General features: G+C 71.8%; 49 protein-coding genes and 1 tRNA gene (1 of these 50 running past the window's edge). 24 read left to right on the top strand and 26 right to left on the bottom strand.

The window, feature by feature from the left end; all coding sequences use genetic code 11:
* From RZ50_RS11705 to RZ50_RS11690, 4 genes are all read right to left on the bottom strand, one after another.
* Positions 1-1,366: the 5' portion of a bifunctional UDP-sugar hydrolase/5'-nucleotidase gene (locus RZ50_RS11705; RefSeq protein ID WP_217680507.1), read on the bottom strand. It extends 479 nt beyond the left edge of the window; the window shows 1,366 of its 1,845 coding nt (coding positions 1-1,366); the start codon lies at positions 1,364-1,366; the stop codon falls past the left edge of the window.
* A 220-nt stretch (positions 1,367-1,586) separates the two neighbouring features.
* A complete protein-coding gene (locus RZ50_RS11700; protein ID WP_196951537.1) occupies positions 1,587-2,198 on the bottom strand; it encodes a hypothetical protein in 612 nt (203 codons plus the stop codon).
* Positions 2,185-3,828 carry a VWA domain-containing protein gene (locus tag RZ50_RS11695; RefSeq protein ID WP_196951536.1) on the bottom strand — a complete coding sequence of 548 codons (1,644 nt, stop codon included), beginning with the start codon at positions 3,826-3,828 and terminating at the stop codon, positions 2,185-2,187. Before RZ50_RS11695 ends, RZ50_RS11700 begins: the two co-directional genes overlap by 14 nt.
* Positions 3,829-3,836: 8 nt before the next feature.
* Positions 3,837-4,934 (bottom strand): substrate-binding domain-containing protein, encoded by a 1,098-nt coding sequence (locus RZ50_RS11690; protein WP_196951535.1) that lies wholly within the window; start codon positions 4,932-4,934, stop codon positions 3,837-3,839.
* 269 nt (positions 4,935-5,203) lie between these two features.
* On the opposite strand from RZ50_RS11690, the gene pyk reads away from it, so the two are divergent.
* Positions 5,204-6,634, top strand: coding sequence for a pyruvate kinase (gene pyk / locus RZ50_RS11685; RefSeq protein ID WP_196951534.1), 1,431 nt, complete (start codon positions 5,204-5,206; stop codon positions 6,632-6,634).
* A 48-nt stretch (positions 6,635-6,682) separates the two neighbouring features.
* Here the strand turns inward: pyk and RZ50_RS30115 are convergent, their stop codons facing one another.
* Both RZ50_RS30115 and RZ50_RS11675 read right to left on the bottom strand, forming a co-directional pair.
* Positions 6,683-7,141 carry a hypothetical protein gene (locus RZ50_RS30115; protein ID WP_308271593.1) on the bottom strand — a complete coding sequence of 153 codons (459 nt, stop codon included), beginning with the start codon at positions 7,139-7,141 and terminating at the stop codon, positions 6,683-6,685.
* Between the two features lie 434 nt (positions 7,142-7,575).
* A tRNA-Leu gene (locus tag RZ50_RS11675) sits at positions 7,576-7,648 on the bottom strand.
* A gap of 98 nt (positions 7,649-7,746) precedes the next feature.
* Here RZ50_RS11675 and RZ50_RS11670 point away from each other — a divergent pair.
* Complete coding sequence (locus tag RZ50_RS11670; RefSeq protein WP_196951532.1) at positions 7,747-8,403, top strand: ANTAR domain-containing response regulator; 657 nt, start codon at positions 7,747-7,749, stop codon at positions 8,401-8,403.
* A gap of 54 nt (positions 8,404-8,457) precedes the next feature.
* Here RZ50_RS11670 and RZ50_RS11665 read toward each other — a convergent pair whose 3' ends face one another.
* The 6 genes from RZ50_RS11665 to RZ50_RS11640 form a co-directional block, all read right to left on the bottom strand.
* Positions 8,458-9,174 (bottom strand): ABC transporter ATP-binding protein, encoded by a 717-nt coding sequence (locus RZ50_RS11665; RefSeq protein WP_196951531.1) that lies wholly within the window; start codon positions 9,172-9,174, stop codon positions 8,458-8,460.
* Complete coding sequence (locus RZ50_RS11660; RefSeq protein ID WP_196951545.1) at positions 9,171-9,980, bottom strand: ABC transporter ATP-binding protein; 810 nt, start codon at positions 9,978-9,980, stop codon at positions 9,171-9,173. The genes RZ50_RS11665 and RZ50_RS11660 overlap by 4 nt, the downstream gene beginning before the upstream one ends.
* 8 nt (positions 9,981-9,988) lie before the next feature.
* On the bottom strand, positions 9,989-11,914 hold the full coding sequence (locus RZ50_RS11655; RefSeq protein WP_196951544.1) for a branched-chain amino acid ABC transporter permease: 1,926 nt from the start codon (positions 11,912-11,914) through the stop codon (positions 9,989-9,991).
* Between the two features lie 5 nt (positions 11,915-11,919).
* Positions 11,920-12,849 (bottom strand): branched-chain amino acid ABC transporter permease, encoded by a 930-nt coding sequence (locus RZ50_RS11650; protein WP_196951530.1) that lies wholly within the window; start codon positions 12,847-12,849, stop codon positions 11,920-11,922.
* 164 nt (positions 12,850-13,013) lie between these two features.
* Positions 13,014-14,252, bottom strand: a complete 1,239-nt coding sequence (locus RZ50_RS11645; protein ID WP_196951529.1) for a branched-chain amino acid ABC transporter substrate-binding protein — start codon at positions 14,250-14,252, stop codon at positions 13,014-13,016.
* Positions 14,253-14,863: 611 nt separating this feature from the next.
* Positions 14,864-15,328, bottom strand: a complete 465-nt coding sequence (locus tag RZ50_RS11640; protein ID WP_196951528.1) for a PaaI family thioesterase — start codon at positions 15,326-15,328, stop codon at positions 14,864-14,866.
* Between the two features lie 233 nt (positions 15,329-15,561).
* Here RZ50_RS11640 and polA point away from each other — a divergent pair, with 233 nt between their 5' ends.
* Positions 15,562-18,246: a DNA polymerase I gene (gene polA, locus RZ50_RS11635; RefSeq protein ID WP_196951543.1), complete on the top strand. Its 2,685-nt coding sequence runs from the start codon at positions 15,562-15,564 to the stop codon at positions 18,244-18,246.
* A 167-nt stretch (positions 18,247-18,413) separates the two neighbouring features.
* Here the strand turns inward: polA and hrpB are convergent, their stop codons facing one another.
* Together hrpB and RZ50_RS11625 are read right to left on the bottom strand one after the other, a co-directional pair.
* On the bottom strand, positions 18,414-20,927 hold the full coding sequence (hrpB, locus tag RZ50_RS11630) for an ATP-dependent helicase HrpB (protein WP_254802453.1): 2,514 nt from the start codon (positions 20,925-20,927) through the stop codon (positions 18,414-18,416).
* Positions 20,928-20,932: 5 nt separating this feature from the next.
* Positions 20,933-21,799, bottom strand: coding sequence for a class I SAM-dependent methyltransferase (locus RZ50_RS11625; protein WP_196951526.1), 867 nt, complete (start codon positions 21,797-21,799; stop codon positions 20,933-20,935).
* Between the two features lie 412 nt (positions 21,800-22,211).
* Here RZ50_RS11625 and rpsA point away from each other — a divergent pair, with 412 nt between their 5' ends.
* Positions 22,212-23,705, top strand: coding sequence for a 30S ribosomal protein S1 (gene rpsA / locus RZ50_RS11620; RefSeq protein ID WP_196951525.1), 1,494 nt, complete (start codon positions 22,212-22,214; stop codon positions 23,703-23,705).
* 298 nt (positions 23,706-24,003) lie between these two features.
* Positions 24,004-26,223, top strand: a complete 2,220-nt coding sequence (locus RZ50_RS11615; RefSeq protein ID WP_217680505.1) for an MMPL family transporter — start codon at positions 24,004-24,006, stop codon at positions 26,221-26,223.
* Here the strand turns inward: RZ50_RS11615 and RZ50_RS11610 are convergent.
* Together RZ50_RS11610 and RZ50_RS11605 are read right to left on the bottom strand one after the other, a co-directional pair.
* Complete coding sequence (locus RZ50_RS11610; RefSeq protein ID WP_196951523.1) at positions 26,220-26,726, bottom strand: AAA family ATPase; 507 nt, start codon at positions 26,724-26,726, stop codon at positions 26,220-26,222. The two genes, RZ50_RS11615 and RZ50_RS11610, sit on opposite strands and share 4 nt — an antisense overlap.
* A gap of 28 nt (positions 26,727-26,754) precedes the next feature.
* Complete coding sequence (locus RZ50_RS11605; protein WP_196951522.1) at positions 26,755-27,231, bottom strand: MarR family winged helix-turn-helix transcriptional regulator; 477 nt, start codon at positions 27,229-27,231, stop codon at positions 26,755-26,757.
* A gap of 62 nt (positions 27,232-27,293) precedes the next feature.
* Between RZ50_RS11605 and RZ50_RS11600 the strand changes: the two genes are divergently transcribed.
* On the top strand, positions 27,294-27,935 hold the full coding sequence (locus tag RZ50_RS11600; RefSeq protein WP_196951521.1) for an MBL fold metallo-hydrolase: 642 nt from the start codon (positions 27,294-27,296) through the stop codon (positions 27,933-27,935).
* Positions 27,936-28,027: 92 nt separating this feature from the next.
* Positions 28,028-28,627, top strand: a complete 600-nt coding sequence (gene coaE / locus RZ50_RS11595; RefSeq protein WP_196951520.1) for a dephospho-CoA kinase — start codon at positions 28,028-28,030, stop codon at positions 28,625-28,627.
* Between the two features lie 201 nt (positions 28,628-28,828).
* On the opposite strand, the gene RZ50_RS11590 is transcribed toward coaE, so the two are convergent.
* Complete coding sequence (locus RZ50_RS11590; RefSeq protein ID WP_196951519.1) at positions 28,829-30,046, bottom strand: sensor histidine kinase; 1,218 nt, start codon at positions 30,044-30,046, stop codon at positions 28,829-28,831.
* Between the two features lie 112 nt (positions 30,047-30,158).
* Between RZ50_RS11590 and RZ50_RS11585 the strand changes: the two genes are divergently transcribed.
* A complete protein-coding gene (locus RZ50_RS11585) occupies positions 30,159-30,743 on the top strand; it encodes a GNAT family N-acetyltransferase (RefSeq protein WP_196951518.1) in 585 nt (194 codons plus the stop codon).
* Between the two features lie 61 nt (positions 30,744-30,804).
* Here RZ50_RS11585 and RZ50_RS11580 read toward each other — a convergent pair whose 3' ends face one another.
* A complete protein-coding gene (locus RZ50_RS11580) occupies positions 30,805-31,443 on the bottom strand; it encodes an HD domain-containing protein (RefSeq protein WP_196951517.1) in 639 nt (212 codons plus the stop codon).
* Positions 31,440-32,183 carry a hypothetical protein gene (locus RZ50_RS11575; RefSeq protein WP_196951516.1) on the bottom strand — a complete coding sequence of 248 codons (744 nt, stop codon included), beginning with the start codon at positions 32,181-32,183 and terminating at the stop codon, positions 31,440-31,442. The genes RZ50_RS11580 and RZ50_RS11575 overlap by 4 nt, the downstream gene beginning before the upstream one ends.
* A 70-nt stretch (positions 32,184-32,253) precedes the next feature.
* Here RZ50_RS11575 and RZ50_RS11570 point away from each other — a divergent pair, with 70 nt between their 5' ends.
* The 6 genes from RZ50_RS11570 to RZ50_RS11545 all read left to right on the top strand — a co-directional run bounded on the left by RZ50_RS11570 (position 32,254) and on the right by RZ50_RS11545 (position 37,978).
* Positions 32,254-33,144 carry a LysR family transcriptional regulator gene (locus tag RZ50_RS11570; RefSeq protein WP_196951515.1) on the top strand — a complete coding sequence of 297 codons (891 nt, stop codon included), beginning with the start codon at positions 32,254-32,256 and terminating at the stop codon, positions 33,142-33,144.
* Positions 33,145-33,222: 78 nt separating this feature from the next.
* Positions 33,223-33,831, top strand: a complete 609-nt coding sequence (locus RZ50_RS11565) for a hypothetical protein (protein WP_254802452.1) — start codon at positions 33,223-33,225, stop codon at positions 33,829-33,831.
* Between the two features lie 777 nt (positions 33,832-34,608).
* Complete coding sequence (locus RZ50_RS11560; protein WP_196951514.1) at positions 34,609-35,058, top strand: WXG100 family type VII secretion target; 450 nt, start codon at positions 34,609-34,611, stop codon at positions 35,056-35,058.
* Between the two features lie 7 nt (positions 35,059-35,065).
* Positions 35,066-35,641, top strand: coding sequence for a hypothetical protein (locus RZ50_RS11555; RefSeq protein ID WP_196951513.1), 576 nt, complete (start codon positions 35,066-35,068; stop codon positions 35,639-35,641).
* Complete coding sequence (locus RZ50_RS11550; RefSeq protein ID WP_196951512.1) at positions 35,578-37,287, top strand: hypothetical protein; 1,710 nt, start codon at positions 35,578-35,580, stop codon at positions 37,285-37,287. Before RZ50_RS11555 ends, RZ50_RS11550 begins: the two co-directional genes overlap by 64 nt.
* 76 nt (positions 37,288-37,363) lie before the next feature.
* On the top strand, positions 37,364-37,978 hold the full coding sequence (locus RZ50_RS11545) for a hypothetical protein (RefSeq protein WP_196951511.1): 615 nt from the start codon (positions 37,364-37,366) through the stop codon (positions 37,976-37,978).
* Here RZ50_RS11545 and RZ50_RS11540 read toward each other — a convergent pair.
* From RZ50_RS11540 to RZ50_RS11530, 3 genes are all read right to left on the bottom strand, one after another.
* The gene (locus tag RZ50_RS11540) at positions 37,975-39,234 is read right to left on the bottom strand and encodes an alpha/beta hydrolase family protein (protein ID WP_196951510.1); all 1,260 of its coding nucleotides are present in this window, start codon (positions 39,232-39,234) and stop codon (positions 37,975-37,977) included. The genes RZ50_RS11545 and RZ50_RS11540 overlap by 4 nt on opposite strands.
* A gap of 167 nt (positions 39,235-39,401) precedes the next feature.
* A complete protein-coding gene (locus RZ50_RS11535; RefSeq protein ID WP_308271592.1) occupies positions 39,402-39,623 on the bottom strand; it encodes a DUF397 domain-containing protein in 222 nt (73 codons plus the stop codon).
* Positions 39,620-40,465 (bottom strand): helix-turn-helix transcriptional regulator, encoded by an 846-nt coding sequence (locus RZ50_RS11530; protein ID WP_196951509.1) that lies wholly within the window; start codon positions 40,463-40,465, stop codon positions 39,620-39,622. Before RZ50_RS11530 ends, RZ50_RS11535 begins: the two co-directional genes overlap by 4 nt.
* 307 nt (positions 40,466-40,772) lie before the next feature.
* On the opposite strand from RZ50_RS11530, the gene RZ50_RS11525 reads away from it, so the two are divergent.
* The 4 genes from RZ50_RS11525 (at position 40,773) to RZ50_RS11510 (ending at position 42,615) form a co-directional block, all read left to right on the top strand.
* On the top strand, positions 40,773-41,165 hold the full coding sequence (locus tag RZ50_RS11525) for an ATP-binding protein (protein ID WP_196951508.1): 393 nt from the start codon (positions 40,773-40,775) through the stop codon (positions 41,163-41,165).
* Positions 41,162-41,437, top strand: a complete 276-nt coding sequence (locus tag RZ50_RS11520) for a hypothetical protein (protein WP_196951507.1) — start codon at positions 41,162-41,164, stop codon at positions 41,435-41,437. The genes RZ50_RS11525 and RZ50_RS11520 overlap by 4 nt, the downstream gene beginning before the upstream one ends.
* Before the next feature lie 85 nt (positions 41,438-41,522).
* On the top strand, positions 41,523-42,002 hold the full coding sequence (locus tag RZ50_RS11515) for a hypothetical protein (protein WP_196951506.1): 480 nt from the start codon (positions 41,523-41,525) through the stop codon (positions 42,000-42,002).
* Between the two features lie 82 nt (positions 42,003-42,084).
* The gene (locus RZ50_RS11510) at positions 42,085-42,615 is read left to right on the top strand and encodes a GNAT family N-acetyltransferase (protein ID WP_196951505.1); all 531 of its coding nucleotides are present in this window, start codon (positions 42,085-42,087) and stop codon (positions 42,613-42,615) included.
* A 38-nt stretch (positions 42,616-42,653) separates the two neighbouring features.
* Here the strand turns inward: RZ50_RS11510 and soxR are convergent, their stop codons facing one another.
* The gene (gene soxR / locus RZ50_RS11505) at positions 42,654-43,205 is read right to left on the bottom strand and encodes a redox-sensitive transcriptional activator SoxR (RefSeq protein ID WP_196951504.1); all 552 of its coding nucleotides are present in this window, start codon (positions 43,203-43,205) and stop codon (positions 42,654-42,656) included.
* A 56-nt stretch (positions 43,206-43,261) separates the two neighbouring features.
* Here soxR and RZ50_RS11500 point away from each other — a divergent pair, with 56 nt between their 5' ends.
* Positions 43,262-43,984: a transketolase gene (locus RZ50_RS11500; RefSeq protein WP_196951503.1), complete on the top strand. Its 723-nt coding sequence runs from the start codon at positions 43,262-43,264 to the stop codon at positions 43,982-43,984.
* 48 nt (positions 43,985-44,032) lie between these two features.
* The gene (locus RZ50_RS11495) at positions 44,033-44,926 is read left to right on the top strand and encodes a transketolase family protein (protein ID WP_196951502.1); all 894 of its coding nucleotides are present in this window, start codon (positions 44,033-44,035) and stop codon (positions 44,924-44,926) included.
* 37 nt (positions 44,927-44,963) lie between these two features.
* Here the strand turns inward: RZ50_RS11495 and treZ are convergent, their stop codons facing one another.
* The 3 genes from treZ to glgX form a co-directional block, all read right to left on the bottom strand.
* The gene (treZ, locus tag RZ50_RS11490) at positions 44,964-46,697 is read right to left on the bottom strand and encodes a malto-oligosyltrehalose trehalohydrolase (protein ID WP_196951501.1); all 1,734 of its coding nucleotides are present in this window, start codon (positions 46,695-46,697) and stop codon (positions 44,964-44,966) included.
* A gap of 2 nt (positions 46,698-46,699) precedes the next feature.
* Positions 46,700-49,123 (bottom strand): malto-oligosyltrehalose synthase, encoded by a 2,424-nt coding sequence (gene treY, locus RZ50_RS11485; RefSeq protein ID WP_196951500.1) that lies wholly within the window; start codon positions 49,121-49,123, stop codon positions 46,700-46,702.
* Positions 49,124-49,207: 84 nt separating this feature from the next.
* The gene (gene glgX, locus RZ50_RS11480; protein WP_196951499.1) at positions 49,208-51,331 is read right to left on the bottom strand and encodes a glycogen debranching protein GlgX; all 2,124 of its coding nucleotides are present in this window, start codon (positions 51,329-51,331) and stop codon (positions 49,208-49,210) included.
* A gap of 397 nt (positions 51,332-51,728) precedes the next feature.
* On the opposite strand from glgX, the gene RZ50_RS11475 reads away from it, so the two are divergent.
* From RZ50_RS11475 to RZ50_RS29870, 4 genes are all read left to right on the top strand, one after another.
* Positions 51,729-53,003: an SAV2148 family HEPN domain-containing protein gene (locus tag RZ50_RS11475; protein ID WP_374199910.1), complete on the top strand. Its 1,275-nt coding sequence runs from the start codon at positions 51,729-51,731 to the stop codon at positions 53,001-53,003.
* Positions 53,004-53,102: 99 nt separating this feature from the next.
* Positions 53,103-53,567 (top strand): GNAT family N-acetyltransferase, encoded by a 465-nt coding sequence (locus RZ50_RS11470; RefSeq protein WP_374199909.1) that lies wholly within the window; start codon positions 53,103-53,105, stop codon positions 53,565-53,567.
* Between the two features lie 64 nt (positions 53,568-53,631).
* Positions 53,632-54,381: an ABC transporter ATP-binding protein gene (locus tag RZ50_RS11465; RefSeq protein WP_308271591.1), complete on the top strand. Its 750-nt coding sequence runs from the start codon at positions 53,632-53,634 to the stop codon at positions 54,379-54,381.
* A complete protein-coding gene (locus RZ50_RS29870; protein ID WP_196951498.1) occupies positions 54,378-56,366 on the top strand; it encodes an FtsX-like permease family protein in 1,989 nt (662 codons plus the stop codon). The genes RZ50_RS11465 and RZ50_RS29870 overlap by 4 nt, the downstream gene beginning before the upstream one ends.
* Positions 56,367-56,597 lie beyond the last annotated feature (231 nt).

Raw genomic sequence — 56,597 nt, 5'->3', positions numbered from 1 at the left:
CGCGCAGCTTGACCTGGCCGGACGGGATCAGCGCGGTGCGGTTGAAGGGCGCGGCCTGGGCCAGCACCGGCAGGTTGGCGTACTGCCCGCCCGCCAGCGCGTCCTTGACGGCGTCGGCCTGCACCTTGCCGATGAGGTCGATGATCGGGGTGGCCTTGAAGCGGGCGTCGGCGATCGACAGCTCGATCTTGCTGGTGCCGATGTTCTGGTTGACGTACGCCACGACCTTCTTGTGCTGCTCGGTGATGGCGTTGGCGATCTCCGGGTTCTCCGGCACGGTGTTGGAGTTCAGCACCCGGGAGGAGACCGAGACGACCTTCCAGGCGCCGTCGGCGAACTCGACCTCGAAGTCGAAGCAGCTCAGCCGCTGGCCCCAGCACAGCGGCTCGGAGAGCACGACCGTCCTGCCGGTCTTCTTGTTGACGATGAGGCGCTGCGGCACCTCCTTGTGGGTGTGGCCGACCAGCACCGCGTCGATGTCCGGCACGGTCGCGGCCATCTCGCCGGAGGCGTCCTCGGGCCAGGGCAGCTGGTCGCCGTAGGTGGTGGGCTCGTCGATGCCGGAGTGGGCGGAGACGAAGATGACGTCCGCGCCGGCCGCCTTCATCCGGGGCACGTACTTGGCGGCGGTCTCCACGATGCCCGGGAAGACCATCTTGCCGCTGACGTTGGCCTTGTCCCAGATCGCGATGCCGGGGTTGGTGAGGCCGAGGATGCCGACCTTCAGCGGCTTGCCCTCGCCCAGGTGCAGCTCCTTGATCACGAAGGGCGGGAAGGCCGGCTTCTCGTTCTTCGCGTGCAGCGCGTTGGCGCCCAGCAGCGGGAACTCCAGCTGGTCCTCGAAGGCCTTCGTGGTGGGGATGCCGTAGTTGAACTCGTGGTTGCCGAGCGCGGCGGCGTCGTACTCCATGAGGTTCATGGCGACGGCCATCGGGTGGTCGGGCACGTTGTCGCCGTCGGTGGCGATCGGCTCGATCCGGGCGAAGTAGTAGCTCAGCTGGGTGCCCTGGATGATGTCGCCCGAGTCGACGAGCAGGCAGCGGTCCCAGCCCTTCTCCTCGCGGACCTGGTTGGCCAGGGTGGAGATCTTGGCGAGGCCGACCGCGTTGTGCGCCTTGTCGACGTACTCGGCGTCGGTGAAGTAGTCCCAGTTGAGCACCCGGCCGTGCAGGTCGGTGGTGCCCATCACGGTGAAGGACTGGCGGCGGGGCTTGCCCTTGTTGCCCTTGTCACCCTTGGCGGCCGCCGTGTTCGGCTCGGCGGCCGCGGCGGCGGGGGCGGCGGCGACGACGGCCCCGCCGGCCAGGGCGGCGCCGGCGGCGGTGGCTGCGGACCGGGCGACGAAGTCACGGCGGTTCAGGGACATGGACGACTCTCCCGAGTGGGAACGACGGCGGATGGACCGTCAACTGGTGTGCGTACGAGGTGCGTCGGCGCGTGCGCCATGCGTTGACGCGCGTAGAAGGACGCGAGTGGAAGTGTGCCGTGCGGGCCGGGCCGATGGGTAGCCCTTCGACGTTGCCAACAGGTGAGATCTTGGCGACTCGTTCGTGACGAGGATGGGCGGGCCGGGAGGTGGTAGGGGATCAGGCCAGCTCGGAGCAGAGCTGCTTCACCTCGCGGCCCAGCTCCGCCGCCGGGTCCGGCGCGTCCGGGCCCGCCCACGGCAGCCAGGTCCGCGCCCGCAGGTAGCCGTCCACCGCGACCGGCAGCCGGTGGCGGACGATCCCGTCCGCCACCGGGCCGGGGCCGCACTCGCGCAGCGCGGCCAGCAGGGCGTCCACCCCGGCGGAGGCGGGCAGCGGGACGGTGCCCAGGTAGCCGGCGAGGACCTCCAGCTCCGGATCGCGCGGCGGCTCCGGGCGTACGGGCTCCGGCTCCGGCTGCGGGCGTACAGGCTCCGGCTCCGGCTCCGGGCGTACGGGGCCCGGCTCCGGCCGGGGTTCCGGCCGGGATTCGGAGGCCGGTTTCGGGTCCTGCTCCGGCTCCTCGGGCCCCTCGGGCCCCTCGGCCGCCCGGCCGGGCGTCAGCAGCGCGCCGACCCCGTACAGCCCGGCCACCACCCCCGGCCACCACGCCCCGCCCAGCCCGGCGAAGTGGAGCCCCAGCCCGACCGCGCCGCCCGCGCAGCCGACCAGGTTCCTGGTCGACTCCAGGTACCGCAGCGCCCACCGGCCCAACCCGTCACTGGTAGCCACGGATCTCCTCGAACACGCCGTCCAGCGAACCCGTGCCGTCGAACAGCTTGCCGCCGCTCAGGTCCGCGACCCCCTGCAACTGGCTCACCGCGGCCTCGCCGAACCTGATCGGGAACACCGGGATCGCCTTCTCCCCGGCCGGCAGCCCGTCGTGGAACCGCTTGAAGTCGGCGTCGGTGGCGCCCTCGTTGCTCTCCCCGTCCGTCATCAGCACGATCGAGGTGAAGCGGTCGTCCCCCGCGGCCGCCTGCTGCCGCTCGATCACCCGGTATGCCTCCTCCAGCGAGTCGTACAGCGCGGTGCCGCCCGAGGCCGACAGCGACTGCACGTCCGCGTTGATCGACGCCAGCTCCGCCTGCGGATCCGGCTGGCTGCCGGACGCCGGAACGGCGTGCGTCTTCGTCCACTTCACCTTCGACGCGAAGGAGAGCAGCGTCACCTCCTCGCGGTCCCGGAAGCGGCGCACCCCGCGGGTGTCGTCCGCGCCCGTCAGCCGGCCCAGCGCCGCCTTCAGCGCGTTCAGCCGCGAGCCCTCCATCGAACCGGAGGTGTCCAGCACGTACACCGTCCTCGACGGGCGGCGCAGCTCGTTCTGGTACGCGGCCAGCAGCCCGTCCGCGACCGCCCGCGTCCCCGGGAACGGCAGCTCGCGGCGCCGGTCCGCCGGCAGCTCCGACGCCGGGGCCGCGCCCGCCGTCACCGGGCGGCGCAGCGTCACCTCGGAGATGCGCTTCTGCACGTCCTCCTTCAGCAGGTACGAGGTCAGCCGCTGGAACGACTCGCGCTCGCTCTGCGCCGCCGAGGACAGCAGGGACAGCGGGTAGTCCGCCGACACCACCCCGTCCACCGGACGCACCACCGTCAGCCGCTGCTCCGGCGGCAGCGTCCGGTTCAGCGACAGCAGCACCGACTCGTAGTTCACCAGGGCGCCCACCTTGCCCGGCTCGGCCCGGGTGTACGCCTGCGCCAGCCAGCCCGAGGAGCCCGAGGTCAGCTTCTGGTCGGTGAAGAACTGCTTCAGCCGCGGCGCGGCCTTCTGCACGTCCGCCTCGGTCAGCGCCGCCTGCGCGCCGGAGAAGGCCGAGGCCACCGCGACCAGGCCGGAGAAGCCGGAGTTGGAGCGCGACGGGTCGGACATCCCGTACGGCAGCTTCCCGGCCGCGGCCGCGTCGCCGATCTGCGCCCAGGTGACCTTCGAGCCGTCCCCCCAGCCCAGTTCCCCCAGCACCGAGGTGCGCACCCCGACGGCCACCGGGGAGACCATCACCGGGGTCTCCGACAGCACCTTCGACTTCCCGGCCGGGTCGAGCCGCAGGTACTGGTTGGACGGGAACCAGACGGCGTCGTACTTGCCGTCCGCCCGGCCCGAGGAGACCGCGTCCGCGCCGTCCAGGGTGCCCGTCCAGGAGAACTGCACCGTCACCCCGGTCGCCTTCCGGGCGTCCTCCAGGACCGGTGCCAGGTCCTGGAGTTCACTGCCGGCCAGGATCCGCAGCACCCCGGGGCGGGCGGTCTCGGCGGGCGGGTCGGTGGGATTGGGGCGCGGGGCGGGGGTGCCGGAGGAGGTGCAGGCGGTGGCCGCCGCGAGCACCGCCGCCAGGACGGCGGTGATCCAACCGCGGCGCTTCATCGGGACGTTCACTTCTGGCCCCCCTTGGCCGCGGCGGTCAGTTTCTGCAGGATGTCCAGCGACGGGACCTGCCACTGCTTCACCTTCGCCGCCGCCAGGTTCTGGGCGAAGACCGGCTGCCTGGTGTTCTTCACCAGGTCGTTGAGGGCGTCGGGGCGGGCCTGCGGGCGGAAGCCGAACTTCGCCTCCAGGGTGCGCAGCGCCTCGTCGTCCTGGAGCAGGGCGGCGAGCTTCCGGCCGTTGTCGGTGCGGGCGATGATGGTGTGGTCGGAGTAGATCGTGGTGTCCGGGTACATCACCACCGTGTCCCCGGTCGACTGGCCCTGCGCCACCAGCGCGGCGACCTGGGACTCGTACCCGAAGACCAGCGGATTGCCGACGCCCGCCTGGAAGTCCCGGAACGGCTCGTCGCTGCTGCTCTTCTGGCCGCCCTGCATCGTGGTCGCCTGGTGCAGGACCGGCCGGGTGGCCTCGACGGCGGCGTCGTCGGACACCACCTGGTGGTTGTTCAGGATGTACGAGAGCAGCGCGACGTACAGCGCGCCCGAGGAGGAGCTCTCCGGATCGGTGGAGGTCACGAAGATCGGGCCGGCCAGCTCGGAGTGCTCCGCCGGCACGTTCAGCTCCTGCCACCTCCGGCCGGCCTTCAGATCGGCCACGTACTGGTCCATCTTGAACGTCCAGACGCCCGAAGCGTCCTGGGCCGCACGGTTGTTGTCCCTGAGGATCTGCGCCACCTCGGCGTGGGTGACGACCACCAGCGGGGAGTAGAACGGCACCAGTGGAGAGTCCTGCTGCCCCCAGTTGCGCTGGATCTCGCGGGCCGGCGCGGTGCTCGCCGGGAAGGCGAAGTCCAGCCCGGGCGTGCTCCTCGCCTGCTCGCTCATCGTCCAGGACCCGGTCGGGTCCGCGTGGACCTCCAGGCCCTGCTTCGCCAACTCGGCCTTCACTTCCGGGCTTTCGAAGAAGGACCGTTTCTCCGAACCGACCAGCCCGGTGACCGTCACCAGCTTCTTCGCCTCCGGCCCGTCGTCCGGGATCAGTGCGTACGTCACCCCGCCCAGCAGGGCCAGGGCCGCGAGCACCCCCAGAGCGCGTCGTCCCATCGCGAGCGTTTCCCCCTCGTCCGCTGCATCGTCCGGGTGGTCACCCGGGGGTGAAGAGCGTCTCGCCGGGCGGGGAGCGGAGGCGGAATCAACGATGAACCACGGGTGAACACCGTTTCACGGAATCGCATCGGCCGGTGGCGTCCGCACGGCCCTCGCACACCGGTCCGAGTCCGTGTCAGATTGTTCAACTCGCCTTACCGCAACGGTCATCCCGCAGTCCGGACCCGCGTCGTGGTTACGCGCCGGTAATGCCTACCCTCAGCAGTATGCGCCGAGCAAAAATCGTCTGCACCCTCGGGCCGGCCACCGACTCGTACGACCAGATCAAGGCCCTGGTCGACGCCGGGATGGACGTCGCCCGATTCAACCTCAGTCACGGCTCGCACGCCGAACACGAGGAACGCTACCGCCGCGTCCGCAAGGCCGCCGACGAGACCGGCCGCAGCGTCGGCGTCCTCGTCGACCTTCAAGGCCCGAAGATCCGGCTCGACACCTTCGCCCACGGGCCCGTACTCCTTGAACGCGGCGACGAGTTCACCATCTCCACCGACAACGGCGTCGTGGGGGACAAGGACATCTGCGGCACCACCTACGCGGGCCTCGCCGGGGACGTCAGCCGCGGCGAACGCATCCTCGTCGACGACGGACGCGTCACCCTGGAGGTCGTCGCCGTCGACGGGCCGCACGTGCGGTGCCTCGTCATCGAGGGCGGACTGGTCTCCGACCACAAGGGCCTCAACCTCCCCGGCGTCGCCGTCTCCGTCCCCGCACTCAGCGACAAGGACGTCGCCGACCTGCGGTGGGGGCTGCGCGCCGGCGCCGACCTCGTCGCGCTCTCCTTCGTCCGCACCGGGCGCGACATCGAGGACGTCCACCGGGTGATGGCGGAGGAGGGGCGGTTCGTCCCGGTCATCGCCAAGATCGAGAAGCCGCAGGCGGTCGAGAACCTGGAGTCCATCGTGGACGCCTTCGACGGCATCATGGTGGCCCGCGGGGACCTGGGCGTGGAGATGCCCCTCGAACAGGTCCCGCTGGTCCAGAAGCGCGCCGTCAAGCTCGCCAAGCGCAACGCCAAGCCGGTCATCGTCGCGACCCAGATGCTCGACTCGATGATCAACGCCTCCCGGCCCACCCGCGCCGAGGCCTCGGACGTCGCCAACGCCGTCCTGGACGGGACGGACGCGGTGATGCTCTCCGGGGAGACCTCGGTCGGCAAGTACCCGGTCGAAACGGTCAAGACCATGGCCCGGATCATCGAGGCCTCCGAGAACGACATCCTGGCCGCCGGACTGCCCCCGCTGACCGTCGGCAGCAAGCCGCGAACCCAGGGCGGCGCCGTCGCCCGCGCGGCCGCCGAGATCGGCGACTTCCTGCACGCCAAGTACCTCATCGCCTTCACCCAGTCCGGCGACACCGCGCGCCGGCTGACCCGCTACCGCTCGCCGATTCCGGTGCTGGCCTTCACCTACGAGCCGGCCGTGCGGAGCCAACTCGCCGTCACCTGGGGCGTGGAGACCTTCCTCGGCCCCTTCGCCCCGACGACGGACCAGATGGTCGAACAGGTCGACGCGGCCCTGCTGTCCCTGGGCCGCTGTCAGAAGGGCGACATCGTCGTCATCACCGCCGGCTCACCCCCCGGCCTCGCCGGCTCCACCAACCTCGTCCGCGTCCACCACGTGGGGACCCTGGACGACTGACGCTCCTCGGGCGGGGCGGCCCTTCCAGGGGGAAGGGCCGCGCCGCTCTCAGTACTTGGGGCCGATGTGGGCGTCCATGAGGGCGACGGAGTCCTTGCGGGCGACGGAGATGTTGAAGCCGCCATTGGACCGGGAGGCGGGCTTCCACTGGACGCCGACGGCGTCGAGGGTGGCGGTGAAGAGGCTGATGATGTCAGCTGAGGTGTTGGTGAAGAAGTAGCGCGGGTACTCGTAGCGCTTCTTGACGCCGTCCACGGTGCGGGTGGCCCAGTTGGTGATGCGGCAGCCGTCGGAGTGGATCAGGCCGCGAAGGAACTCCCACGGGTGTGCATCGACGATCTCCTGCTGCCAGGCGGCGAGGACGATCGGCCGCAGGTGCTTCGGGCCGGGGCCGTGCTGAGGGAAGAGGCACGGCCAGTGTTTGCTAGTGCTGACGATGCTGGTGCAGCCTGGAGCACTGACACGGTTGACCTTGTTGTGCGGCATGACGGCGGAGACGGCGCGCACGCACTCCTCGATGAGGCCGGGCCAACTGTCACAACAGGCGATGCGGAGGGCGTAGACCCTGCGGCGGCCCTCGCTGATGCAGCCGTCGCCGAGGTATAGGCCGAGGAGATAGGCGTAGTCGGTACGTGGGCGTGAGGGGTCGAGCCGGTCGTCGCTGGCCGGGCACTCGGCGGTCGTGCGCGGACTGGGTATGGCACCGGATGCCCAGTCGCGTATCGCGTATCGGGATATTCCGGTCGCACGGCTGACTTGGCTGAAGGTCAGGCCGGATGCGTGAAGGTCGAGCGCTCGCTGCCGCGTGGCCATGTCGTACATGTGGCCGAGGCTGCATGATTGGGTGAACGTTGGCACGCAAACGAAGAGAGCTTCACTCGGGCGAGTGAAGCTCTCTCATGACTGGACCGAATCAGTCTTCCTTCGATTCGAAGGAAAAGTGCCCCGAGTGGGATTCGAACCCACGCTGTATGGTGTTTGAGACCATCGCCTCTCCCGCTGGGCTATCGGGGCATCCGCGGTTTCGAAGGTTGCCTCCGACCCTGCGACACCAAACATACCGTGTCTAGGTACTCTCGTGCATGCAGTACCCCGCCGGAACTAGGAGCCCCGTGAGCACCGCCGACGAGCAGGCGCAGCCGCTTGAGACCGATTCGCCCCAGATCACCCGGATTGTGATCGCCGAGGACGAGGCGCTGATCCGTCTTGACCTCAAGGAGATGCTCGAAGAGGAGGGGTACGTCGTCGTCGGGGAAGCGGGCGACGGGGAGACGGCGGTGCGGCTCGTGGAGGAGCTGAGGCCGGATCTGGCGATCTTCGACGTGAAGATGCCGGTCCTGGACGGGCTCTCCGCCGCCGAGCAGATCCACGAGAAGCACCTGGCGCCGGTGCTGATGCTGACGGCGTTCTCGCAGCGGGAGCTGGTGGACCGGGCCCGTGACGCGGGCGCGATGGCGTACATCGTCAAGCCGTTCTCGAAGTCGGACCTGGTGCCGGCGATCGAGATGGCGGTGTCGCGGTACACCGAGATGCGGGAGCTGGAGAAGGAGATCGGGGATCTCACCCAGCGGCTGGAGACCCGGAAGCTGGTGGACCGGGCGAAGGGTGTGCTGCAGACCAAGTTCGGGCTGAACGAGCCGGCCGCGTTCCGGTGGATCCAGAAGACCTCGATGGACCGGCGGATGACGATGGCCGCGGTGGCCGAGGCGGTCATCGAGGAGGGCGAGGCCCAGGACCGCAAGAAGGCGGAAGAGGGCAAGTCCGAGTAGGACGTGGAGAGGGGCCCGGCGGATTGGATCCGTCGGGCCCCTTCGTCTGTGTGGTCAGTCCTCGCCGAGGTAGGCCTTGCGGACGGACTCGTCGTGCAGCAGGTCGGCGCCGGTGCCGGAGAGGACGATGCTGCCGGTCTCCATGACGTAGCCGCGGTCGGACAGCGACAGGGCGGCCTGGGCGTTCTGCTCGACCAGGAGGATGGTCGTACCGGACGCCTTCAGCTCGACGATGGTGGACATGATCTTCTGCATCATCAGCGGCGAGAGGCCCATCGAGGGCTCGTCCAGCATGAGCAGTTTGGGCTGGGACATCAGCGCCCGCCCCATGGCGAGCATCTGCTGCTCGCCGCCCGAGAGCGTTCCCGCGGCCTGCTTGCGGCGTTCGCCGAGGATGGGGAAGAGGGCGTAGGCGCGTTCGACGTCCGCCGCGATGCCGGCGCTGTCGGTGCGCAGGAAGGCGCCGAGGAGGAGGTTCTCCTCGATGGTCATCCGGGGGAAGATGTGCCGGCCCTCGGGGGAGTGGGCGAGGCCGAGGGCGACGATCTTGTGCGCCGGTACGGAGGCCAGGTCCTGTCCGTCGAAGGTGATGCGGCCGGCGGTGGGCTTGAGCAGGCCAGAGAGGGTGCGCAGGGTGGTGGTCTTGCCGGCGCCGTTGGTGCCGATGAGGGTGGTGACCTCGCCCTGGTTGACGGTGAAGCTGATGCCCTTGACGGCTTCGATCTTGCCGTAGGCGACGCGGAGGTCCTCGACCTCCAGGAGTGCGGTCACTGGTCGGTCTCCGTAACGGCGGGGGTGGTGCCTTCGAGCGGGGCGCCGAGGTAGGCGGTGATGACGCGTTCGTCGGTCTGGACGGTCTCGCGGTCGCCCTCGACGATCTTCTCGCCCTGGACGAGGACGGCGGTGCGGTCGCAGAGGTTGAAGATGAAGCGCATGTCGTGCTCGATGACGAGGATCGAGACGCCCTTGTCGCGGATGGCGAAGACGAGTTCCTCGGCGGCCCTGGTCTCCTGGGGGTTCATGCCGGCGGTGGGTTCGTCGAGCAGGAGCAGTCCGGGCTCGGAGGCGAGGGCGCGGGCGATTTCGAGCTTGCGCTGCTCGCCGTAGGGCAGGTTGCGGGCGAGGTGGTCGGCCTTCTCGGCGAGGCCGGTGAAGGCGAGGAGTTCCATGGCCTTCTCGCGGCCCTCCCTCTCGGCGCGGTGGTAGCCGGGGCCGCGGAGGATGGCGGAGAAGACGCCCTCCCTGGTCCGGGTGTGGCGGCCGACGAGGACGTTCTCCAGGACGGTCATGTTGGCGAAGAGCCGGATGTTCTGGAAGGTGCGGGCGATGCCGGCCTGGGTGACGAGGTGGGGCTTGGGGGGCAGGAGGGTGCCGCGGTAGCGGACGGAGCCCTCGGTGGGGACGTACAGGCCGGTGAGGCAGTTGAAGAAGGTGGTCTTGCCGGCGCCGTTGGGGCCGATGAGGCCGATGATCTCGCCCTCGCCGACGGTGAGGGAGACGTCGTTGACGGCGGTGAGGCCGCCGAAGCGCATGGTGACGCCGGTGACGTCGAGCAGGGGAGCAGCAGCGGTGGTCATCTGGTGGGTCACGCCCCTGCCTTGGTGAGTGCGGTCGGCTCGCCGGTGGGCGGGGCCGGGGTGGCGGCCTCGTGGAATTCGAGCTGTCGGCGCCGGTTGGGGATGAGGCCTTCGGGGCGGACGCGCATCAGGACGATGAGGGCGGCGCCGAAGGCGAGGAGCTGGTAGTCGGAGAGGAATTCGAGCTTCTTCGGGATGAGGAAGAGGAGGGTGGCGCCGACGAGGGGGCCGCTGATGGTGCCCATGCCGCCGAGGATGACGGCGGCGAGCAGGAAGGCGGAGTTGGGCGGCAGGGCGTCGGCGAAGGTGTACTGGTCGGGGGTGACGGTGTAGCTGACGTGGGCCTGGACGGTGCCGGCCAGGCCGGCGAGGCAGGCGCCGAGGGCGAAGGCGAGCAGTTTGAGGCGGAAGCCGTTGATGCCCATGGCTTCGGCGGCGGTCTCGTCCTCGCGGATGGCGACCCAGGCGCGGCCGATGCGGGAGTTGCCGACCCGGGCGAAGACGAGCACGACCAGGGCGGTGACCAGGAGCATCAGCAGGTAGTAGTTGGAGAAGCGGCCGAGTTCGATGCCGGCGACGGTGTGGGGTTTGCCGAGGTCGAAGCCGAGGATCTCCAGGTCGGGGATGCGGGGGATGCCGTTGGAGCCGTTGGTGACCTTGGGTCCGGTGGTGCCGTTGAGGTTGAGCATGGTGATGCGGAAGATCTCGCCGAAGCCGAGGGTGACGATGGCGAGGTAGTCGCCGCGCAGTCGCAGGGTGGGGGCGCCGATGAGGACGCCGAAGACCATGGAGACGGCGGCGCCGGTGAGCATCGCGGCCCAGAACGGGAACTGGACGTGGATGGGGGAGGCGGGGGAGCCGGAGACCAGGGCGGCGGCGTAGGCGCCGACGCCGAGGAAGGCGACGTACCCGAGGTCGAGCAGGCCGGCCAGGCCGACGACGATGTTGAGGCCGAGGGCGACGGTGGCGAAGATCAGGATGTTGGTGGCGACCGAGGTGTACTGGTCGCTGCTCTGGGTGAACGGGAAGCTCGCGGCGGCGGCGAAGGCGGCGCCGGTGGTGACCGGGCGGTGCTGGACGGTCAGTGTGCGGAGCCGGGTGATCAGGCCGGAGCGGGTGAGCGCGGCGGCGACGAGGGCGGCGAGCAGCAGGTAGCCGGTGAAGAGTTCGCCGTACTCGGTGTCGATGCCGAAGGTGATCGCGTACAGGCCGGCGCCGAAGGCGGCGATGATGACCAGGACTTCGACCCAGGAGGGGAGTCGGCGCGGCGGGGGCAGCGGGCGGTCGGCCTTGCCGAGGCGCAGCCAGCTGTTGGCGAGGTGGCCGAGTTGGAGGAGCAGGACGGCGCCGGCGGCGATGGCGAGGGCGCCGGACAGGGCGGTCATGACGGGGGCGACGGGCTGGTCGTCGGGGATGGCGTGGGCGCCGTACCAGCCGAGGGGGGCGGCGGGGAGGAGGAGGAAGAGCCGCTTGTCGAGGATGCGGACGGGTACGGCGGTGCGGCGGTCGAGGGGGAGGCCGAGGGCGCCGAGGACGGTGAGCAGGCCGCCGCCGGCGAGGATCCAGCCGCCGGGTTCGAGGTTGGCGAGGCCGCCGAGTTCGACGGTGATGGCGGTGACGGAGTAGGCGGCGACGGCGAGGGCGCCGGTGGCGGCGAGGAGGACGGCGTTGTTGCTGCGGGTGGGGGCGGCCCAGCGCAGTCCGGGGGTGCCCTGGGTGGCGAGGAGGAGGACGAGGGTGAGGACGCCGGCGGCGATGGCGAGCCATTGGAGGCCGGCGGGGGCGCCGGTGTAGGTGAGGTCGCCGGGGAAGTCGCTGGTCCAGGTCCAGGGGAGGGCGGCGGAGGCGGCGGTGGCGAGGGCGCCGAGGCCGGTGAGGGTCGTGGCGGCGCGGGCGGGGAGGGGGATGACCGGGGCGGTCTCGGTGGTGGTCATGGTGGTCACGCCCTGTCCGCGACGCGCTCGCCGAGCAGGCCCTGGGGCCGGACGAGGAGCACGAGGATGAGGAGTACGAAGGCCCAGACGTCCTTCCATGCGCCGCCTCCGAAGAGGTGCATGCCGGGCAGGTGCTGGATGTAGCCGGTGGCGAGGGCTTCGGCGAGGCCGAGGGCGATGCCGCCGAGCATGGCGCCGTAGATGTTGCCGATGCCGCCGAGGACGGCGGCGGTGAAGGCCTTGAGGCCGAGGATGAAGCCCATGCGGAAGTCGACCTGGCCGCTGCGCAGTCCGTAGGCGACGGCGGCGACGGCGGCGAAGGCGGCGCCGATGGCGAAGGCCATGACGATGATCCGGTCGGTGTCGATGCCCATGAGCTTGGCGGTGTCCGGGTCCTGGCTGGTGGCCTGCATGGCGCGGCCGGAGCGGGTGCGGGTGACGAACCAGCCGAGGGCGAGCATGCACAGCGGGGCGGCGATGATCAGGAAGAGGTCGCTGCGCTGGATGGTGACGGAGCCGAGGGAGAAGGGGTCGCCGGGGATCTTGGGGAAGACCCGGGCCTTCTTGGCGTCGGGGTAGAAGGAGAAGACGAGTTGCTGGAGGAAGATGGACAGCCCGATCGCGGTGATCAGCGGGGCGAGTCGGGGGGCGTTGCGCAGCGGCCGGTAGGCGAAGCGTTCGGCGGCGACGGCGGTGAGGGTGGAGACCAGGATGCCGGCGATGAGCATGAGTGGCAGGGCCAGCCACAGGGTGGTGCCGCCGGGGAGGGCGAGGTAGGCGGTCAGGGCGCCGAAGCCGCCGACCATGACGATCTCGCCGTGGGCGAAGTTGATGAGCTGGACGATGCCGTAGACCATCGTGTAGCCGATCGCGACGAGTCCGTAGAGGGCGCCGAGGATCAGGCCGTTGGCCAGCTGCTGCGGTAGGTCGTGCACCGCTGGGCCTCCGTAGTGCGTTCGGGGGTGTCCGCGTGGGTGGTGGATGTGGGCGCGCGCGGGGGCACTGGTGGCGCCCCCGCGCGCGTGCTGTGGTGCTGTGGTTCTTTGGCGGTAAGTGTTGTTGCTGGTCCGCTTGGTGACGGAACGTCAGTAGAGGGGTGTCAGCCCTTGAAGGTGCCGGACTTCTCCACGGCCCACTTGCCGTCCTTGACGGTGTAGACGGTGAGCTGCTTGTTGGTGGTGTCGCCGTACTCGTCGAAGGAGACGGTGCCGGTGACGCCGTCGAAGGTGACCTTCTGGACGGCGTTGCGGACGGCGGTGCGGGCGTCGCTGCCGGGGAGCTTGCCGTTGTTGTCCTTCACGACGTTCTTGACGGCCTGGATGATGGCCCAGGTGCTGTCGTAGGAGTAGCCGCCGTAGGTCTCGTAGGCGTCCTTGTAGCCGGCCGCCTTGTAGTCGGCGATGTACTTCTTGGCGGTGTCGAGGGATTCGACGGGCAGGCCGACGGCGGTGGCGAAGTCGCCCTGGCTCTTGGGGTTGAGCTTGATGAAGTCGGCGCTCTGGATGCCGTCGCCGCCCATCAGGGGGATGGTGGCGCCGGCGTCCTTGAGCTGGAGGGAGAGCGGGCCGGCGGCGGGGTACTCGCCGCCGTAGTAGACGGCGTCGGCGCCGGAGTTCTTGACCTTGGTGACGATGGCGGAGAAGTCGCGGTCGTCGGGGTTGACGTGCTCCTCGCCGACGATGGTGCCGCCGAGCTTGGTGAACTCGCCCTTGAAGGTGCCCGCGAGGCCGGCGCCGTAGGTCTTCTGGTCGTCGATCAGGAAGACCTTGGTCTTCTTGGCGTCGGTGTAGAGGAACTGGGCGGCGAAGGGGCCCTGGACGGCGTCGGTGGTGGCGGTGCGGAAGTAGGACTTGAAGGGCCGCTTCTTCTGGCCGGTGGCCCACTGCTCGCCCTGGCTGAGGGCGACGCCGGTGTTGGCGGGGGAGACCTCGACCAGGTTCGCGTCGTCGAAGATCTGCTGCATCGACTGCGCCACGCTGGAGTTGAGCGGGCCGACGACGCCGAGCACCTTGGAGTCGCCGACCAGTTGGGTGGCGTTCTGCTGGCCGGGGGCGGGCTTGCCGGTGTCGTCGAGGGCCTTGATCTCGAACTTGACGCCCTGGACCTCGTGCGCCTCGTTGGCCTTCTTGACCGCGAGGTCCGCGGAGTTGCGGATGCCGAGGCCGAGGGCGGAGAGGTCGCCGGTGAGCGGGGCGTCGACGCCGATGACGACGGTGACGTCGGAACCGCCGTTGTTGCCGCCGTCGGCGTTCTTCTTCTCACCGCGGGAGCCGCAGGCGCTGAGGCTGAGGGCGCCGATCACGGCAATGCTCACGACAACTGCTGAACGATGACGCACGAGGGTCCCCTTCGGTTCAGGAGGCGCCGCGCCTGAGTGGCGGGAGCCGGGATGCGCGGAGGGCCGGGCCCATTCCGGATGGCGCGGTGACTGGCCGTGACTCTAGGTGGTGTTGGGCGGCTCGGGCAGTGGTGTGGGCAGGCTGTGATTCTCTTGTTATGAGCACACAGACGAGTTGTCTCAGCATGCGGGCATTTTGGCTCGGCCGGTCCCGAACCATCCGGCCGCTGCGGGCTGGTGAGGCAATGTAAGGCCCAGAAATAGGGGTTGCAGCTGTTGCCGTCGATAATCGGACATCCGCGTCCGGCGTGCTGCTTTCGGCCATGCCTGTCCGCATTTCGGACAGCGAGGGCGCGACGAAGGGGCTCCGGGGTGCCCGTGGGCCCCGAAACCGCCGTTTACTCGGATTTCCTACCTGTTACGTAGCGTTACATTCGCTAGGGCCGCCGTCGATCGCGCCCGGACATGCCGCCGCCCCCTTGTCCAGACCAACGCCTGCCCAGGGTGGCGGAGGGTCAAACAAGGGGGCGGGAAAGGGACTTGATATCGACCGTACGGCAACTGTCGGCAGCCGCACGGTGGTTGCCGATCCGGCCTGAAGATCGCGCGGCCTACAGGTCGCGCAGCATGCAGGTCAGCCGGCAGCTGGTGATCCGCTTGCCGGTGTCGTCGGTGATCGCGATCTCGTAGGTGGCCGCCGTGCGGCCCTTGAACACCGCCGTCGCCACGCCCGTGACCAGACCGGAGGTGGCCGAGCGGTGGTGGGTGGCGTTGAGGTCCACGCCCACCGCGTACCGGCCCGGACCGGCGTGCAGCATCGCGCCGATCGAGCCCAGCGTCTCCGCCAGTGCCGCCGACGCGCCGCCGTGCAGCAGCCCGTACGGCTGCTGGTTGCCCTCCACCGGCATGGTGCCCACCACGCGGTCGCCGGACGCCTCGACGATCCGGATCCCGAGCTTCTCGCCGAGGTGGCCGCCGGAGAAGGTCTCCGGGTTCACCCCGAGCCGGGAGAAGTGGTCCAGCACGTCCTGCGGGACCTTCAGGACGGGGCTGGTGTCGGGGGCCGCGTCGGTCATGGGGGAACTCCTGCCGCTCGGGGGTCGCGTCGTCGTGCTGCCTGTGATCGTACGACCGTCCTACTCGCTGGTAGCGGCCGTGGCCCGATCGGCGCGGCGCCCCTTTTGTCGGTGCCGGGCCATAGGATCGGTGACCGGTAGTGGAATCGGCAGGAACGGACGTTGACGTGGCTACGCAGAGTACGGACAAGGGTGCGACGGGTGCCGGCGGGGCCGGCCCGCGGCCCCGGCTGATGCTGCTCGACGGGCACTCGATGGCCTACCGGGCCTTCTACGCCCTGCCCGTGGAGAACTTCAACACCTCCACCGGGCAGCCCACCAACGCGGTCTACGGCTTCGCCTCGATGCTCGCCAACACCGTCCGGGACGAGCGGCCCACCCACCTCGCCGTCGCCTTCGACCTCTCCCGGCAGACCTTCCGCTCCGTCGAGTTCCCCGACTACAAGGCCAACCGCGCCAAGACACCGGACGAGTTCCGCAGCCAGGTCGGCCTGATCGGCGAACTGCTCGACGCCATGCACATCCCCCGGCTGACCGCCGAGGGCTTCGAGGCCGACGACATCATCGCCACCCTGGCCACCGCCGCCGAGGCGGCCGGCTACGACGTCGACATCGTCACCGGCGACCGCGACTCGCTCCAGCTGGTCACCGACCACGTCACCGTGCTCTACCCCACCAAGGGCGTCTCCGAGCTCACCCGCTTCACCCCGGAGAAGGTCACCGAGAAGTACGGCGTCACCCCCCGCCAGTACCCCGACCTCGCCGCCCTGCGCGGCGACCCGTCCGACAACCTGCCCGGCATCCCCGGCGTCGGAGAGAAGACCGCCGCCAAGTGGGTCAACCAGTTCGGCTCCTTCGACGAACTCGTCGCCCGGGCCGACGAGGTCAAGGGCAAGATCGGCGAGAAGCTGCGCGACAACCTCGACTCGGTCAAGCGCAACCGGGTGCTCACCGAGCTGGTCCGCGACGTCGAACTCCCGCTCGGCGTGGCCGAACTGGCCCGCCAGGCCTTCGACAAGGCCGCCGTCGCCACCCTGATGGAGTCGCTGGAGTTCCGCAACGCCAACTTCCGCGACCGCGTCCTCGGCATCAACCCTGCGACGGGCGAGGAGGAGGCCGCCGAACTCGCCCCCGGCGTCGAGGTCGACGGCGAACTGCTCACCGACCCGGGCACGCTGGCCGCCTGGCTGCGCGAGCACGCCTCCGACGGCAAGACCACCGTCGCCCTGGCCGCCGTCTACCAGTGGGCGCTCGGCACCGGTGAGGTCTCCGAAGTGGCCCTGGCCGCAGGGGGGTTGGCCGCCTGGTTCGACCCGGCGCTGCTCGCCGAGGAGGACGAGCGGGCCTTCGCCGCCTGGCTCGCCGACCGGACGGCCCCCAAGGCCCTGCACATCGCCAAGCAGGTCATGCGCGCCTTCGCCGAGCGCGGCTGGACCATCGACGGCGTCGTCGCCGACACCGCCCTCGCCGCCTACCTGGAGAAGCCCGGCCGCCGCACCTTCACCCTGGAGGTGCTCGCCGAGGAGTACCTGGCCCGCTCGCTCACCCCGGCCCCCGCCACCGAGAGCGGCCAACTCGCCTTCGACGCACCGGAGGAGGACGAGGCCGCCGGCGCCCAGGCGCTCATGCTCCAGGCCCGCGCCGTGCTCGACCTCGCCGCGCTCTTCGACACCCGCCTCGGCGAGGTCGGCGCCGCCGGGCTGATGCGCGACATGGAACTGCCCATCGCCGCCCTGCTCGCCCGCATGGAGCGCTACGGCATCGCCGCCGACCGCGACTGGCTCACCACGCTGGAGGCGCAGTTCGCCGCCGAGATCCAGCGCTGCGTCGAGGAGGCGCACGCCGCCGCCGGGCACGAGTTCAACCTCGGCTCGCCCAAGCAGCTCCAGGAGATCCTCTTCGGCGAACTCGCCCTCCCCAAGACCAAGAAGATCAAGACCGGCTACACCACCGACGCCGACGCCCTCACCTGGCTCGCCACCCAGACCGACAACCAGCTGCCGGTCATCCTGCTGCGCCACCGCGACCAGGCCAAGCTGCGCACCACCGTCGAGGGCCTGCTCAAGACCGTCTCGCCCCAGGGCCGGATCCACACCACCTTCAACCAGATGGTCGCCGCCACCGGCCGGCTCTCCTCGCAGGACCCGAACCTGCAGAACATCCCGGTCCGCACCGAGGAGGGCCGGGCGATCCGCCGCGCCTTCATCGTCGGCGAGGGCTACGAGTCGCTGCTCACCGCCGACTACTCGCAGATCGAACTGCGGATCATGGCGCACCTGTCCGAGGACGAGGCCCTGATCGAGGCCTTCGCCTCCGGTGAGGACCTGCACACCACCGTCGCCTCCCAGGTCTTCGAGGTCCCGGGCGCCGCCGTGGACGCCGAGATGCGGCGCAAGATCAAGGCGATGTCCTACGGCCTGGCGTACGGGCTGTCCGCGTACGGGCTCTCGCAGCAGCTCGGCATCAAGCCGGCCGAGGCGCAGGGCCTGATGGACACCTACTTCGAGCGCTTCGGCGGCGTGCGCGACTACCTGCACCGGGTCGTCGAGGAGGCCCGCGCGACGGGCTACACCGAGACCCTGCTCGGCCGCCGCCGCTACCTGCCGGACCTCAACAGCGACAACCGCCAGCGTCGCGAGATGGCCGAGCGGATGGCTCTGAACGCCCCGATCCAGGGCTCGGCCGCCGACATCGTCAAGATCGCCATGCTGCGGGTCGACGAGGCGCTGCGCGAGGCCGGCCTCACCTCCCGGATGCTGCTCCAGGTGCACGACGAAATCGTGCTGGAGCTGGCCCCGGGCGAGCGCGAGCCGGTCGAGGCGATCGTCCGCGAGCAGATGGCGGGCGCCTACCCGCTGACCGCCCCGCTGGACGTCTCGGTCGGCGTCGGCCCCAACTGGGAGGCCGCCGCGCACTGACGAGGTGCCGCCAACGGGCCCGGACGCGCCCCGCGTCCGGGCCCGTCGTCACGATCCTGCCGCTCCGCCGCCCAGCGGGCACGACTGCGGGGGCGGGGTGGCGGTGAGGAGTTGCGAGTTGCTCGTGAACCCCACTACCCGCAGATGGGTAGTGGGGTCTTCTGGTGCTACTTCCGGGTGTTGGTGCGGCGGGTGGGTTCGGCCGTCGTCGGGTCTTCGGGCCAGGGGTGGCGGGGGTAGCGGCCCCTGAGGTCGGCGCGGACGGCTCGGTAGCCGTCGCGCCAGAAGCTCTCCAGATCGCCGGTGACGGCGGCGGGGCGGCCGGCGGGGGAGAGCAGGTGGATGGTCAGCGGGACGCGACCGGCGGCCAGGGTGGGAGTGGTGGTCCAGCCGAAGAGTTCCTGCAACTTGACGGCTAGCACTGGGCGTTCGGTGCTGTAGTCGACTCGTATCTTCGAGCCGGACGGCACGGTGATGCGCTCGGGGGCGAGTTCGTCCAGGCGGCCCGCCTCACCGGTGGCCCAGGGGAGGAGGCGTTGCAGGGCGGAGGTGGTGTCGATCCTCGCGAGGTCGGTGCGGCGGCGGGCGCGGGAGAGTTCGGGTTCGAGCCACTCCTCGGCGCGGTCGAGCAGTGCCTCGTCGCTGACGTCGGGCCAGGGGTCGCCGATGGAGGCGTGGAGGAAGGAGAGGCGTTCGCGTAGGCCGGGGGAGGGCCAGGTCAGGAGGGTGCTCACGCCCTCGCGGGTGAGGCCTTCGAGGAGGGCGGCGCGGACGAGGGCCCGGTCGGGGCGGTCGAGCGGCTTCTCGGAGAGTTCGATCGCGCCGAGGGACTCGACCCGGCGGGAGACGACTTCGCCTCGCCGGGTGTCCCAGTGGACCTCCTCCCGGGCGGTGAGCAGAGGCGCTCCGGCGAGGCGGGCGGTGTCCTCGTCGAGGGCGGCGGCGTGCAGGATGCGGGCGGAGTGCGAGCCCGCCGGGCGGTCGGCGACCGCGACGGCGAGCCAGGGGAGGGCGCCCAACGCGGTGCCGGGGGCGAGTTCGGCAGCCGTCCCGGAGGCCATCAGGTACGGGCTGCGCTCGCCGGGGGCGGGCTTGTCGACCCGGGCGCGGGCGACCCGTTCGGGGAAGGCGAGGGCGACGACGAGGCCGGCGGCGGTCGCATCGGGCAGCGGCGTGGCGGGTTCGTCGGAGGTGGCGCGCAGCAGTCGGCGGACCTCCTCGCGCCAGCGCCCGGTGTAGGGGTCGCGGGAGTCCTTCACGCTGCGCCACACCGCGCCGAGGTCGTCGCCGAGCGCGCGCGGTGGCTCCTCGGAGAGCAGCGCGACCACCTCGGCGGCCCGCCGGGCGCCGACGGCGGTGGCCCCGTCGACGAGGGCGCGGCCCAGGCGGGGGTGGAGTCCGGTGCGGGCGAGGCGCACACCGCGCGGCGTGGCCCGGCCGTCGGGGTCCACCGCGCCGAGGGCCTGGAGGGTCTGCCGGGCTGCGGCCATCGCCCCGGCTGGCGGGGCGTCGGGGAGGGCGAGGCCGGTGGCGTCCGGGTCGCCCCAGCAGGCGGCCTGGAGGGCGAAGCCGGTGAGGTCCGCGAGGGCGATCTCGGGCGTGGGGAAGCGGGCGGCGCGGGCGTCCTCGGCCTCGTGCCAGCAGCGGTAGACGGTGCCGGGGGCCTCGCGGCCTGCGCGGCCGGCGCGTTGGCGGGCGGCGGCCAGCGAGGCCCGTACGGTGACCAGCCCGGCGAGCCCGCGGGCGTGGTCGGTGCGAGGTTCGCGAGCGAGTCCGGCGTCGACCACGACGCGGACGCCCGGCACGGTGAGGGAGGACTCGGCGACGGAGGTGGCGAGCACGACCCGCCGTGAAGAGGAGGGGGTGAGGGCGGCGTCCTGGACGGCCTGCGGCGCGCGGCCGTGGAGCTGGAGCACCTCGGCGTCGACGCCGGCCAACTGACCGGCGACGCGGGCGATCTCGCCGACGCCGGGCAGGAAGCAGAGCACGTCCCCGTCCTGTTCGGCGAGTGCCCGCCGGGCCACGGCCGCGACGTGGTCGAGCAGCGCCGGGTCGACCCGGGTGCCGTGGGCGGGCCGGACGGCGCGCGGCGGCGGTGCCCAGACCACGTCCACCGGGTGGGACACCCCGTGCGCCTCGACCACCGGGGCGCCCCCGAGGAGTTCGGCCCAGGCCTCGGTGTCGGAGGTGGCGGAGGCGCAGACCAGCCGCAGTTCGGGCCGCAGCGCGGCGCGGACGTCCAGCAGGAAGGCGAGCGAGGTGTCGGCGTCCAGGTGCCGTTCGTGGCACTCGTCCAGGACGACCACGTCCACGCCGGGCAACTCCTGGTCGCGCTGGAGCCGTTGCAGCAGCACGCCGGTGGTGACCACCTCGACCACCGTCTCCGGCCCGACGCGACGCTCGCCGCGCACGGTGTACCCGACCCGGCCGCCGATGGCCTCGCCGAGCAGCCAGGCCATCCGTCGGGCGGCGGCGCGGACGGCGAGCCGGCGCGGTTCGGCGACCAGCACCCGGCGGGCGGCGCCGTCCGACAGCAGCCCGGCGAGGGCGAGTGGCACCAGCGTGGTCTTGCCGGTGCCGGGCGGGGCGGCGAGGACGGCGGTGCCGTGCCCGTCCAGCGCGCGGTGCAGGGCGGGCAGGGCGGTGCGGACGGGCAGTTCGCGCCAGGCCGGGTTCAGCAAGGCGGTCAGCCCCGCTCGGTGACGAAGATCGCCGTGCCGGGGATCAGCCGGCCGCGCAGCGGGGACCAGCCGCCCCACTCCTGTTCGAGGCCGGCCGGCCACTCGGGCTCGACCAGGTCGACCAGACGGAAGCCTGCGCCGACGAGTTCGCGGATCCGGTCGCCCAGAGTGCGGTGGTGCTCGACGTAGGTGGCGCGGCCGTTCTCGTCCTGCTCGACGTACGGGGTGCGATCGAAGTAGGAGGACGTCGCGGTGAGCCCCTCGACGCCGGGCTCGTCGGGGAAGGCCCAGCGGATCGGGTGGGTGACCGAGAACACCCAGAGCCCGCCGGGCCGCAGCACCCGGTGCACCTCGCGCATCAGCCGGTCGGTGTCGGCGCTGAACGGGACGGCGCCGTAGGCGGAGCAGGCGAGGTCGAAGGAGGCGTCGGCGAAGGGCAGCACGGCGGCGTCGGCCTGGACGACGGGGACGGGCCGGGCGCCGCGGCCGAGGTCGATCCGGCGGGAGTGCTGGAGCTGGCGGTGGGAGATGTCCAGCGCGACGGGGCGGGCGCCCCGGGCGGCGAGCCAGCGGGAGCACTGGGCGGCGCCGGCGCCGATCTCCAGTACGTCCTTGCCCGCGACCTCGCCGAGCAGCCGGGCGTCGGCCTCGTCCAGGCCCTCGGGGCACCAGGTGAAGCGGTCGTCGCCGAGGAACTCGCCGTGCTCGTCCTGGTACTCGTCGGCGTTGCGGTCCCACCAGTGGCGGCTGGCCCGGCTGCTCTCCCCGGCGCCGGCCGTGCGCCGCACCGCGTCGTCGCCCTCCTCCTCCGCGGAGGTGTCAAGATCGTGCAGGTCTGACTGGGGGGTGGTGGCCACGGTGACAATGCCCATCGCGTAGGGTATGGAGTGCGGAAGCGCCGCTGCCGCGAACCGGCCCGTGAGGGTTCGGCTCCTGGTGGTGGCATCCGGGGACAGGGCCCCTGCGGGCGCCGCCGCGAGGCGCGCAATCGGAGGATATGGCCTGATCCATACCAGGCTCCACCGTCTTGCCGTCCTTGGCATTGACCGTGCCTGGCCGTCCCCGTATGCTACAAGTTGCGCTGCGGGCCTGCGCGCCTCAGACGGAGCAGGTCGCGCTCGCATCTGTCGAAGACCCCACGGTCGCAAGACGGACGCCGGTTCTCGTTGTACGGGAATCCCGGTGCGCCGTGTTCTTGGCTGTCCGGCTTTCGGTGGGAGCGATACGGGCCCTCCGCGTGGCATTACCTACGACTTTCATGTCCGTACCGGAGCCCTTTTCCTAATGACGAGCCCCACCGACTCCTCCCTCAGCACCACCCCGCAGGTCGCGGTCAACGACATCGGCGACGCGGAGGCGTTCCTCGCCGCGATCGACGAGACCATCAAGTACTTCAACGATGGCGACATCGTCGAGGGCGTCATCGTGAAGGTCGACCGTGACGAGGTCCTCCTCGACATCGGTTACAAGACCGAGGGCGTCATCCCGTCCCGCGAGCTCTCGATCAAGCACGACGTTGACCCGCACGAGGTCGTCGCCGTCGGTGACAACATCGAGGCCCTGGTTCTCCAGAAGGAGGACAAGGAGGGTCGTCTCATCCTGTCCAAGAAGCGCGCTCAGTACGAGCGTGCCTGGGGCACGATCGAGAAGATCAAGGAAGAGGACGGCATCGTCACCGGTACCGTCATCGAGGTCGTCAAGGGTGGTCTCATCCTCGACATCGGCCTCCGTGGCTTCCTTCCGGCCTCCCTCGTCGAGATGCGCCGTGTCCGCGACCTCCAGCCCTACGTGGGCAAGGAGCTCGAGGCCAAGATCATCGAGCTGGACAAGAACCGCAACAACGTGGTCCTGTCCCGCCGTGCCTGGCTGGAGCAGACCCAGAGCGAGGTCCGCCAGACCTTCCTCACCACCCTGCAGAAGGGCCAGGTGCGCTCCGGCGTCGTCTCCTCGATCGTCAACTTCGGTGCCTTCGTGGACCTGGGTGGCGTCGACGGCCTGGTGCACGTCTCCGAGCTGTCCTGGAAGCACATCGACCACCCGTCCGAGGTTGTCGAGGTCGGCCAGGAGGTCACCGTCGAGGTTCTCGACGTTGACATGGACCGCGAGCGCGTCTCCCTGTCGCTGAAGGCGACCCAGGAGGACCCGTGGCAGCAGTTCGCCCGTACCCACCAGATCGGCCAGGTCGTTCCGGGTAAGGTCACCAAGCTGGTTCCGTTCGGTGCGTTCGTCCGCGTGGACGAGGGCATCGAGGGTCTGGTCCACATCTCCGAGCTGGCCGAGCGCCACGTCGAGATCCCGGAGCAGGTCGTCCAGGTCGGCGACGAGATCTTCGTCAAGGTCATCGACATCGACCTTGAGCGTCGCCGCATCAGCCTGTCGCTCAAGCAGGCCAACGAGGCCCTGGGTGCCAACCCGGCCGAGGTCGAGTTCGACCCGACCCTGTACGGCATGGCCGCCTCGTACGACGACCAGGGCAACTACATCTACCCGGAGGGCTTCGACCCCGAGGCGAACGACTGGCTGCCCGGCTTCGAGAAGCAGCGCGAGGAGTGGGAGCGCCAGTACGCCGAGGCGCAGTCCCGCTTCGAGCAGCACCAGGCCCAGGTCATCAAGAGCCGCGAGGCCGACGCCGAGGCCGCTGCCCAGGGTGACGAGGGTGCCGCTGCCGGTGTCTCCGGCGGTTCGTACTCCTCCTCCAGCGACGAGGGCTCGGGCGCCCTGGCCTCCGACGAGGCCCTGGCCGCCCTGCGCGAGAAGCTGGCCGGCGGCCAGAGCTGAGGCTCTCGCCCCCGCTAGCTGACAGCTAGGGAATGGGCCCCACCCGGATTTCCGGGTGGGGCCCATTCGTTTTTCCGTTCCCGGCGGTTCCCGGCGGTTCCGGGTGGTTCCGGGAGGTTTCCAAGTGGTTTTCGGGTGGTTTTCCGGTGGCTTTCGCCACCGTTTTCCCGCTTCGTTTTCCGCTTTTACTTATGTGTCCTTCATGTGAAGGAAAATGTGAGATGCCGCTCATTGCCCTGCTATAGGACGAAGTTCGGGTTACGCCTACATTGAGGGGAGCTGCCCGAAAGGCTCCTCCATGCGCAACCCCTCCTCCGCCGCCCCCACCGCAGTGGTCGGCGGCCGGCTGGCCGCGACAGGCCGGTTCTGCTTCCGCCACCGCCGCTGGGTGCTCGGCTTCTGGGCCGTCGTCCTGGTCGTCGGGGTGCTGATCGGGGGCCGGGTCTTCGAGGGCTCGGTGGCCGGGGCCTCCTCCGCCACCGCCGAGGCCGACCGGGGCACGGCGGTGGTCGCTGCGGCCGATCCGGTCAAGGGGACCGTGACGGCCCTGGTGGACGGCAGGCCGGTGGACGATCCGGCCGTGCGCACCGCCGTGGAGCAGGCCACCGCCGAACTCGCCGCCCTGCCCGGGGTCTCGTCCGCCCAGGACGCGTACGGCCCCGGACCGGGTGCGGCCGCGCTGCGGGCCGGTGACGGGACGGCCAGTCTGATCACCGTACGGATGGCCGACACCGCGAGCTCCGCGCAGACCGACGCCGTGACCCACCGGCTCGCCGCACTGAACGGGACGGGCGGGGCGCACGTCACCGTCGGCGGGGACCTCGTGCTCCAGCAGGAGGTCAAGAAGCAGACCGAGCAGGACACCCGCTTCGGCGAGATGGTGACCCTGCCGCTCACCCTGGTCGTCATGGTGCTGGTCTTCGGCGGGCTGGCCGCGGCCTCGCTGCCGGTGATCGGGGCCGTCGCCTCGGTGGGCGGGGCACTGCTGGCGATGTTCGGATTCAGCCGGATCATGGACATCGACACCAGCGTGCTGCCGATCGCCACCGTGCTCGGGCTCGGGCTCTCGATCGACTACGCACTGCTCATGGTGAATCGTTTCCGCGAGGAGCGCGGCCACGGCGCGGGCATCGCCGCCGCCGTCGAGCGCACCGCGGCGACCGCCGGGCGCACCGTCGCCTTCTCCGGACTGACCGTCGCCGTCGCGCTGTCCGGCCTGTTCGTCTTCACCAGCCCGGTGCTGGGCGCGGTCGCCGCGGCAGGGGTGAGCGTGGTGGTGATCGCGGTCGCCGCCGCGCTGACCCTGATCCCCGCGCTGCTCGGCTTCGCCGGCTCGCGGATCAAGGCGCCCGCCACGCCCGTCGCGGACGAGGGCTTCTTCAGCCGGACCGTCCGCCGGGTGCGCAAGCGGGCGGTGGCGGTCACGCTCGGCTCGGTGGTGCTGCTGATGGCGGCCGGGGCGCCGTTCTTCCACGCCGAGATGCGCAGCTCCGGCGCCGCCGTCCTGCCCGCCTCCTCGGCCGGGCGGCAGGTCGCCGACGCCGTCGACCACCGCTTCCCGCAGGCCGCGCCCGCGCCGATCACGGTGGTGGTCGAGGCCGGGGCGCCGGCCGCGCAGGCGTACGCGGACACGGTGGTCGCCGGGCTGCCCGGGGTGAGCGCCGTGCGGGCGGTGACCCCGGTGAGCGACACGGTGTCGACGGTGGACGTGCTGGTGCACGGGGACCCGCAGGGCGCCGGTGCCAAATGGGTGGTCGACGAACTGCGGGCCGACCGGGGCGGGCTGAAGACCTACGTCACCGGCGGCGCGGCCTCGGTGGTGGACTTCCAGGACGAGCTGCTCTCACGCGGGCCGTGGGCGCTCGGCCTGGTCGCGGCCGGGACGCTGGTGCTGCTGTTCCTGATGACCGGCTCGGTGGTGATGCCGGTCAAGGCGCTGCTGATGAACCTGCTCTCACTGGGCGCCTCGCTCGGCGCGCTGACCCTGGTGTTCCAGGACGGCTACTTCAGCGGGCTGCTCGGCTTCAGCCCGACCGGCGGGCTGGAGACCTTCATCCCGGTGCTGGTCTTCGCCTTCGCCTTCGGGCTGTCGATGGACTACGAGGTGTTCCTGCTCGCCCGGATCAAGGAACTGACCGAGCGCGGGCACGGCTGCGTCCGGGCGGTGGAGCTGGGCGTCCAGCGCAGCGGTCGGATCATCACCTCGGCGGCGCTGCTGATGGTGATCGTCTTCGCGGGCTTCGCGCTCGGGGACATGCTCATGGTCAAGCAGATGGGCATCGCGCTGGCCGTCGCCGTCGCGGTGGACGCCACCCTGGTGCGCTGCCTGCTGGTGCCGGCCGCGATGAGCCTGTTCGGCGAGTTCAACTGGTGGGCCCCGGCCCCGCTGCGGCGCCTGCACCGGCGTTTCGGGCTGAGCGAGCACGTCGAACTGCCCACGCTGGAGCCCGCGGCGGTTCCGGTGCCGCGGGGTGCTGCGGCCGAGGAGCCGGTGAAGGTCGAACTGGTGAAGGTCTAGACGGCCCGGGTGACGGCGGCGTACAGCTCGGCGGCGCAGTCCTCGACCGGGCGGCCGGCGGTGTCGAGCACCAGGTGCTCGCGGTCCCAGGGTTCGTACTCGCGGGTCGTGATGGCCGTCCAGTCCGGGAGTTCGAGGCCGGGGACGTCGACGGTGCGGTGCTCGGCCCGGCGGCGGTGCTCGACGGGGTCGGAGCAGACCGTCTCGGCCTCCAGGCAGCGGGCGCCGGCCCGTACGGCGACCTCGCGCCAGGCGGTCCGGGTGACGGCCAGCGGGTTGACCGACTCGGCGATCACGGTGAGGCCCTGGCGCAGGTGCTCCTCGGCCAGCGCGTAGGCGACGGCGTAGCCGACCGGGCCGAGCGGCGGGGCGAGGACGCCGGAGCGCAGCACCGCCTGCTCGATGGTGTCGACGCGCAGGTGGACGGCGCCGGTGCGGTGGGCCAGGGAACGGGCCAGGGTGGTCTTGCCGGTGGCGGGCAGGCCGCTGAGGACGATCAGCACCGGCCCATCCTGCCCTACCGTCGCGGCTTCACGACAGGCGGTCCAGGAGGGCGACGGCGGCGCGGAGTTGGCCCTGCTCGGTGGGGCTGAGGCGGGACTCGATGGCGCCGGCTATGTGGTGTTCCCGGCGGGCGCGCTGGTCGAGCAGGGCGGTGCGGCCGGCCTCGGTGGCGGTGATCAGCTGCTTGCGGCCGTCGGTGGGGTGGGGCTGCTGGGCGACCAGTCCGGCCTCGGTCATCAGGGCGACGGTGCGGGCCATCGACTGGTGGCGCACGCGCCGGCGGTCGGCGAGTTCGGCGACGGTGTAGGAGCGTGCGTCGCGCACCAGCAGGCCGAGGACGGCGGCCTGGTTCGGCGGCAGGTCGTCGCCGTCCCGCAGGGCGCGGACCAGGCTGCCGAGGGCGGCGCGCAGGTCGGCGGCGAGCTCCAGGGTGTCGGGGCGTGGGGCGTTCGGGTGCGGGGTGTTCGGGTGCGGGATCTTCGGGTGCGGGGCTTTGCTGGGCATGGGGGAAGTCTATCGGCAATATGTACAGCAATGCTGTACAGCCTTGCTGTACTGTTCCGAACATGCGAATCACCAAGTTCGGACACGCCTGCGTACGCATCGAGCACGGCGGCACCACCGTCGTCGTCGACCCCGGGATGTTCACCGACCCCGCCGCCATGGCCGGGGCCGACGCCGTCCTGATCACCCACGAGCACATGGACCACTTCGAGGAGTCCCGGCTGCGCGCCGCGCTGGAGGCCGACCCGGCACTGCGGGTGTGGACCAACAGTGCCGTAGCCGCCCAGCTGGAGGGCGTCGGGCAGCGGGTCACCGCGGTCGGCGAGGGCGACGCCTTCGAGGTCGGCGGGATCGCTGTCTCGGCGCACGGCGAGTGGCACGCCGAGATCCACCCGGACATTCCGCTGGTGAAGAACGTCGGTTTCCTCTTCGACGGCCGGGTCTTCCACCCCGGCGACTCCTTCACCCTGCCGCCGCACGCCGTGGACACCCTGCTGCTGCCGCTCACGGCGCCGTGGAGCAAGATCTCCGAGACGGTCGACTACCTCCGCGAGGCGCGGCCGCGCCAAGCCGTGCCGGTGCACGAGGCGGTGCTCAGCCCGATCGGGCTCTCCGTGTACACCCGGCTGGCCGGGCCGGAGGGGTTGGGCGCCGGCATCGGGCTGAACGTGCTCGGCGAGGGCGAGGGCATCGAGCTGGACTGACCGGTCCCGGTGGCGGTGGTGGCGGCGGTGGCGGTGGCGGTGCATCGGGAGCCGGGCTCACGCTTCCGGTGCCGCGCCGGTAGCCTGACGCCATGCTGAAGATCGGACTGACGGGCGGCATCGGCGCGGGCAAGAGCGAGGTGTCCCGGCTGTTCGCCGCGCGCGGCGCGGTGATCGTGGACTCCGACGTGATCGCCCGCGAGGTGGTCGCCCCCGGGACGGACGGTCTGGCGGCCGTGATCGCCGAGTTCGGCCCGCAGGTGCTGCGGGAGGACGGCACGCTGGACCGCCCGGCCCTCGGGGCGATCGTCTTCGCCGACCCGGAGCGGCTGAAGGCGCTGAACGCGATCGTCCACCCGCTGGTGCGCGCCCGCTCCGCCGAACTGGAGGCGGCGGCCGCGCCGGACGCGGTCGTGGTGCACGACGTGCCGCTGCTCGCCGAGAACGGGCTGGCGCCGCTGTTCGACCTGGTCGTGGTCGTCGACGCGGCCGACGAGGTGCGGCTGGAGCGGCTGGTCCGGCTGCGCGGGATGGCCGAGGAGGAGGCCCGCTCCCGGATGGCCGCACAGGCCACGCGGGCGGACCGGTTGGCGATCGCGGACCTGGTGATCGACAACGGGGGGCCGCTGGAGGCGCTCACGGCGCGGGTCGACGAGGTGTGGGCCGAGCTGGCCGAGCGGGCCGCGGCCTGAGACGGACGTTCGTGTGAGACGGTCGTTCGTGAGACGGTCGTCCGTTTCGGACGTACGTGCGCCCCAGGCGGCCAGGCGTCTCGGGTGGACGCACGTTCGTCTCGGGTAATCGTTCACGAGGCGGCGGCGCTCTTGGGACGCACGTCCGTTTCAGACGGACGTGCGTCCCAATCGGGGGCGCGCTTTGGTCAGACGTGCGTCTCAGACGGTGCTGAGCGGCAGCCGGGCCCGGACGGCGAAGCCGCCCTCGGGCGTCGGGCCGGCGTCCAGGGTGCCGCCGAGGTCGTCGGCACGGGTGCGCATCCCGTCCAGGCCGCGACCGCCGGAGGGCAGACTGGAGCCCGTGCCGTCCGCGCCGGTTCCGCCCGCGCCGGTTCCGTCCGCACCGCTTCCGTCCGCGCCGGTGGGGGAGTTGACCACCGCCAGGCGCAGCCCGTCCGGTGCGACCTCGACCGTGACGGCCACCTCGGCCGCCGGGGCGTGCTTGTGGGCGTTGGTCAGCGCCTCCTGCACGATCCGGTACGCCGCGTACTGCACCGCCGGTCCGGGTGCGGGCAGGCCGTCGTCCGGTCCGGTGAGGGTCAGGCCCACCGCCAGTCCGGCCTGCCGGGACTCCTCGACCAGGGTGGGCAGGCCGCGCAGTGAGGGTGCCTGGTCGGAGGCCGGGGTCAGCACCCCGAGCAGGCCGCGCAGTTCGGTGAGCGCCTGGAGGCCGAGCGTGCGGATCAGGCCGAGGGTCTCCCGTACGGCGGCCGGGTCGTCCGCCTGCGCGACCTGGCCGGCGCCGGCGTGCAGGGTGATCAGCGAGACCCGGTTGGACACCACGTCGTGCATCTCCCGGGCGAGCCGGGCGCGTTCGGCGACCACGGCGCGCTCCTCGGCGTGGGTCCGGGCCTCCAGCAGCAGCCGGTTGCGCTCGGCGAGCACGCTCACGGTACGGGCGCGCTGGTGGGCGGTCAGACCGAGGGCGAGCGGGACGGCGCCGAAGACCAGCGGGTCCTCGATCAGATTGGCCAGTGCGGAGGGGGTGCTGACGTCCCCGAGGTCGAAGGGGACGAACAGCCGCAGCTCGGCCAGCACGGCCAGGACGTACAGCGGCACGGTCGGGCCGCGCCGTGCGGCCAGTCCGTGCAGCGCCACCGCGAGCGGGAGTTGACCGCTGATCAGGGCGGCCGCGACGACCGCCGTCGGGTGGCGGCGGCGGAAGGCGAGGGCGAGGGCGCCGAGGGCCATCAGCCCCGCGTTGACCTGTGGCGAGGTGGTCGGGCCGAAGTCCGGGTCGTGTGCGGCGAGCGGGACGAGCACCAGCAGCACCACGGCGGTCGGCACGAGGGTCCGGACCGGGCGGGGCAGGCTCAGCAGCGGACCGGGCAGCGGTGCGGTGAGGTCGGCGGCCTGCTGGTCGGTGGGCTGGCGCATGAGGGGCATGTTTCCATACCGGGGCGGCACCGGGATGATCTTCGGATCGGCTGGCCGATCGGCTGGTCCGGGAGGGACTGGATCAGGACGCGCGGGGAAGGGGGGATGCGTGATGAATGATCGTTTCTCTGATGCGCGGGTCTCCGGCGAGCCGGATCCCGAGGTGCGGCTCTCCCCCCGGCCGCCCGTGGTCGAGCGGCTCTCGCAGTACAGCCGGGTCGAACAGCGGGAGATCCTCGGCCCCGGCGACGACCCGTACGGAGTCGCCTACACCGGGCTGAGATTCCGCTCCAAGGAGACCCACTTCGGCGTCCGGGCCGCCGACGGCCGGCTGATCGCGCACACCGGGCTGCTGCCGGTCCCGCTCACCGTCGGGGGTACCGACCTGGAGGCGATCGGTGTCGGCGGGGTCTGCGTCGCCCCCGACCGGCGCGGCGCCGGCCTCGCGCACACCGTGGTCGGGGCCGCGCTCGACCACGGGCGCACGAGCGGCTTCCGGTACGCGCTGCTGTTCTGCCGCCCGCCGCTGGCCGCGTTCTACCGGGGGCTCGGCTTCCGGGAGGTGGCCGAGGAGGTGACGGTCGAACAGCCGGAGGGCCGACTCGCGCTGATGCCGCTGCGCACCATGTGGCGGTCGCTGGCGGAGGGCGCGTCCTGGCCGGAGGGGCCGGTGCGGCTGCGGTCGCTGCCGATGTGAGGCGGCGGGGGCGTCGGGGCGGCAGGGGGTTCGGGGGTTCCGGGGGTTCGGGGGTTCGGGCCTATTCGGGCCAGGGGGAGCCGAGGATCGTCTCGGCGAAGTCGGTCCGGACGAAGTCCGGGTCGAAGTGGGCCAGGACGTCCGCCTTGACGTTGCCGAAGGCGGTCTGCGGCTTCGGCGAGACGCCCGCGTGGAAGGCCCGCAGGATGCCGTGCTTGAAGTCCGGGCGGGGGTGGGCCGCGACCACCGCGTCCCGGGCCGCCGGGTCGAGCTCCGCGTACCCGATGCCGAGCACGTCCAGCTCCACCCCGGCCGTGGTCAGCGCGATCTCCGGCTCCATGAACTCCGGGATCCCGGGCGTCGTGTGCAGCGCGATCGCCTCCCACACCAGGCGCACCCGGTGCGCGTCCACCCCGTGCCCGCGCAGGAACGCGGCCGCCGCCTCCGCGCCGTCCACCTCGAACCGCCGGCCGGAGGCGTGGTGCTCCGGGCCCAGCCCGAGGTCGTGGAACATCGCGGCCAGGTAGAGCAGTTCGGGGTCGAAGTCGAGGCCCCGGCGTTCGCCCTGGAGGGCGCCGAAGAGGTAGACCCGGCGGGAGTGGTGGTAGAGCAGCTCGGTGGTGGCCCCGCGGACCAGTTCGGTGGCCTCGGTGGCGAGCCTGCTGTCGGGGATCCGCACCCCGGCGATGTCGGTGGTCATGAGGTGGCCTCCAGGGTGGGGGTGGTGGTGTCCGCGTGGGCGACGGCGGCCGCGGCCAGGGCGCGGATCATCGGGTGGGCCCGGGTGCCGTCGCCGGACAGCTCGGGCTGGAACAGCGAGGCGAGGAAGAACGGGTGCTCCGGCAGCTCCAGGATGCGGACCTCGCCGGACTCGTCCGTGCCGCTGAACCGCAGCCCGTGGGCGCGCAGCCGGTCCAGGTGGGCGGAGTTGAGGCCGTAGGAGCAGTGGTAGCGCTCCAGCGTGCGGGTGGCGCCGAGGGTGCGCTCGGCCAGGGTGCCGGGGGCGATCACGATGGTGCCCTCGTGGCCGACCAGCGAGCAGGCGAGCGGGATGATCACCTGCTCCTCCTGCCGCCGGTCCGGGTCCGCCTCGCCGTGGACGGCCGCGGTGATGCCGCAGACGTTGCGGGCGTACTCCAGCACCGCGTGCTGGAACCCGGCGCAGGTGCCGAGGAAGGGGATGCCGCGCTCGCGGGCGGTCCGGACGGCGGCCAGGGCGCCGGCCTCGCTGCGGTACGGGCTGCCGGGCAGGAGCCAGACGGCGTCGAAGCCGTCCAGCGCACCGGGCGCTCCGGCGTCCCCGGTGGGGATCCAGTAGGCGTCCAGGACCAGCTGGTCGCGCTCGGCGAGGACGTCCAGCAGGCCGGGGATGCGGGCGTGCGAGCGAACGGCGGGGGAGCGGTCGCCGACCAGGGCGACCCTCGGGGTCAGGTAGGTCATGCCGCTATCCTGACCCCGAACCCGAGATCAGCGCCAACGATGATTTCTTACATCTCGATCAGATCGGTTGATGACTGCCGTGGATCCCCAGCAGCTGCGCACCTTCGTCACCGTCGCCCGCCTGGCCTCCTTCTCCGAGGCCGCCCGGGAGCTCGGCTACACCCAGTCCGCGGTCTCCCAGCAGATCGCCTCGCTGGAGGCCGACCTGGGGGCGGCCCTGCTGGTGCGCCGACCGGTCGGCCCCACCGAGGCCGGGCGGCGGCTGCTGGAGCACGCCGCGCCGCTGCTGGTCCGAATGGAGGCGGCGCGTGCCGACGTCGCGCGCCTGGTCGGCGCCTCGAACGCCCGGCTGGTGCTCGGGGCCACCCCGCTGGCGATCGGGGCGACCCTGGGGCGCGCGCTCGGCGAGGTGCGCCGGGTGTACCCGAGCGTGGAACCGGTCGTCCGGGTGCTCGCACAGGACGTGCTGCCCGCCCAGGTCGCCACCGGGGAGGTCGACCTCGCGCTGATCGACGGCCTCGCCGCACCCAGCGACCCGCTGCCGCTGCCCGACGTCGGCCCGCTGACCACCGTCGCGGTGGACGAACAGCCGGTCGCGGTCGCCCTCCCCGTCGGACACCCGCTGGCCGGCCGTACCGGGGTCGCGCTCGCCGACCTGTCGGCCGCCCGCTGGCTGGACGCGCCCGACCTCACCCCGACCGCGGCCCGGCTGCGCGCGGCCACCGGCGTCGACGGCTTCCGGCCGGCGGTCCGCTACCGGGGCACCGACGTGCGCGGACTGCTCGCCCTGGTCGCCACCGGCCACGGGCTCGCCCTGCTGCCCGAACCGGTGCTGGCCGGGGCGCCCGACGTCGCCCGCGCGCCGATCACCGAACCCCGGCTGGTGCACCGCACCGAACTCGTCCACGGCAGCCTCCCGGAGGGCCCGGCGGCGCTGCTGGCGCGGTTGCTGGACATGTGATGCCCCGCCGGATGTGGAGGGATGGTCGCCACTCGTTCACGTCCTGGGCCTGACGGTGGCCGCGCGGACGGTGCTGTCATGGGCACAGTCGCCCGGCGTCCGGCCGGGCCGGCCCAGGAGAGCGCCACCATGATGCTCCGTCAGCGTCTCACCGTCGTCGCCGCGACGGCCGTCCTCGCGGCCGCCGGGCTCGCCACCGGCACGGCCCAGGCCTCCGCCCCGGCGAAGTCCGCACCCGTCAGGTCCGGCTCGCTCGCGGCGAGTTGTTCGCAGGCGTACCTGCCGCTGCCCGACCCGTCCTGCACCCCCGGCGCGTACAACCCGGACGTCACGCAGGCCACCATCGGCCAGACCATCTGCGTCTCCGGCTGGACCGCCACCGTGCGCCCGCCGACCAGCTACACCAACGCGCTGAAGACGCAGCAGATAGCGCAGTACGGCTACGCCGACACCAACCTGTCGGACTACGAGGAGGACCACTTCGTCCCGCTGGAGCTCGGCGGCGCGCCGCGCGACCCGCGCAACCTGTGGCCCGAGCCGCGCTACGGCAACCAGCCGGCGCAGAGCAAGGACTCGGTCGAGACCAAGCTCAAGAACGCGGTGTGCGGCGGCAGGGTCAGCCTCGACGCGGCCCGCAGCGCGATCGCCAGCGACTGGACCACGGCGCTCAGCCGCCTGGGGCTGTGACCGCCTGACCGCCTGAGGTGCGCCGCCCGGTCCGTCCGGTCCCCTGTGCCGGACGGGCCGGGCGGCCGTCTGTGGTGGTGAACGCCTACCGGTACGGCCCGCAGGCGCTCAGCGCGCCGGGGTGGTGGTGGACTCGGTCGACTGACGAGCGTTCAAGTGCCCCGTCCCGGCGCTCGACATGACTGTTCCCTTTCCCCCGTGGCGTGCCGCCGTCCGGCCTCCCGACCCCTGTGATCAAGGGGCTGGTCAGCGGCGTTTGCGTCGACGGCGGTCGAAATTTATGCCACGGCGGCGCCGGGAGCAAAGCGGGATTTCGCTGCGGGAACGCGCGGACCCGGCAGTTGCAGCGCTCCGGTGGCGAAGATGTGTGCGGGTGGGTCGGGGGCCATGTGTGAACCGGGGTGACCACCGCAGGCGCGACGCGAGCACCGAAGCGCCGCTCCGATCGCCGGATCTCCGTTGCGGGCAACGGGACTGTCAGTGGATCACCGAGTTCGCCTCGGCAACTCCGCGTGCTGGGCGACAAAGCCCCGGCAATTGTCTACGCCAAGGATTTCCCGCAGCGACCCAAGCGCCGACCCGGGCCATCTGACCTGCGGCGTCGCCGCACCCTGCATCCCCGGCGGCGGCATCGGCGGCCGTCGGGGATGCGGGGCCACGTGTGACCAGTGGTTGGAGGGAACTGACACCTGTCGGCCACCGCGCCTATAGTGCGTGTTCGACGCGGCGTTCGAGTTGGGGACTCGGGGCCAAAAAGCTTCTGTCAGGGGGGACTTGATGGTTGATCTTGATTTTGAGCGGCGAATGAATCCATGGCTCTTCGACGGTGCCGGGAACCTGACGGAGGCGGCGAAGAAGCAGTTCCCCGACCTCGCGGCTGCGGCCTCCGGGACTGCGGCACCTGCCTACGCGCCGAGCGCGCAGTCGGCCGGACCGACCGTAACGGTGAGCGTGGAGGCGCTGACCCGGGCGGCGACCAATGTCGACACCCTGAAGACGAAGTTCACGCAAGCGTGCAAGCAGCCCTCGGCTCACGCGTCCGCGGCTGAGGGCCTCCCGGCCGGCTGGGCGCTGAGGGCGGCGATAGCCACCGCGAACAGCGTGTGGACCGATCAGGTCAAGGCGCTGGAGGGCGCGATCGGGCAGCTGGCCGAGGCCCTGCGTACCAACGCGGGTAACTATGCACGTGCGGAGCACGCGAACGCGCAGAACTTCGGGATGAGCTGAGTCGGGAATGAACTTCGAAGAGCTGAGGCACGCCCAGATATCGAGCCTCGACACCCTGGCCGGTGATTACGAGGCCATGGTCAGGAACTGGGGGTTCTCCACGGAACTGACCGGGGACGTGATCACCCCTCTGCAAGGGTCCGGTTGGAGCGGGCAGGCGGCCGAAGCGGCAGCGCAGAGCATCACGAACATCCGCAATGAGATCGACGCGGCCTTCGAGGAGGCCAGCGGCATCGCGAAGGCGCTGCGGGACGCTCACACGGAGATCGCCGGGGCCCGGTCCGACCTGGAAGCGGCGATCCGGTCGGCCGCCGACCAGAAGATGACGGTGGACAGCGGCGGTTCCGTCCACTGGCCCGCGGCGACCGGGCCGGAGAAGAACGATCCGGAGTACGCGACGTCCATCGCAACAAGGCAACGGCCGTTGCGAATGCGATCGCGAAGGCACTGTCCCGCGCGAACGAGGCGGACGCCGCGGCCGCGACCGCCCTCGCGGCGGACACCGGCAGCGACCGGACCGTGTTCAACAAGAAGCCCCTGGGAGGGGCGGCGGAGCAGGAGGCGAAGCAGGCTGTCGACCTGATGAGGCTCGGGGACAAGGCGAGCCCGACGCAGATCCAGCAACTCGAAGCGTTGCTGAAGGCGCACTCCGGCGACCGCGGCTTCGCGACGGCCTTCTACACCTCGCTCGGCCCGGAAGGGTTCCTGAAGGCGTACGGATCGATGGCCGAGTACAGCGGCTATTACGGCAGTGAGGCGACGAAGAAGGTCCTCACCGAGGTGCAGGCGGACCTCGGTCTCACCCTCGCCACGGCGACGAACGGGGACAAGCAGCCGCACCTGACGGAGGAATGGCAGGCGGGGCTGCGCAAGGCCGGTGCCACCCAGTACCGGCTGCTCCCCGAGCAGTTGCAGGGCGGAAACCCCTACGGGTACCAGATCCTCTCCAACATCCTTCGAACCGGCACGTACGACCCGCACTTCCTCAATCCGATCGTCGAGCACATGACCCAGCTCAGCGCGGAGAACCCGGGGCGCTGGGAGGACGCCGTCAGCAAGGGCGGTGTTCCGATCGTGGAGGCGTTCTTCCTCGGCAAGGACGGGTCGGGCATGAATCCGTTGTCGGGAGCTCTGGAAGGGCTCGGTCACAGCCCTGCGGCGGCGACGAAGTTCTTCCACGACCCGGCGACCGTCTACAACGAGGACGGCACGGTGAAGGCCACCGGCCAGCCGAACACCTACCTGAAGCAACTGACCGGCGCCGGGGTCAACTCCATCCTCCAGGACTTCCAGCCGGACCACGGCCCGCACTTCACGGCCGCGCCGCAGGAAGCGCTCGCACTCGGCCATGCGCTGGAAGCGGCCACGACCGGGAGGCCGTACGACACGACAGACGGTCCGATGCCCCCGCACACACCGGAGATGAGCGCGGTGATGAAGGAGGTGACCGACCGGTTCGGGAACACGGACGGGCCGGGGCTGCTGAAGAAGGGCGGGCTGTTCGAGAACATGGACTCCAGTTTCGGGCACATGGTGGCCTCGTACATGGGCGACGTTCAGACGGCGGTCGACCACAACAACCACGCCCTGCCGCTCAACGGAGCCGCGGCGAACCTGGACCAGGGGGCCACGCAGAAGCTGCTCGGAGCCCTCGGCCGCAACCCGGACGCCTACGGCACGATCGCGCAGGCGCAGCACGCCTACACCACGGCCTACCTCCAGGACATCATGTCGCACAAGGACAGGTACGGAGAGTTGTTCGGCGAAGCCATCACGAACGCCTCACGTCCGGGGGGCGAGGTGGCCGGGATCCTGACGGCTGTTGCGACGGACGAGGTCTACAACCAGAAGCAGCAGGAAATGGCCGCGTACAACGACAGCGTCGACAAGAAGGTCGGGTGGGCCAAGCAGGTGTGGACGGCCACTGCGGGCAAGGCATTCGGGGAGATCCCCGGTGCTGACAAGCTTCTGGCCTTCCCCACCGACAGCATTTTCGAGAACATCGCGAAGGGGTATCACATCGATACGTATGCGACTGACTTTGCGGCGGACTCCTACAACAGCGGGCGGAATGCTGCGGCGGGCGCGGCAGAGACGGCGATCAAGGATGCAGCCACTGGCAAGGGGCTGGATCCGGTCTACCTGGAGACGCTCGCCACCACAGCTGCCAATGGAACGAAACAGGGATTGGCGGACGGGGTCGTTCTGACGAGGGCGATCAATGCCTGAGACACCGGCTGGGACCTTCGATGCCGATGCGGGGGCTCGAAGGGGCTGGCGACCGCGGCGCCGTGCGGTGCTGGCGATGGTGCTGGCGGTGGTCGTCGGAGTGGCTGGTGGATTGTGGTGGTGGGAGTCGAGGGATCCCTTGACGTTGCCCGCGAGTGCCTGCTGGTCGCTGGTGGACCGCAGCGATCTCCGGGCGCTGGCGGGAGACGAGGGAGGGACGTTCACCGTATGGCACACGACTGGCGGCTACGACGACGATGGGTCGCGGTTCACGCCGGGTGTGAGGCACCAGACGTGCGGTGTCAAGGGGAACCAGCGTGTTCTGTTGACGATCGATGTCTGGGGAATGACTGAGGTCTTCTTTCACGGCGAGTACGAGCTGGGGCACAGGCCGGCGAGAGCGGACCCGGAGCGGCAGTTGGACCTGGGCCCTGACCTCAAGACATGGGTGGCCGGTGGTGCGGTTCGCTTGGCCTTCCGGTGCGACAACCTGGTCACCAGGGAGCAGGGCGTCGTCGCCCTGGAGATCTGGGTGCAGGAGGACGGCCGGATCTCCGGCGTCAAGAGCGCAGCGGCTCAGCAGGCCCGGCTGGACATCGCGTTGAGAGTCGCGAAGAAGTCGGCTGAATGGTCGCTCCCGTGCCTGAACAAGGTCACGTTCCCGGACCGGGCGACGGCACCTCCGCTCTAGGCGTGGGTGCCCGGGACGCCGAGTTGGGCGGCGAGCCAGGGGAGGGCCTGGGTGAAGGTCGCCGCGCCGGTCTGCCAGGTGTGCTTGCCGGAGCCGACCGCGTCGGTGGTGCGGATGCCGTCCTTCCTGGCGGCCGTCTCCAGGGCCTTGGCGGACTCGATCTGGCTGTGCTCCTCGTCGCCCTGGCCGAAGTAGCCGGAGACGCCCTGGTACTTGGGGTGGTGGGCGAGGACGGTCAGCGGGTCGTGGGCGGCCCAGGCCGCGGCGTCGCCGCCGTACAGCTCCTGGACGGTGTGGTCCTTGTCGCCGATGAACGGACCCTTGTCGCCGGAGAAGTCGCCGAAGTGGGTGAAGACGTTGGGATGTTCGACGACCAGGTCGAAGGCGCAGGTGCCGCCCATCGACCAGCCGGCCACGCCCCACTTGTGCGGGTCGGTGGCGGCGTTGAAGGTCTTCTGGACGAACGGCGGGACGTCCTTGAGCAGGTGGCTCTCGGAGTTGCCGTGCGGGCCGTCCACGCACTCGGTGTCCACCCGGAATCCGCCGGTGGCGTCCACGAACACCAGGATCGGCGCGAAGCCGTTGTGCTTGGCGGCGAACTCGTCGGCGGTCCTGACGGCGTTCCCGGAGCGGATCCAGTTGTCCGGCGCCGCGAACTCGCCGCCGATCATCTCCAGCACCGGCAGCTTGGGCCGGGTCTGGCTGCGGAACCAGGCCGGCGGCAGGTAGACCAGTTCCTGGCGGTGGGCGAAGCCGCTCGCGGTGTCCGGTATGTCGACCTGGACGATGCGGCCGGTCTTGGTCTTGCCGTGGATCCCGGCCAGGTCGGGCACGGTGATCTGGTCCGGCAGCGGCTGCCCTCCGAGCTCGCCGATCGCGTCGTCCAGCGTCGGGTAGTAGCCGGTGGCGACGTTGACGCTGTTCGCGACGCAGAACAGCGCCAGCACCACGGTCGGCGCCACCAGAGCCCGCCGCCACCACCGGGCCCCGCGCCACCCGAAGCCGAGCACGCTCAGCGCCGCGATCGCCACCCCGCTCCACAGCCACACCCCGAACGGGATCGGATCCGTGATCCCGGCCAGCGCGAGCACGGCGACGGCGGCGACCACGGTGATCGCCAGCGCCGAACCGAGCGCGATGGGCCCCCACTTGAGCCGCCACTTCCGGTCCCGCCAGCCCACCGCGGTCACGAACAGGGCGAGGGCGGCGGCCTGGACCGTCCAGGGGAACCAGCCGTCGAGCAGGGAGACGTTCATGCGCGGAGGCTAGGGGCGACGGATGAGAGGGGGCTGAGAGTCTGGGCAGCAACTGGGCAATTGCTGGGCAATACCTGGGAGGCGCGTCTGTATGCCGCTTGAGCAGGCCTGCGGCGCGCGGTGGACGGGCGGCCCCGCGTGGTGCGCGGGGCCGCCCGTGGGATGTCTCAGGGGGTGGTGGGGAAGTCGGCGGCTTGGATGCCGGCCACGAATGCCTGCCAGGCCTCGGGGGTGAAGCTGAGGGCCGGGCCGTGGGGGTCCTTGCTGTCGCGGACCGGGATGATGCCGGTGATGCCGTCGGCTACTTCGACGCAGTTGTCGTTCGGGTTGCTGGCGCTTGCCTTCTTCCACTGCACGGGGAGTGCGGAGGCGACAGGGAAGTGGGTCACTTGAGCGTGTCTCTCTTCTGTGTGATGAGGTTGCGAGACTGGTCGAGGTCCAAGGCGGTCGCCATGATTTCGTCGAACGCCGCTCGATAGATATCGACTTGGGTCGCGTCTTCAACCCAGTCGCTGCTGAGCATTCCGCTGAGCAGCACCAGGTCGAGGTCTCGCTGCCGAAACTCCAGGAGTGCGAACGGTCCGGTCATTCCGGGGTGCGGTGGTGCCACGGCCGGCATGACCTGAATCCTGATGTTGGGAAGCTGGCTGAACTGCAACAGCTTGTCCAACTGGTCAACCATGACGCCTGGGGCGGCACTCATGCTGAGGGTGGCTTCGTGAATCACAGCCCACAGCTTCAGCGGGTTCTCGGATCGAGTGAGAACGGACTGCCTGTTGATCCGGACCTCGACGCGTTCTTCGACGCTGGGCTTCTTTATCACGCCGCTGGAGATGATGGCGTGAGCGTACTGGCGAGTCTGAAGTAGGCCGGGGATGTAAGCGGACTCGTATGACTTGTTGCCGACAGCGGTCTCTTCGAGACGGATCAGATCCGTGTAGAGCGGGTTCAGTTGCTCGTATCCCGCCATCCAGCCCGGGCGCCGCTTGTCCCGGAGGATCTCGACGAGGACCTCCTTGAGATCCTCGTCGCACTCGTAGAAGTCGAGTAGGGCACGGACTACATCGGGCTTCAACTGGACGCGAGCGTTCTCGTACCGGCTGAGCTTCACCAGGTTGATGCCGTCGACTTGGGCGGCGACCTCCTCGGCGGACAGGTTCTTCAGCTCGCGAAGCCTTCTCAGCTCGGCGGCGATGCGTCGGTACCGCACGGCTGGCACTGCGACTGCCATCTACGTAACCCCTTCGGAACGCTCAGGGACCAGTGTGCATGCGAGTGGTGACGGCTCGCCACCACAAGGGAGAGCCTAGAGGGCCTACCTTGCTCTCGTATCTGAAAGTTTTCATATTTCGCTGACTTGTCTTGCGGTCTGGCACGGCGATGCTCCATGCTGTGAGTAACGGAGCGCTGGCTATGTGTGACGTTCATGGCGTGCGACTGTGACGCACCCTCCTGGGCGCTTCGTGCTGGATGCCATACGAGCCGCCGTGTCGGCTGCTCGGCCTTCTCCACTCATGTGTATGGAAGGTGACTTCGCCATGTCTCGAAACTCCTCCACCATCTGGCTCCCGCGTAGCCGCCGCTCCTCCGCGATCGCCCGCCAGCGGGTCGCCGTCCTGCTCTCCTCCACCCCGCAGGGGGAGCGCTTCCTCGACTCCGGGCTCCTGCTCGCCTCGGAGCTCGTCACCAACGCCGTTCTCCACGGCACTCCGGTCGGGCGTCTCATCTACCTCGCCCTCGATGTCGATCCCGACCGGCTCCGCATCGAGGTCCACGACGCCCGGGGTGACCGCCGACCCGCCCTCGCCGCGTCCGGTCTCGACGACGAGACCGGACGCGGCCTGCGGATCGTCGAATCCCTTGCCGCGCGCTGGGGTTGCTGCCCGCGCCGGCCGCTCGGCAAGATCGTCTGGTGTGAGGTGGCCGCATGAGGGTCGATCACGAAATCCGCGTGGAGATCCCCGGAGTGAGGCCGCCGATCACCCGCACCCTCACGTCCGAGGCCCTCGAAGCCATCTGGGACTCGATCTGCTTCCGCCCCATGCCCAGACTCCAGCACCAGCTTCTCGAACGCGTCCTCACCGGCCCGTGTGCCGAGCGCGACGTCATTCGCCACCTCGCTGCGAACCCGTTCCTTGCCCTCCCCTTCGGGCATTGCGAGTTGCGCATCAGTTGGGCGAACTCCGGCGAGGAGTCCGCGTGATCTCGGGGAGCGAATCCTCTCGATAGGCGTTTCCCCTGCGTGCTAGGTTCGAACGCGTTCAAATCGGATGGGTGCAGGGGGAAGCATGGTCGCGGTGCCGGTGAGTGCGCGATGGCTGTCCGGGATGGGGGTCGTGGTATTCCTGGTCCCCGTGGTGGCGATGGCGGTAGTGATCGGGCCTCGCGGAACGGTCCTCTACGTCTGCGGGCTGCTCTGTGCGGCCGCCTGTGCCGTGCCGGCCTTCTTCCGCTACCGGAACCGCTTCCGCGTCGCCTGCGCGGCCTCCGGTATGGGGATTGCCGCCGTCTCGGTGCCGCCGGGGCTCGTGGGGATCGTGGCCCTGATCCTGGACGGAACTTGGATCCTGTACCTGGCCTTCCTCGCCCTGCCGACCACCGCGATCGCCGGCCTGATCGCCGGGTTCCAGCGGGCCCGGGGCCGGGAGTGCGGGCGGCGGGCGGCCGTGGTCGCGTGGCTGCTCGTGGCGGTCACGGTGATCGGCTGGGCGTACCTCACCGTCCATGAGCTGACGTGGGAACAGCCGCTCAGCTCGCGGAGCTTCTAGGGCGCGCGGCGAGAGGGGAACCGTCCGGGTCGCGCGGTCGATATCCGGTTGAACGCGGCCCGTCCCTGTCTAGGGTGATCGAATGAGCGAAGAAGCGGTCTCCCTGCGTCCGATAGCCGAAGCCGACCTCCCGGCCTTCAACGAGCTGGTGAACGACCCCGAGGCGGCGGGCGAGTTCCAGTGGTACGGCTGGGGGGATCCTGACCGGTTCCGTCGCCGGTGGGCCGAGAACGGGCTGATGAGCGACGAACAGTGGGTGTTCGCGGTCACCGCCGGCGGCGAGTTCCTCGGCTTCGTCGCGGCCACCCGGAAGGGTCCGCGGCCGACCTCCCGGTACTGGAGCATCGGCGTGCAACTGCTCCCGAGGGCGCGCGGGCGGGGGATCGGCACCCAGGCCCAACGGCTCCTGGTGGACTACCTGTTCGCGTACACGCCGGTGATGAGGCTGGAGGCGGACACCGAGGCCGGCAACCTCGCCGAGCAGAGGGTCCTGGAGAAGCTCGGCTTCACCCGCGAGGGCGTGCACCGGGCGGTGAACTTCCGCGACGGCGCCTGGCGCGACATGGTCTTCTACAGCCTGCTGCGCACAGACGCCAGGCCGGAGCACCCGTAGGCGGCGAGTAGGTCAACGGGCGTTCCGTACAGGGTTCTTCAGCGCTCGGTGCGCCCGCTGCCACAGCCGTCCTCGAAGGCCGCGGGGACCGGCTCGGGGCCGGTGGCCGGGTCGCGGGTGAGCAGGTAGCGGGCGCCGGGGCCGGCCTGGGCGGCGCGGTCCTCGGCGTTGTAGAGGGCGCAGCGGGTGAGTGAGAGGCAGCCGCAGCCGATGCAGCCGGTGAGCTTGGCCTTGAGCCGTTCGAGTTCGGCGATCTGCTCGTCGATCCGGCTCTGCCAGGACGAGGCGACCTGGTCCCACTCGGTGCCGCTGGGGGCGGGGCGCTCGGGCAGCCGGTCGAGGGCGACCTTGGCCTCGTCCAGGGACAGGCCGACCCGCTGGGCGGCCCGGACGAAGGCGATCCGGCGCAACGTGCCGCGGGTGTAGCGGCGTTGGCCGCCGCCGGTGCGGGTGGCGTGGATCAGGCCGAGGCTCTCGTAGTAGCGCAGGGCCGAGGCGGCGAGCCCGCTGCGGGCGGAGAGCTGGCCGATGGTGAGCAGGTCGCTCGTGCGCGGGCCGGGCGTGCGGTCGCAGTGGGGTGTCGCGGTCATGGGCACCCACTGTAGCCGCTTGACCTCAAGCTGGCTTTAAGTTGCACGATCGTGGCATGACGACGAAGACGAGTACGGACACCGCCGTCCCGGCCCGGTTCGAGGACCTCCAGCCGCTGATGGCCCTGATGACCGGCGACGAGAAGCACGGCCCCGCCGCCACCTCCACCCTGGACGCCCTGTGGGTGCTGTACGACCGGGTCCTGCGGGTCACCCCGGCCACCGCCGAGGCCCAGGACCGGGACCGCTTCCTGCTCTCCAAGGGCCACGGCCCGATGGCCTACTACGCGGTGCTGGCCGCCAAGGGCTTCATCGACCCGGCCGTCCTGCCCAGCTTCGGCGGCTACGACTCGCCGCTCGGCCACCACCCGGACCGCACGCTGCTGCCCGGCGTGGAGATCGCCTCCGGCTCGCTCGGCCACGGCCTGCCGCTGGCCGTCGGCACCGCGCTGGGGCTGCGGGCGCAGGGGCTGACCGACCCGGCGGTGTGGGTGCTGGTCGGCGACGCCGAGTTCGACGAGGGCTCCAACCATGAGGCGGTGGCCTTCGCCGGCGCCGGCGGCCTGGAGCGGCTGCACGTGCTGGTGATCGACAACTCCTCCGCCACGCACGGCTGGCAGGGCGGGATCGCCCAGCGGTTCGCGGCCGAGGGTTGGTCCACCGCGACGGTGGACGGCCGCGACCACGAGGCGCTGTACCGCGCCTTCACCGCCGAGCACCCGGGCCGCCCGCACGCGGTGGTCGCCAAGGTCGAGCCGAAGGACGTCGTGGTCGGCTGATCGCCCCGACAGTCAGCCAAGTAGCCCGCCGAGAAAGGAACTTCACCGATGGACACTATGCGCGACCGCTTCGTCGACGTCACCACCCGCCTGCTGGACGAGGACCCCAGGCTGGCCGTGGTGCTCGCCGACATCACCGCCGCCGCCTTCGAGCCGGCCGCCGCGCGCCACCCCGACCGGGTGGTCAACGTGGGCATCCGCGAGCAGCTGCTGATCGGCGCGGCCGGCGGACTGGCGCTGACCGGCATGCGACCGATCGCCCACACCTTCGCCAGCTTCCTGATCGAACGACCCTTCGAGCAGGTCAAGTTGGACCTGATCCACCAGGGTGTCGGCGCGGTGCTGGTGAGCGCGGCCGGCTCCTACGACTGGCCGGCCGGCGGTCGCACCCACATGTCCCCGGGCGATGTCGCCCTGCTGGACACCCTGCCGGACTGGACGGTCCACGTCCCCGGCCACCCGGACGAGGCCGAGCAACTGCTGCGCCACGCCTACGCGGACGGCGACCGCAACGTGTACGTGCGGCTCTCCGCACACCAGAACGCGGCGCCGGTCGCCGTCGAGCCCGGCCGCTTCGCCACCGTCCGCACCGGTTCGCGCGGCGTGGTCCTCGCCGTCGGGCCGATGCTGGACGCGGTGCTGGCGGCCACCGGGGGCCTGGACACCACCGTGCTGTACGCGTCGACGGTGCGCCCGTTCGACGCCGCCGGGCTGCGCTCCGCGCTCGGTGAGCGGGCGGACGTGGTGCTGGTGGAACCGTACCTGGCGGGCACGTCGGCGAACGAGGCGCACGCGGCGCTGGCCGACCGCCCGCACCGGGTGCTGGGCCTGGGCGTGCCGCGCGAGGAGCACCGGCACTACGGCTCGATCCCGGAACACCTGGCCGCCTACGGCCTGGACGCGGCCTCGCTGCGGGAGCGGAGCGACACCTTCCTCCGGTGAGTCGGCTTCCTCCGGTGAGTCGGCTTCCTCCGGTGAGTCAGCCGGTCAGGACCACGGCCACCGCGTCCGCCGCCAGCCGCACCGCCGCCCCCTCCAGTGCCGCCGCCCCGAAGGCCGCCACCACCTCGCGCCCGGCGGCCCCCAGCGGCAGCGCGGCCTCGGCCGGCCCGAGGTTGACCGCGACCCGGTACGGCCCCCGGTGCACCACCAGCCAGCCGGCCGTCTCGTCGTACGCGACCCGCACCGCGCCCAGGTCCGGGTCGGAGAGCTCCGGCCGTTCGCGCCGCAGCCGGAGCAACGTCCGGTACCAGCCGAGGAGTTCGGCGTGCGGGGCGCGCCGGGGCTCGGTCCAGTCGAGGACGGAGCGCAGCACGGTGGCTGGCTCCTGAGGGTCCGGCACGGACTCGGCGGCCCAGCCGTGCTCGGCGAACTCCCGCCGCCGGCCCTGGCGGACGGCCTCGGCCAGGCCGGTGTCGGTGTGGTCGGTGAAGTACTGCCAGGGGGTGGAGGCGCCCCACTCCTCGCCCATGAACAGCATCGGGGTGAACGGCGAGGTGAGCACCAGCGCGGCGCCGCAGGCGAGCCGGCCGCCGGGCAGGCTGGTGGAGATGCGGTCGCCGAGCGCCCGGTTGCCGATCTGGTCGTGGGTCTGGAGGTAGCCGAGCAGGCGGTGTCCTTCCGACGTGGCGAACGGCCGCCCGTGGCTGCGCCCCCGGAAGGAGGACCAGGTGCCGTCGTGGAAGAACCCGTGCCGCAGCGTCCTGGCCACGGCGGCGAGCGGCTCGCGCGCGAAGTCCTCGTAGTAGCCCTGGGATTCGCCGGTGAGCGCGCAGTGCAGGGCGTGGTGGAAGTCGTCGCTCCACTGGGCGGTGAGGCCCTGGCCGCCGGCCTCGCGGGCGGTGGTGGTGTGCGGGGTGTTGCGGTCGGACTCGGCGACCAGGAACAGCGGCCGGTTGGTGGCGACCGCCAACTTCTCGACCTGGTGGGAGAGTTCCTCCAGGAAGTGGACCGCCCGGTCGTCCGCGAGGGCGTGCACGGCGTCCAGCCGCAGGCCGTCGATCCGGTAGTCGCGCAGCCAGGCCAGCGCGCTGCCGATCAGGTAGGCGCGCACCTCGTCCGAGCCGGGCGCGTCCAGGTTGACGGCCGAGCCCCACGGGGTGTGGTGCCGGTCGGTGAAGTACGGGCCGAAGGACGGCAGATGGTTGCCGGAGGGGCCGAGGTGGTTGTGCACCACGTCCAGGACCACCCCGAGGCCCTTGCCGTGCGCGGCGTCGACGAAGCGCTTGAGGCCCTCGGGCCCGCCGTACGGCTGGTGGACGGCCCACGGCGACACCCCGTCGTAGCCCCAGCCGTGCCGGCCGGGGAAGGGGCAGACCGGCATCAGCTCGACGAAGTCCACGCCCAACTCGACCAGGTGGTCCAGGTGTTCGGCGGCGGCGTCGAAGGTGCCGCGGGCGGTGAAGGTGCCGATGTGCAGCTCGTACAGCACCGAGCCGGGCAGTGCGCGGCCGCGCCAGCCGGTGGGGGACCAGCGGAAGGCCGCGTGGTCCACCGCCCGGCTGGGCCCGTCGGGGCCGTGCGGCTGCCAGGGCGAGCGCGGGTCGGGCAGCGGCGGGCCGTCGTCGAGGCGGAAGGCGTAGTCGCCCTCCGGGGCCTCGCCGGTCCACCAGCCGTCCCGCCGGGTGCAGCGGCTCAACTCGTGGTCGAAGCCGCCGATGTGGACGGAGACCCGGCGTACGGCGTACGGCGCCCACACCTCGTACCGCGGCATGCTCAACCCCTCCTCGTCAGCAGCGCCACCGGCAGGTCCGCCAGCAGCCGTGCCACCGGCACCGGACCGGCGGGGAAGTCGCGCAGGGTCAGCGCGTCCGTCCAGGGGCCGCCCGCCGGCAGCTCCAGCACGGCGTCGCGCCAGCCGCCCGACCGCTCCAGCCCGTACGGCAGCCGGGTGACGGCGGTGACCACGTCCTCGCCGCGGGCGAAGGCCAGCAGGTGGTCGGGGGCGGCCAGCGGCCGGTACGGGCCGAGCGGGCGGGAGCGGCGCAGGTGCAGGGCGGTGGCGGTGAGGTGCAGCTTCTCCCGGGCGAGGTCGCCGGGGCGCGGGGCGGCCGCGTCGGTGAGCCGGACGGCGAGCGCGCCGAGGTCCACCACGCCCCGGTTGTCCGGATCGACGAGGGTGTACAGCGGCTCCTCGCTGCCTTGGTAGAGGTCCGGCACGCCCGGGACGGTCAGGTGCAGCAGCGCGGCGGCCAGGGTGTTGGCGCGGGCGTACGGCGCCAGCGCGTGCACCATGCCCTCGATCCGGGGGAGCAGCCCGGGGTTGCCGTAGACGGAGCGGGCCCGCTCCTCCAGGGCCCGCTCGTAGCGAGGGTCGGGCGCCGTCCAGGAGGTGCGCAGCTTGGCCTCCCGGGCGGCCTTGAGCAGGGCGGCGACCAGCCGGTCCGGGCCGATCGGCCAGGCGGCGAGCAGGGTGTGCCAGAGCAGCCAGTCGGCGTCCCGGTCGGGGCCGGGGCCCGCGGCGGTGGACCAGGCGGCGGCCTCGGCGGCCCAGGCGTCGGGCTGCTCGGCGAGGACGGCCAGCCGGGCCCGGGCGTCGGCGCTGCGCTTGGTGTCGTGGGTGGAGAGCACCGTCATGCCGTGCGGCCAGTCGCGCTCCAGGTACCGGCACCAGTCGTGGAACTCGGCCGGCTGGAGCCCGGGCCGAGCGGGGTCGCCGCCGACCTCGTTGAGTCCGGGCAGCGCGTTCCAGCGGTAGAAGGCGGTGTCCTCGACGCCCTTGGCGGCCACCGCGGCGGCGGTCTGGGCGAAGCGCACGCAGAACTCGTCCCGGTCCGGGCCGCGCCCCAGCCCGCCGAGGGCCAGGGCGGCGACCAGCTGCTCGGTCGGGTCGTCGGAGCCGTCCAGGGCGGCCCGCAGCTGCTGCTCCGAGGCGGCCGGCACGGGCTCGCCCGGCCGGACGTACGGCCGGTACGCGGGGTAGTCGGCGAGCAGCCGGCGCAGTGCGGCGCGCAGCTGCCAGGGCGCGTGGTCGGCGTGCGCGGGGGTGCCGGCGCCGATCCGCAGCGCGATCCGCACCAGCCGTTCGACCTCGGCGGCCAGCTCGCCGCGGGGCCCGGTCAGGTCGGCGCGGCCGCGCCGGGCGGCCGCGATCGCCGGGTGCGGGTCCCGGCACAGGTCGCGGACGGGCCCGCCGTGCAGGAAGGACTCGTACGCCCCGGCGAGCCGGCAGGCGCCGGCGTGGTCGGTGAGCACGCCGTCGATCCGGCGCAGCGCGTCGTAGCCGGTGGTGCCGGCGACCGGCCAGTCCCCGGGCAGCAGCTCCTCGCCGGTGAGGATCTTCTCGACCACGGTGTACGCCCCGCCGGTGGCCCCGGCCAGGTTGCGCAGGTAGCCGCGCGGGTCGGCGAGCCCGTCCGGGTGGTCGATCCGGAAGCCGTCCAGCACGCCGTCGGCGTGCAGGCGCAGCAGCACGGCGTGGGTGGCGGCGAACACCTCGGGCTCCTCGACCCGTACGGCGATCAGCTCGTTGACGGTGAAGAAGCGCCGGTAGTTGAGCTCGGTGCGGGCCAGCCGCCACCAGGCGAGCCGGTACCACTGGCGGGCGAGCAGCTCGTCGAGCGGGAGGCCGGAGGTGCCGGGGCGCAGCGGCAGCTCGTGCCGCTCGTAGCGCAGCACCTCGCCGTCCACCTCCAGCCGGTCCAGGACGGCGCCGAGGCGGTCGCCCAGCAGCGGCAGCAGCACCCGGCCGCGCCCGGGGGCGTCGGCGGGGCCCGGCTGGGCGGTCCAGTCGATGTCGAACCAGCGCGCGTACGGCGAGTCGGGGCCGTCGCGCAGCACGTGCCACAGCGGCCGGTTGAGCCGTTCGGGGACGGGCACGGCCATGTGGTTGGGCACCACGTCGGCGATCAGCCGCAGCCCGTGCCGGTGCGCCTCGGCGGCGAGCGCGCGCAGGGCGGCCTCGCCGCCGAGCTGCTCGCTGATCCGGGTGTGGTCGACGGTGTCGTAGCCGTGGGTGGAGCCGGGGGCGGCTTCCAGCAGCGGGGACAGGTGCAGGTGGGAGACGCCGAGGGCGGCCAGGTAGGGGACGGCGGCGGTGGCGTCGCGCAGGGTGAAGCCGGGCTGGAGCTGGAGGCGGTACGACGAGGAGGGGACGGTGGCGGCCGGGCGGGGCTGCGCGGGCTCGGCGGCGGAGGTCATGTGTCCATAGGTACCCGGCCGGGCCCGCCGCCAAGACCCGCTGCTGATCCGAACAGGTGACCGTTAGGGCCACTCAGGCGGGCCTCAGGCGGGCCGCTGCAGCACCATCAGCGAGCGGTCGATGAGCCACAGCGCGTCCCCGGCCTTGACCCGGGCCCCGGTGCCGGGGGCGGGCAGCCGGGGCTGCGCGGTGTCGACCACGACCTGCCACTCCTGGCCGTGGCCGGCGGGCACGGTGAACTCCAGCGGCTCGAAGTGCGCGTTGAACATCAGCAGGAAGGAGTCGTCGACGATCCGCCCGCCGCGCCGGTCCGGCTCGGAGATGGCGTAGCCGTTCAGGAAGACGGTCAGCGACTTGGCGTAGCTGGCGCCCCAGTTGCGCTTGGTCATCTCCTCCCCGGCCGGGGTGAACCAGGCGATGTCGGTGAGGTCGTCGTACCCGCCGGAGGCGGACACCGGCCGCCCGTGGAAGAACCGCCGCCGCCGGAACACCGGGTGGTCGCGGCGCAGCCAGATCATCCCCTGGGTGAACTCCAGCAGCCGCGCCTGCGGCCCGTCGCCCTCGGGCCAGTGCACCCAGGTGAGCTCGTTGTCCTGGCAGTAGGCGTTGTTGTTGCCGAGCTGGGTGCGGCCGAGCTCGTCGCCGTGGGAGATCATCGGCACGCCCTGGGAGAGCATCAGGGTGGCGATGAGGTTGCGCTGCTGGCGCGCCCGGAGCTCCTCGACGGCCGGGTCGGTGCTCGGGCCCTCGACGCCGCAGTTCCAGGAGCGGTTGAAGGACTCGCCGTCCCGGTTGTCCTCGCCGTTGGCCTGGTTGTGCTTGTCGTTGTACGAGACCAGGTCGCGCAGGGTGAAACCGTCGTGGCAGGTCACGAAGTTGATGGAGGCGATCGGGCGGCGGCCGTCGTCCTGGTAGAGGTCGGAGGAGCCGGTGAGCCGGGAGCCGAACTCGGCGAGCGCGGCCGTCTCGCCGCGCCACAGGTCGCGCACGGTGTCCCGGTACATGCCGTTCCACTCCGTCCACAGCGGCGGGAAGTTGCCGACCTGGTAGCCGCCCTCGCCGAGGTCCCAGGGTTCGGCGATCAGCTTGGCCTGGGAGACCACCGGGTCCTGCTGGACCAGGTCGAAGAAGGAGGAGAGCCGGTCCACCTCGTGGAACTGCCGGGCGAGGGTGGCGGCGAGGTCGAAGCGGAAGCCGTCCACGTGCATCTCGGTGACCCAGTAGCGCAGCGAGTCCATGATCAGCTGGAGCACGTGCGGGCTGCGCATCAGCAGGCTGTTGCCGGTGCCGGTGGTGTCCTCGTAGAAGCGCTGGTCCCGGGCGAGGCGGTAGTAGGAGACGTTGTCCAGGCCGCGCAGCGACAGGGTGGGCCCGAGGTGGTTGCCCTCGGCGGTGTGGTTGTAGACGACGTCCAGGATCACCTCGATCCCGGCCGCGTGCAGCGCCTTGACCATGGACTTGAACTCCTGCACCTGCTGGCCGCGGTCGCCGGTGGAGGAGTAGGAGGAGTGCGGGGCGAAGAAGCCGACGGTGTTGTAGCCCCAGTAGTTGACCAGGCCGAGGTCGCGCAGCCGGTGGTCGCGGACGAACTGGTGCACCGGCATCAGCTCGATCGCGGTCACGCCGAGCTTGGCCAGGTGCTCGATCACCGCGGGGTGGGCCAGGCCCGCGTAGGTGCCGCGGATCTCCTCGGGGATGCCGGGGTGGAGCCGGGTGAGGCCCTTGACGTGGGCCTCGTAGATGACGGTGCGGTGGTAGTCGGTGCGCGGCGGGTGGTCGGTGCCCCAGTCGAAGTAGGGGTTGATCACCACCGAGTGCATGGTGTGCGGGGCGGAGTCGAGGTCGTTGCGGCGCTCGGGGGCGCCGAAGTGGTAGCCGTAGACCGCCTCGTCCCAGTCGATGTGCCCGCTCATCGCCTTGGCGTACGGGTCCAGGAGCAGTTTGGCGCTGTTGTGCCGCTGGCCCAGGCCCGGGTTGTACGGGCCGTGCACGCGGAAGCCGTAGCGCTGGCCGGGCTGGACGCCGGGGAGGTAGGCGTGCCGGACGAAGGCGTCCGTCTCGCGCAGCTCGACGGCGGTCTCCGATCCGTCCTCGCCGATCAGGCACAGTTCGATCCGGTCGGCGCTCTCCGAGAACACCGCGAAGTTGGTGCCGGCCCCGTCGTAGGTGGCGCCGAGGGGGTAGGGCGTACCGGGCCAGACCTGCATGGGTTCTCAACTCCCTTGGCGGAGGCGGAAACTGACATCTGGTCCGAAAAGCTGCCTGGACCCGGACGCGGTCTTCCCGGCCGGGCGGCCGGGCATGTGCGACGCCCGCGCGCCGTGACGCACGGCACAGCCCGCAATACTCCCCGAGGCCATCCCCGACAGCCGGGACATACCGCCGGGGTTCGCCCGAACGGGTGTCCAGCGCCCATTCCTATGAAAAGTGGGGCCAATGGGGTGCACGTGGCCCGGGAGGCTCGCGACATCCGGCTGCGAGCGGCTCGCGGCGGGCAGTACCCTTGATCGTCCGGCCGCCCGGCCGCCCCGTCGAACTCTCGACAGTCCGTCAACGGTCCCCGCGTCCGCGGGGGTCGGCCGCAGCAACCAGATGAGGTGGCGCATGGTGTTCCCCGCCGGCGGCCGAGGCTCCGGGCCCGACGGCCCCCACCGGGGCGGCACCCGCAGCGAGGCGCCCACGGTGGTCATGCGCCCCACCCTGACCGGCCGGGCCCTGGTGCCGGCCCAGGGCGGCCCGGTCGAAGTCCCCGCCCTCGCCTGGTCGGCCGGCGAATGGGAGGACGCCTACCAGCGGGTGAGGCTGTCCGGCCGCGCCTACGTCTGGCTCAACCTCGTCGAACAGCGGCTGCGCTCCCTGGTCGACGAGGTGCTGCACCCCATCTACGCCCCCGCCCACGGCGAGGACTGGGTCACCGCCGCCGCCGGGCCGGCCGGTGAGGAATGGGCCCACCGGGCCGGCGCCGTCCGCGAGGTCAGCCGCCGCAAGGGCTTCCTGCTCGACCCCGCCGACGACGACCCGCTGGTCTTCCTCACCCTGCCCCAGCTGCGCGAACTGATGGTCCAGCACTGGCCCTGCTTCGAGCCGTACCTGGCCGACCGGCGCGAGATCGAACTCGCCCTGGACGAGCTGGAGGTGGCCCGGCACGTGGTCTCCCGCAACCGGATCCTCACCCAGACCGTGCTGGCCCAGACCGAGCGCGCCGCCGCCCGGCTGCTCGCCGTCCTCGACGGCGGCGCGGGCGGGGTCCCCGCCGACGTCGTCGAGTCCCTGGTCGCCGGCCGGTACGCGGACGTGGTCGCGGTGCACGCCGACCGCGTCCGGCTCCAGCGCGACCTGCCGGTCGAGGACCTGCTCGACGGCGCCCGCCGCCTGGACGCGCTCGGCATCGGCCTCGGCATGCTCTGCCAGAACTACACCGGCAAGCGCCTCGTCCGGCTGGCCGGTGAAGGCTGCCGGGTCCGGCTGCTCTTCCTCAACCCGGCGAGCAGCGCGGTACGCCGCCGGGAGCGCGAACTCGGCATCGGGCGCGGCGAGTTGTCCCGCTCGATCGAGATGAACATCATGCACGTGCGCCGGGTGCGGGCCCGGCTGCACGACCAGGCCGGCTTCGAGATCCGCGTCTTCGACGAGACCCCGCGCTTCACCGCCTACCTGGTCGAGGGCCCCCGCACGGCCGGCCAGACGGGCGGCCGCCGCCAGAGCCGCGACCTCGGCGTCGTCCAGCCCTACCTGCGCCGCTCCCGCGGCATGGAGTCGCCCGCGCTGATCCTGCGCGGCGGAGCCGGCCAGCAGCCCGGCGGCACCGAGCCCGGACTGCTGGAGGTCTACCGCGAGGAGTTCGAGGGCGTCTGGGCGGACTCCCGGCCCGTCTCCTGACTCCCGGCCCGTCTCCTGGCTTCCGGCCCGTCTCCTGGGAGAAGTCTCCTGAGAAAAGGCGCTGGCCGGGCGGGTGGCGCGGCTGGAAGACTGCCCGCCGTGACCAGCCTCCCCGCCTGGACCCTGGAACCCGCAGGGCCCGAGGACCTCGAACCCGTCGCAGACCTCAAGGACCAGGTCATGCGCGCCGACTTGGAGCGCCTCGGCCGCTGGGACCCGGAGCGCTCCCGTCAGCGCGTCCGGAAGCACTTCTCCACGGCGCACACCTCCGTGCTGCTGGTCGACGGGGCCTTCGCGGGCTCCGTCAGCGTCCGCCCCGACGAACGCGGCGGACGCCATCTGGAGATGTTCTACCTGGCCCCACGCCTCCAGGGCCGCGGCATCGGCACCGCCGTCCTGCGCCACCTCCTCGCCGAGGCCGACGCCGCCGGGGACCCGGTGCGCCTGATCGTCCTGCGGGGCAGCGCCGCCCAACGGCTGTACGAACGGCACGGCTTCACCGTCGTCCACGAGGACCCGATCGACGTCTTCATGCTCCGGGAGCCCGCCGGGCGCGCTGTCTGACGCGGTAACGATTCGCCCGAACCGGCTGGTACGGCCCGCTTTCCGCGTGGTAGGTGTAGCCCCCGTGAAGATCACGGGGGATCACGGGGCCGTACTGCGCCTCGAAGACGTACACCGCACCTACGGCACCGGCCCGGAGGCCGTCCGCGCGCTCAGGGGGGTGAACGTCGAGTTCGCCCGCGGCACCTTCACCGCCGTCATGGGCCCCTCCGGCTCCGGCAAGAGCACCCTGCTGCAGTGCGGCGCCGGCCTCGACCGCCCCGACCGCGGCCGGGTCGTCCTCGACGGCACCGACCTCGCCGGACTCGACGAGACCCGGCTGACCGTCCTGCGGCGCCGGCAACTCGGCTTCGTCTTCCAGGCGTTCAACCTGGTCGGCTCGCTCACCGCCGAACAGAACGTCGGCCTGCCACTGCGCCTGGCCGGACGCCGGCCCGACCGCGCCGAAGTCCACCGCGCACTCGCCCAGGTCGGCCTCGGCGACCGCACCGGCCACCTGCCCTCCCAGCTCTCCGGCGGCCAGCAGCAGCGCGTCGCCATCGCCCGCGCTCTGATCACCCGCCCCCGCGTGCTCTTCGCCGACGAACCCACCGGCGCCCTCGACAGCACCAGCAGCCGCGACGTGCTCACCCTGCTGCGCGACCTCGTCGACCGCGAGGGCCAGAGCACCGTCATGGTCACCCACGACCCCGTCGCCGCCGCCCACGCCGACCGCGTCGTCATCCTCGCCGACGGCCGCATCGTCGACGACCTGTCCCACCCCACCGCCCAGCACGTCGCCGAGCGGATGACCGCCCTGGAGACGGCGGCATGACCTCACTCACCACCCTGCTGCCCGTCGCCACCGCGAGCCTGCGCCGCCGCAAGGCCGCCTTCGCCGGCTCCTACGTCGCCCTCACCCTCGGCGTCACCCTCGTCGCCACCACCGGCAGCCTGCTGAACGACACCGCCGGCGACGACTCCCCGCTCGGCGCGCCCTCCCTGCACAAGGTGCTCCAGTTCACCTCCGCGATGGCCGCCTTCGTCGCCGTCTTCGTCGTCGCCGGCACCTTCGCCTTCGCCGTCGCCCAGCGCCGCCAGGAGATCGCGATGCTGCGCGCCGTCGGCGCCACACCCCGTCAGATCGTCTGGCTGATCACCGGCGAGGCCCTCGCCGTCGCCCTCGCCGCCGCCCTCAGCGGCTGCCTGCTCGCACTGCCCGGGGCGCCCGCCCTCGCCGCCTGGCTGGTCGCCCGCGGCGCCGCCCCCGAGGGCTTCACCGCCCGCCCCACCGCCGGCCCCATGCTGCTCGCCGCCGCCGTCGGCCTGCTCGTCGCCCTGCTCGGCGCCGTCACCGCCGCCCTGCGCGCCGGCCGGGTCCGCGCCGTCGAAGCGCTCGGCGACGCCGCCGTCGACCGCAAGGTCATGACCCGGCCCCGCTGGGCCTTCGCCCTCCTCGGACTGCTCGCCCTGGCCGGGACCGTCGGCTACTACCTCGCCGCGCCCACCATGCCCGCCGCCCCCGGCGACCAGCCCGACGACCCGCAACTCGCCTCCCAGTGGGTGCTCGGCGCCGACCTGCTCACCATCACCGCCCTCGCCCTGTTCGCGCCCGTCCTCGTCCCCCCGCTGGTCCGGCTGCTCGGCGCCCCGCTCGCCCGCGCCACCGCCGCCGCCCCGCTGCTCGCCCGGCAGAACGCGCTCACCGCCGTCCGCCGCACCGTCTCCACCGCCACCCCCGCCTTCCTCACCATCGCGCTCACCGGCACCGTCGTCGGCTCCACCGCCGCCTTCGCCGACGCCATGGCCGCCCAGGCCCGCGCCACCGCCGCCGCCCGCTACGTCCTGAGCCCCGGCGCCACCCCGCTGCCCGCCGACGCCGCCCACCGGCTCACCGCCGCCACGCCCGGGCTGCACGCCACCGCCACCACGCCCACCGTGGTCACCGGTCTCGGCGCCGACACCGCCGCCTTCGCCGACCACGGCGAGGACTCGCCCGCCGGCGTGCCCTCCGCCGCCACCGTCGTTGACGGCGACCTCGCCACCGCCTGGACCCTGCCCGTCGTCGACGGCGACCCCGCCGACCTGCACGGCGCCACCCTCGCCGCCTCCACCCACCAGGCCCGCGGCCACGGCTGGAAACTCGGCGACCGGATCAACCTGCGCCTCGCCGACGGCACCGTCACAGGCCTGCGCCTCGCCCTCGTCTACCGCACCCAACTCGGCCTGGACGAAGTCCTGCTCAGCGGCGACGCCACCACCGCCCACCTGGCCGGCGCCCGCCCCGGCGCCGTCCACCTCGACGCCGAACCCGCCGACCGGCTCGGCGGCACCCTCGCCGACGCCCACCACCCCGGGCCCGACCCGGGCGCCCACTACGCCTGGATCGCCACCACCACCATCCTCGGCCCCGCCTTGCTCTACGCGCTGATCGCCATCGTCAACACCATGGTGATGAGCGCCGCCGACCGCCGCCGCGACTTCGGCGTCCTGCGCCTCGCCGGGACCCTGCGCCGCCAGGTGCTGCAGATGGTCGCGCTGGAGGCCGCCCTGGTCGTCACCACCGCCGCCGTCCTCGCCCTCGCCGTCACCGCGCTCACCCAGTACGGCACCACCGCGCTGCTCAACCACCGCATCCTGGCCGGCCGGGCCGACATCGCCCTCACCCTGCCCTGGCTGCCGCTCGCCACCGCCGCCGCCCTCTGCCTCCTGCTCGCCGTCACCGCCGGCGTCCTGCCCGGCCGGCTCGCCCTGGCCGGCCCGGCGACCACCCGGAGCGTGTCAGGAAGTTGGCTCTTACAAGATTTTCGTAATCGTTGATCGCTTCAACTCGCCTGTGGTGTCGGCTTGTTGGCGGTGGCAAGCTGGCTGTGTGTGTTGTCGTGGTGGGGGACCTGCTGCCGCAGCTGGCCGCGGTGCAGGTCGAGCGAGTGGAGGCCAGCGGGGACCTGCTGCGGATCACGGCCCGGACCAGGGATGACGCTCCGGCGGTGTGTCCGGCGTGCGGGCAGGCGTCGGACTGGGTGCATTCGCGGTATGTGCGGCATGTCG

This window comes from Kitasatospora sp. SUK 42 (assembly GCF_015776785.2).
In the GTDB taxonomy this organism is placed as follows: domain Bacteria; phylum Actinomycetota; class Actinomycetes; order Streptomycetales; family Streptomycetaceae; genus Kitasatospora.
The sequence above is the reverse complement of the archived record's forward strand: the minus strand, read 5'-3'. Positions and strand labels throughout refer to the sequence as shown.

Excerpts from the sequence above, each read along its gene's own strand:
- RZ50_RS11570 (WP_196951515.1), top strand. The coding sequence starts at position 32,254 with ATGACTGCCGTGGATCCCCAGCAGCTGCGCACCTTCGTCACCGTCGCC.
- RZ50_RS11575 (WP_196951516.1), bottom strand. The coding sequence starts at position 32,183 with ATGACCTACCTGACCCCGAGGGTCGCCCTGGTCGGCGACCGCTCCCCC.
- RZ50_RS29870 (WP_196951498.1), top strand. The coding sequence starts at position 54,378 with ATGACCTCACTCACCACCCTGCTGCCCGTCGCCACCGCGAGCCTGCGC.
- RZ50_RS11560 (WP_196951514.1), top strand. The coding sequence starts at position 34,609 with ATGGTTGATCTTGATTTTGAGCGGCGAATGAATCCATGGCTCTTCGAC.
- RZ50_RS11695 (WP_196951536.1), bottom strand. The coding sequence starts at position 3,828 with ATGAAGCGCCGCGGTTGGATCACCGCCGTCCTGGCGGCGGTGCTCGCG.
- RZ50_RS11605 (WP_196951522.1), bottom strand. The coding sequence starts at position 27,231 with ATGCCCAGCAAAGCCCCGCACCCGAAGATCCCGCACCCGAACACCCCG.
- RZ50_RS11475 (WP_374199910.1), top strand. The coding sequence starts at position 51,729 with ATGGTGTTCCCCGCCGGCGGCCGAGGCTCCGGGCCCGACGGCCCCCAC.
- coaE (WP_196951520.1), top strand. The coding sequence starts at position 28,028 with ATGCTGAAGATCGGACTGACGGGCGGCATCGGCGCGGGCAAGAGCGAG.
- treY (WP_196951500.1), bottom strand. The coding sequence starts at position 49,123 with ATGACCTCCGCCGCCGAGCCCGCGCAGCCCCGCCCGGCCGCCACCGTC.
- polA (WP_196951543.1), top strand. The coding sequence starts at position 15,562 with ATGCTGCTCGACGGGCACTCGATGGCCTACCGGGCCTTCTACGCCCTG.
- pyk (WP_196951534.1), top strand. The coding sequence starts at position 5,204 with ATGCGCCGAGCAAAAATCGTCTGCACCCTCGGGCCGGCCACCGACTCG.
- RZ50_RS11625 (WP_196951526.1), bottom strand. The coding sequence starts at position 21,799 with ATGGGCATTGTCACCGTGGCCACCACCCCCCAGTCAGACCTGCACGAT.
- RZ50_RS11565 (WP_254802452.1), top strand. The coding sequence starts at position 33,223 with ATGGGCACAGTCGCCCGGCGTCCGGCCGGGCCGGCCCAGGAGAGCGCC.
- RZ50_RS11525 (WP_196951508.1), top strand. The coding sequence starts at position 40,773 with ATGTCTCGAAACTCCTCCACCATCTGGCTCCCGCGTAGCCGCCGCTCC.
- RZ50_RS11655 (WP_196951544.1), bottom strand. The coding sequence starts at position 11,914 with ATGACCACCACCGAGACCGCCCCGGTCATCCCCCTCCCCGCCCGCGCC.
- RZ50_RS11545 (WP_196951511.1), top strand. The coding sequence starts at position 37,364 with ATGGTGCTGGCGGTGGTCGTCGGAGTGGCTGGTGGATTGTGGTGGTGG.
- RZ50_RS11530 (WP_196951509.1), bottom strand. The coding sequence starts at position 40,465 with ATGGCAGTCGCAGTGCCAGCCGTGCGGTACCGACGCATCGCCGCCGAG.
- treZ (WP_196951501.1), bottom strand. The coding sequence starts at position 46,697 with ATGCCGCGGTACGAGGTGTGGGCGCCGTACGCCGTACGCCGGGTCTCC.
- RZ50_RS11515 (WP_196951506.1), top strand. The coding sequence starts at position 41,523 with ATGGTCGCGGTGCCGGTGAGTGCGCGATGGCTGTCCGGGATGGGGGTC.
- RZ50_RS11690 (WP_196951535.1), bottom strand. The coding sequence starts at position 4,934 with ATGGGACGACGCGCTCTGGGGGTGCTCGCGGCCCTGGCCCTGCTGGGC.
- RZ50_RS11500 (WP_196951503.1), top strand. The coding sequence starts at position 43,262 with ATGACGACGAAGACGAGTACGGACACCGCCGTCCCGGCCCGGTTCGAG.
- RZ50_RS11585 (WP_196951518.1), top strand. The coding sequence starts at position 30,159 with ATGAATGATCGTTTCTCTGATGCGCGGGTCTCCGGCGAGCCGGATCCC.
- RZ50_RS11660 (WP_196951545.1), bottom strand. The coding sequence starts at position 9,980 with ATGACCACCGCTGCTGCTCCCCTGCTCGACGTCACCGGCGTCACCATG.
- RZ50_RS11580 (WP_196951517.1), bottom strand. The coding sequence starts at position 31,443 with ATGACCACCGACATCGCCGGGGTGCGGATCCCCGACAGCAGGCTCGCC.
- RZ50_RS11520 (WP_196951507.1), top strand. The coding sequence starts at position 41,162 with ATGAGGGTCGATCACGAAATCCGCGTGGAGATCCCCGGAGTGAGGCCG.
- RZ50_RS11540 (WP_196951510.1), bottom strand. The coding sequence starts at position 39,234 with ATGAACGTCTCCCTGCTCGACGGCTGGTTCCCCTGGACGGTCCAGGCC.
- RZ50_RS11615 (WP_217680505.1), top strand. The coding sequence starts at position 24,004 with ATGCGCAACCCCTCCTCCGCCGCCCCCACCGCAGTGGTCGGCGGCCGG.
- RZ50_RS11555 (WP_196951513.1), top strand. The coding sequence starts at position 35,066 with ATGAACTTCGAAGAGCTGAGGCACGCCCAGATATCGAGCCTCGACACC.
- RZ50_RS11510 (WP_196951505.1), top strand. The coding sequence starts at position 42,085 with ATGAGCGAAGAAGCGGTCTCCCTGCGTCCGATAGCCGAAGCCGACCTC.
- RZ50_RS11590 (WP_196951519.1), bottom strand. The coding sequence starts at position 30,046 with ATGCGCCAGCCCACCGACCAGCAGGCCGCCGACCTCACCGCACCGCTG.
- soxR (WP_196951504.1), bottom strand. The coding sequence starts at position 43,205 with ATGACCGCGACACCCCACTGCGACCGCACGCCCGGCCCGCGCACGAGC.
- glgX (WP_196951499.1), bottom strand. The coding sequence starts at position 51,331 with ATGCAGGTCTGGCCCGGTACGCCCTACCCCCTCGGCGCCACCTACGAC.
- RZ50_RS11495 (WP_196951502.1), top strand. The coding sequence starts at position 44,033 with ATGGACACTATGCGCGACCGCTTCGTCGACGTCACCACCCGCCTGCTG.
- rpsA (WP_196951525.1), top strand. The coding sequence starts at position 22,212 with ATGACGAGCCCCACCGACTCCTCCCTCAGCACCACCCCGCAGGTCGCG.
- RZ50_RS11600 (WP_196951521.1), top strand. The coding sequence starts at position 27,294 with ATGCGAATCACCAAGTTCGGACACGCCTGCGTACGCATCGAGCACGGC.
- RZ50_RS11640 (WP_196951528.1), bottom strand. The coding sequence starts at position 15,328 with ATGACCGACGCGGCCCCCGACACCAGCCCCGTCCTGAAGGTCCCGCAG.